General features: G+C 59.0%; 52 protein-coding genes (2 of these 52 running past the window's edge). 40 read left to right on the top strand and 12 right to left on the bottom strand.

The features are described 5' to 3' along the window. The 15 genes from ACLB1Z_RS16405 to ACLB1Z_RS16335 form a co-directional block, all read left to right on the top strand. On the top strand, positions 1-632 hold the 3' portion of the coding sequence (locus tag ACLB1Z_RS16405) for a tyrosine-protein phosphatase (RefSeq protein WP_409560793.1). It extends 139 nt beyond the left edge of the window; the window shows 632 of its 771 coding nt (coding positions 140-771); its start codon lies off the left edge, out of view; the stop codon is at positions 630-632. Continuing rightward, on the top strand, positions 625-1,425 hold the full coding sequence (locus tag ACLB1Z_RS16400; protein ID WP_409560792.1) for a polysaccharide biosynthesis/export family protein: 801 nt from the start codon (positions 625-627) through the stop codon (positions 1,423-1,425). Before ACLB1Z_RS16405 ends, ACLB1Z_RS16400 begins: the two co-directional genes overlap by 8 nt. 33 nt (positions 1,426-1,458) lie before the next feature. Then, entirely contained in the window at positions 1,459-3,747 is a 2,289-nt protein-coding gene (locus tag ACLB1Z_RS16395) for a GumC family protein (RefSeq protein WP_409560791.1), read from the top strand. Further along, the gene (locus ACLB1Z_RS16390) at positions 3,744-4,283 is read left to right on the top strand and encodes a J domain-containing protein (RefSeq protein WP_409560790.1); all 540 of its coding nucleotides are present in this window, start codon (positions 3,744-3,746) and stop codon (positions 4,281-4,283) included. The genes ACLB1Z_RS16395 and ACLB1Z_RS16390 overlap by 4 nt, the downstream gene beginning before the upstream one ends. Continuing rightward, the gene (locus ACLB1Z_RS16385; protein ID WP_409560789.1) at positions 4,280-5,623 is read left to right on the top strand and encodes a tetratricopeptide repeat protein; all 1,344 of its coding nucleotides are present in this window, start codon (positions 4,280-4,282) and stop codon (positions 5,621-5,623) included. Before ACLB1Z_RS16390 ends, ACLB1Z_RS16385 begins: the two co-directional genes overlap by 4 nt. A 227-nt stretch (positions 5,624-5,850) precedes the next feature. Next, entirely contained in the window at positions 5,851-6,726 is an 876-nt protein-coding gene (locus ACLB1Z_RS16380; RefSeq protein WP_409560788.1) for an FkbM family methyltransferase, read from the top strand. A gap of 62 nt (positions 6,727-6,788) precedes the next feature. Beyond that, positions 6,789-7,895 (top strand): glycosyltransferase, encoded by a 1,107-nt coding sequence (locus ACLB1Z_RS16375; RefSeq protein ID WP_409560787.1) that lies wholly within the window; start codon positions 6,789-6,791, stop codon positions 7,893-7,895. Continuing rightward, a complete protein-coding gene (locus ACLB1Z_RS16370; RefSeq protein WP_409560786.1) occupies positions 7,895-9,040 on the top strand; it encodes a glycosyltransferase in 1,146 nt (381 codons plus the stop codon). Before ACLB1Z_RS16375 ends, ACLB1Z_RS16370 begins: the two co-directional genes overlap by 1 nt. Further along, on the top strand, positions 9,028-10,176 hold the full coding sequence (locus ACLB1Z_RS16365) for a glycosyltransferase family 4 protein (RefSeq protein ID WP_409560785.1): 1,149 nt from the start codon (positions 9,028-9,030) through the stop codon (positions 10,174-10,176). The genes ACLB1Z_RS16370 and ACLB1Z_RS16365 overlap by 13 nt, the downstream gene beginning before the upstream one ends. Further along, positions 10,169-11,410 carry a glycosyltransferase family 4 protein gene (locus ACLB1Z_RS16360; protein ID WP_409560784.1) on the top strand — a complete coding sequence of 414 codons (1,242 nt, stop codon included), beginning with the start codon at positions 10,169-10,171 and terminating at the stop codon, positions 11,408-11,410. Before ACLB1Z_RS16365 ends, ACLB1Z_RS16360 begins: the two co-directional genes overlap by 8 nt. Positions 11,411-11,413: 3 nt before the next feature. Next, on the top strand, positions 11,414-12,781 hold the full coding sequence (locus tag ACLB1Z_RS16355) for an oligosaccharide repeat unit polymerase (protein WP_409560783.1): 1,368 nt from the start codon (positions 11,414-11,416) through the stop codon (positions 12,779-12,781). Next, a complete protein-coding gene (locus ACLB1Z_RS16350; RefSeq protein WP_409560782.1) occupies positions 12,778-13,917 on the top strand; it encodes a glycosyltransferase in 1,140 nt (379 codons plus the stop codon). The genes ACLB1Z_RS16355 and ACLB1Z_RS16350 overlap by 4 nt, the downstream gene beginning before the upstream one ends. Before the next feature lie 13 nt (positions 13,918-13,930). Next, complete coding sequence (locus tag ACLB1Z_RS16345) at positions 13,931-15,115, top strand: glycosyltransferase (RefSeq protein WP_409560781.1); 1,185 nt, start codon at positions 13,931-13,933, stop codon at positions 15,113-15,115. Continuing rightward, positions 15,105-15,671 carry a WcaF family extracellular polysaccharide biosynthesis acetyltransferase gene (locus ACLB1Z_RS16340; RefSeq protein ID WP_409560780.1) on the top strand — a complete coding sequence of 189 codons (567 nt, stop codon included), beginning with the start codon at positions 15,105-15,107 and terminating at the stop codon, positions 15,669-15,671. Before ACLB1Z_RS16345 ends, ACLB1Z_RS16340 begins: the two co-directional genes overlap by 11 nt. Before the next feature lie 31 nt (positions 15,672-15,702). Then, positions 15,703-17,001, top strand: coding sequence for a glycosyltransferase family 4 protein (locus ACLB1Z_RS16335; protein ID WP_409560779.1), 1,299 nt, complete (start codon positions 15,703-15,705; stop codon positions 16,999-17,001). Here ACLB1Z_RS16335 and ACLB1Z_RS16330 read toward each other — a convergent pair. Next, complete coding sequence (locus ACLB1Z_RS16330; protein ID WP_013948743.1) at positions 16,967-17,482, bottom strand: transcription termination/antitermination protein NusG; 516 nt, start codon at positions 17,480-17,482, stop codon at positions 16,967-16,969. The genes ACLB1Z_RS16335 and ACLB1Z_RS16330 overlap by 35 nt on opposite strands. 220 nt (positions 17,483-17,702) lie before the next feature. Between ACLB1Z_RS16330 and ACLB1Z_RS16325 the strand changes: the two genes are divergently transcribed. From ACLB1Z_RS16325 to ACLB1Z_RS16315, 3 genes are all read left to right on the top strand, one after another. Beyond that, the gene (locus ACLB1Z_RS16325; RefSeq protein ID WP_409560778.1) at positions 17,703-19,139 is read left to right on the top strand and encodes a sugar transferase; all 1,437 of its coding nucleotides are present in this window, start codon (positions 17,703-17,705) and stop codon (positions 19,137-19,139) included. 359 nt (positions 19,140-19,498) lie between these two features. Next, complete coding sequence (locus ACLB1Z_RS16320) at positions 19,499-20,239, top strand: Crp/Fnr family transcriptional regulator (protein ID WP_409560777.1); 741 nt, start codon at positions 19,499-19,501, stop codon at positions 20,237-20,239. A 201-nt stretch (positions 20,240-20,440) separates the two neighbouring features. Continuing rightward, positions 20,441-21,577, top strand: coding sequence for an alpha/beta hydrolase (locus ACLB1Z_RS16315; RefSeq protein WP_409560776.1), 1,137 nt, complete (start codon positions 20,441-20,443; stop codon positions 21,575-21,577). Between the two features lie 6 nt (positions 21,578-21,583). Here the strand turns inward: ACLB1Z_RS16315 and meaB are convergent, their stop codons facing one another. Then, a complete protein-coding gene (gene meaB / locus ACLB1Z_RS16310; protein WP_409560775.1) occupies positions 21,584-22,585 on the bottom strand; it encodes a methylmalonyl Co-A mutase-associated GTPase MeaB in 1,002 nt (333 codons plus the stop codon). Positions 22,586-22,756: 171 nt separating this feature from the next. Here meaB and ACLB1Z_RS16305 point away from each other — a divergent pair, with 171 nt between their 5' ends. Next, positions 22,757-24,316, top strand: coding sequence for an alpha/beta hydrolase (locus tag ACLB1Z_RS16305; RefSeq protein WP_409560774.1), 1,560 nt, complete (start codon positions 22,757-22,759; stop codon positions 24,314-24,316). Positions 24,317-24,830: 514 nt separating this feature from the next. Here ACLB1Z_RS16305 and ACLB1Z_RS16300 read toward each other — a convergent pair. Next, entirely contained in the window at positions 24,831-25,859 is a 1,029-nt protein-coding gene (locus ACLB1Z_RS16300; RefSeq protein ID WP_409560773.1) for a GlxA family transcriptional regulator, read from the bottom strand. 115 nt (positions 25,860-25,974) lie between these two features. Between ACLB1Z_RS16300 and ACLB1Z_RS16295 the strand changes: the two genes are divergently transcribed. Continuing rightward, positions 25,975-26,784, top strand: coding sequence for an SDR family NAD(P)-dependent oxidoreductase (locus tag ACLB1Z_RS16295; RefSeq protein WP_409560772.1), 810 nt, complete (start codon positions 25,975-25,977; stop codon positions 26,782-26,784). A gap of 149 nt (positions 26,785-26,933) precedes the next feature. Continuing rightward, positions 26,934-27,875: a glutaminase gene (locus ACLB1Z_RS16290; protein WP_409563294.1), complete on the top strand. Its 942-nt coding sequence runs from the start codon at positions 26,934-26,936 to the stop codon at positions 27,873-27,875. Positions 27,876-28,107: 232 nt separating this feature from the next. On the opposite strand, the gene ACLB1Z_RS16285 is transcribed toward ACLB1Z_RS16290, so the two are convergent. Then, positions 28,108-28,365, bottom strand: coding sequence for a DUF2735 domain-containing protein (locus ACLB1Z_RS16285; protein ID WP_409560771.1), 258 nt, complete (start codon positions 28,363-28,365; stop codon positions 28,108-28,110). A gap of 173 nt (positions 28,366-28,538) precedes the next feature. On the opposite strand from ACLB1Z_RS16285, the gene ACLB1Z_RS16280 reads away from it, so the two are divergent. The 3 genes from ACLB1Z_RS16280 (at position 28,539) to ACLB1Z_RS16270 (ending at position 31,836) form a co-directional block, all read left to right on the top strand. Then, positions 28,539-28,766, top strand: a complete 228-nt coding sequence (locus ACLB1Z_RS16280; protein WP_024276260.1) for a hypothetical protein — start codon at positions 28,539-28,541, stop codon at positions 28,764-28,766. Positions 28,767-28,802: 36 nt separating this feature from the next. After that, positions 28,803-29,840 carry a glutamine synthetase beta-grasp domain-containing protein gene (locus tag ACLB1Z_RS16275; RefSeq protein ID WP_013948732.1) on the top strand — a complete coding sequence of 346 codons (1,038 nt, stop codon included), beginning with the start codon at positions 28,803-28,805 and terminating at the stop codon, positions 29,838-29,840. Positions 29,841-30,093: 253 nt separating this feature from the next. Then, complete coding sequence (locus tag ACLB1Z_RS16270) at positions 30,094-31,836, top strand: cytochrome c biogenesis protein DipZ (protein ID WP_409560770.1); 1,743 nt, start codon at positions 30,094-30,096, stop codon at positions 31,834-31,836. Positions 31,837-31,859: 23 nt separating this feature from the next. On the opposite strand, the gene ACLB1Z_RS16265 is transcribed toward ACLB1Z_RS16270, so the two are convergent. Then, positions 31,860-32,231 carry a hypothetical protein gene (locus tag ACLB1Z_RS16265; RefSeq protein WP_409560769.1) on the bottom strand — a complete coding sequence of 124 codons (372 nt, stop codon included), beginning with the start codon at positions 32,229-32,231 and terminating at the stop codon, positions 31,860-31,862. Between the two features lie 248 nt (positions 32,232-32,479). Beyond that, complete coding sequence (locus ACLB1Z_RS16260) at positions 32,480-33,382, bottom strand: polysaccharide deacetylase family protein (protein WP_409560768.1); 903 nt, start codon at positions 33,380-33,382, stop codon at positions 32,480-32,482. Between the two features lie 275 nt (positions 33,383-33,657). Between ACLB1Z_RS16260 and ACLB1Z_RS16255 the strand changes: the two genes are divergently transcribed. The 4 genes from ACLB1Z_RS16255 (at position 33,658) to ACLB1Z_RS16240 (ending at position 38,192) form a co-directional block, all read left to right on the top strand. Continuing rightward, the gene (locus ACLB1Z_RS16255; protein WP_409560767.1) at positions 33,658-34,719 is read left to right on the top strand and encodes an SH3 domain-containing protein; all 1,062 of its coding nucleotides are present in this window, start codon (positions 33,658-33,660) and stop codon (positions 34,717-34,719) included. A gap of 832 nt (positions 34,720-35,551) precedes the next feature. Further along, the gene (locus ACLB1Z_RS16250) at positions 35,552-36,397 is read left to right on the top strand and encodes a hypothetical protein (protein ID WP_409560766.1); all 846 of its coding nucleotides are present in this window, start codon (positions 35,552-35,554) and stop codon (positions 36,395-36,397) included. A gap of 90 nt (positions 36,398-36,487) precedes the next feature. Beyond that, positions 36,488-36,955 carry a hypothetical protein gene (locus ACLB1Z_RS16245; protein WP_409560765.1) on the top strand — a complete coding sequence of 156 codons (468 nt, stop codon included), beginning with the start codon at positions 36,488-36,490 and terminating at the stop codon, positions 36,953-36,955. A gap of 250 nt (positions 36,956-37,205) precedes the next feature. Further along, complete coding sequence (locus ACLB1Z_RS16240; protein WP_409560764.1) at positions 37,206-38,192, top strand: zinc metalloprotease HtpX; 987 nt, start codon at positions 37,206-37,208, stop codon at positions 38,190-38,192. Here the strand turns inward: ACLB1Z_RS16240 and ACLB1Z_RS16235 are convergent, their stop codons facing one another. After that, positions 38,193-38,567, bottom strand: a complete 375-nt coding sequence (locus ACLB1Z_RS16235; protein ID WP_371199596.1) for a sensor histidine kinase — start codon at positions 38,565-38,567, stop codon at positions 38,193-38,195. It lies immediately after the preceding gene. 1,010 nt (positions 38,568-39,577) lie between these two features. Continuing rightward, the gene (locus ACLB1Z_RS16230) at positions 39,578-40,279 is read right to left on the bottom strand and encodes a response regulator (RefSeq protein ID WP_409560763.1); all 702 of its coding nucleotides are present in this window, start codon (positions 40,277-40,279) and stop codon (positions 39,578-39,580) included. Positions 40,280-40,851: 572 nt separating this feature from the next. Here ACLB1Z_RS16230 and ACLB1Z_RS16225 point away from each other — a divergent pair. From ACLB1Z_RS16225 to ACLB1Z_RS16175, 11 genes are all read left to right on the top strand, one after another. Beyond that, positions 40,852-41,151, top strand: coding sequence for a cysteine rich repeat-containing protein (locus tag ACLB1Z_RS16225; protein WP_409560762.1), 300 nt, complete (start codon positions 40,852-40,854; stop codon positions 41,149-41,151). An 88-nt stretch (positions 41,152-41,239) separates the two neighbouring features. Then, positions 41,240-42,082 carry a sterol desaturase family protein gene (locus ACLB1Z_RS16220; RefSeq protein ID WP_409560761.1) on the top strand — a complete coding sequence of 281 codons (843 nt, stop codon included), beginning with the start codon at positions 41,240-41,242 and terminating at the stop codon, positions 42,080-42,082. 289 nt (positions 42,083-42,371) lie between these two features. Beyond that, positions 42,372-43,784 (top strand): ammonium transporter, encoded by a 1,413-nt coding sequence (locus ACLB1Z_RS16215; RefSeq protein ID WP_409560760.1) that lies wholly within the window; start codon positions 42,372-42,374, stop codon positions 43,782-43,784. Between the two features lie 65 nt (positions 43,785-43,849). Then, entirely contained in the window at positions 43,850-44,041 is a 192-nt protein-coding gene (locus ACLB1Z_RS16210) for a hypothetical protein (protein ID WP_013948718.1), read from the top strand. A gap of 322 nt (positions 44,042-44,363) precedes the next feature. Next, the gene (locus ACLB1Z_RS16205) at positions 44,364-44,453 is read left to right on the top strand and encodes a K(+)-transporting ATPase subunit F (protein ID WP_035575846.1); all 90 of its coding nucleotides are present in this window, start codon (positions 44,364-44,366) and stop codon (positions 44,451-44,453) included. 13 nt (positions 44,454-44,466) lie between these two features. Beyond that, entirely contained in the window at positions 44,467-46,170 is a 1,704-nt protein-coding gene (kdpA, locus tag ACLB1Z_RS16200; RefSeq protein ID WP_409560759.1) for a potassium-transporting ATPase subunit KdpA, read from the top strand. Positions 46,171-46,193: 23 nt separating this feature from the next. Further along, on the top strand, positions 46,194-48,302 hold the full coding sequence (gene kdpB / locus ACLB1Z_RS16195) for a potassium-transporting ATPase subunit KdpB (RefSeq protein WP_409560758.1): 2,109 nt from the start codon (positions 46,194-46,196) through the stop codon (positions 48,300-48,302). A gap of 11 nt (positions 48,303-48,313) precedes the next feature. After that, positions 48,314-48,919: a K(+)-transporting ATPase subunit C gene (locus ACLB1Z_RS16190; RefSeq protein ID WP_409560757.1), complete on the top strand. Its 606-nt coding sequence runs from the start codon at positions 48,314-48,316 to the stop codon at positions 48,917-48,919. Between the two features lie 40 nt (positions 48,920-48,959). Then, positions 48,960-51,683: a DUF4118 domain-containing protein gene (locus tag ACLB1Z_RS16185; protein WP_409560756.1), complete on the top strand. Its 2,724-nt coding sequence runs from the start codon at positions 48,960-48,962 to the stop codon at positions 51,681-51,683. After that, on the top strand, positions 51,680-52,369 hold the full coding sequence (locus ACLB1Z_RS16180) for a response regulator (protein ID WP_409560755.1): 690 nt from the start codon (positions 51,680-51,682) through the stop codon (positions 52,367-52,369). The genes ACLB1Z_RS16185 and ACLB1Z_RS16180 overlap by 4 nt, the downstream gene beginning before the upstream one ends. Before the next feature lie 27 nt (positions 52,370-52,396). Further along, positions 52,397-52,852: a PTS sugar transporter subunit IIA gene (locus tag ACLB1Z_RS16175; RefSeq protein ID WP_409560754.1), complete on the top strand. Its 456-nt coding sequence runs from the start codon at positions 52,397-52,399 to the stop codon at positions 52,850-52,852. A gap of 22 nt (positions 52,853-52,874) precedes the next feature. On the opposite strand, the gene ACLB1Z_RS16170 is transcribed toward ACLB1Z_RS16175, so the two are convergent. Together ACLB1Z_RS16170 and ACLB1Z_RS16165 are read right to left on the bottom strand one after the other, a co-directional pair. Beyond that, entirely contained in the window at positions 52,875-53,792 is a 918-nt protein-coding gene (locus ACLB1Z_RS16170) for a tetratricopeptide repeat protein (RefSeq protein ID WP_409560753.1), read from the bottom strand. An 89-nt stretch (positions 53,793-53,881) separates the two neighbouring features. Beyond that, positions 53,882-55,489 carry a hypothetical protein gene (locus tag ACLB1Z_RS16165; RefSeq protein ID WP_409560752.1) on the bottom strand — a complete coding sequence of 536 codons (1,608 nt, stop codon included), beginning with the start codon at positions 55,487-55,489 and terminating at the stop codon, positions 53,882-53,884. 27 nt (positions 55,490-55,516) lie between these two features. On the opposite strand from ACLB1Z_RS16165, the gene ACLB1Z_RS16160 reads away from it, so the two are divergent. Next, a complete protein-coding gene (locus ACLB1Z_RS16160) occupies positions 55,517-55,963 on the top strand; it encodes a hypothetical protein (RefSeq protein WP_409560751.1) in 447 nt (148 codons plus the stop codon). A 323-nt stretch (positions 55,964-56,286) separates the two neighbouring features. On the opposite strand, the gene ACLB1Z_RS16155 is transcribed toward ACLB1Z_RS16160, so the two are convergent. Both ACLB1Z_RS16155 and ACLB1Z_RS16150 read right to left on the bottom strand, forming a co-directional pair. Continuing rightward, entirely contained in the window at positions 56,287-57,186 is a 900-nt protein-coding gene (locus ACLB1Z_RS16155; RefSeq protein ID WP_409560750.1) for a hypothetical protein, read from the bottom strand. 73 nt (positions 57,187-57,259) lie between these two features. Then, a protein-coding gene (locus tag ACLB1Z_RS16150) for a cytochrome c family protein (RefSeq protein WP_409560749.1) crosses the window boundary here: on the bottom strand, positions 57,260-57,671 show its 3' end. The gene runs 617 nt beyond the window's last position; the window shows 412 of its 1,029 coding nt (coding positions 618-1,029); its start codon lies beyond the right edge, outside the window; the stop codon is at positions 57,260-57,262.

Genomic DNA, 57,671 nt, shown 5'->3' with positions numbered 1-57,671 from the left:
TCTATCACAATAGGGGAGAGCAGATTGAGGGAGCTGTCGCGCGACTACGCTCTCGCCTCGCCGATGATGGACTGCGTCTTGATCTTCACAGCGGCGCTGACGCGCACATCACGGTCGACTTCGTGGCGAAGCTGGCGACCAAGGAAATCCCGACACTTGCCGACAGCCGATACGTTTTGATTGAGCTGCCGCAGCATGTCGAGCCGAGACTCATCAAGCAATTTTTCTTTCAGCTTCGTACCGCTGGCTACATTCCCATCCTTTCGCATCCGGAACGCATGCCGTGGATCGCAAGTCAGTATCGCACGATCGAGGAACTCGTGGCATCTGGCGTGTGGCTTCAGCTTACCGCCGGTTCGCTGCTCGGCGATTTTGGCCGCGATGCAAAATATTGGGCTGAGCGCATTCTGGATGATGGCATTGCTCACATCATTGCGACCGACGCACACAATGACGACAGCCGTCCGCCGAACCTGAGGATGGGGTACGATGTCGCTGCGAAACGCATTGGCGATGCCGAGGCCGAAAAGCTCGTCAAGAGCCGCCCAGGCGCCATTCTTTGCAATGAAGCGCCGGCTCCCTGGCCATTGTCTTCATGCGGTACGACATCAGTCGGCTACAGAAATGGTTGATATGGGAGACGTTGTGGCAGGCGAGAAAATGCGCATTCTGAGCTTCGTGTCGGCTTTGATAGTGAGCATCGCCGTTGCTGGCTGCGGCGCTAGCCTACAGCAGAGTCCGCACTTTGCGACTGCATCCTCAACGCGCAATTCTCAGGATGGTCCCGGTCCCGAGCAGCTTAAACCGGCGGCGCTCGGCGGACAGGAAGCCCATGTTGCCGAGGAATTGGCGTCGGTCTCCAATCCAAGCAGCAGCGCCTATAAAATCGGTCCGATGGACGTCGTCGATATTTCGGTGTTCCAGGTTCCAGAACTCTCCAAGACCGTTCAGGTCGATGCCGACGGAACGATCAATCTTCCGCTTGTCGGCAAGGTTCGCGCAGCAGGTCTAACGCCGGGCGAGGTCGAGAATGATCTCACACACCAGCTCGGAAAAAAGTATCTGCAGTCGCCGCAGGTGAACGTCTATATCAAGGAATACAACAGCCAGCGCGTTACCGTTGATGGGGCGGTAAAGCGGCCTGGCGTCTACCCGCTGCATGGCCCAGCAACGCTTCTCCAAGTCATTGCGACCGCCGAGGGGTTCACCGATACAGCCGACTCGACGGTCGCGATATTCCGCACGGAGAACGGCGAACGCTCGGCGGCCAGGTTCAATGTTGGCGACATCCGGTCGGGAAACGCGAAAGATCCGGAGATCCACAAGGGTGACGTCGTCGTGGTCAGTAATTCGACGATGAAAGAGGGCTATCAGGCGCTTCTGAAAGTCCTTCCTGTCTCGAGCCTGTTCGTTTCGGTCCTTTAGCTGCGTTGACATCATTTACTGGAAGGCGACGGAATGACTCTTCCCAGCGACGCCGGTTCCGCGCCTTTGCCGCAAGCTGGCGCTCAAGCACTTGAAGTCGCCGATCCCTATAAGCTGTACGGCGGCCGCCATCTCGACCCTCATACCGCCGATGGTCCTGACTTTGCTGTCAAAGTCATGGCGATCCTGCGCCTTTTGAATAAGCGGAAAGTCTTGATCGTCGCCGTGACGGTTGCGGTGTTTGCGCTTGGTACGCTGCGCACATTGATGACGACGCCGCAGTTCACATCAACGCTGCGGCTTCAAATAGATCGCAACGTTGCGAAGATCGTAGAAGGTGGAAACCTCACGCCTGTCGAAGGTACCGATACCGAGTTTCTACGAACGCAGTACGAGCTGCTTCTCAGTCGAAGCTTGGCGAAACGCGTCGCGGCTTTGGCGGGTCTGGTTGACGATCCTGAATTTTTCCGTCCGCAGTCGTTATCCGTAATCGCTGTGATCAAAAAGCTGCTCCGGTCAGGCGAGGCATCAACGCCGACAAGCAAGCGTGAGTTGATGGCAACCGCTGCCGCCATCGTACAGGAGAACGTTTCCGTAAAGCCGATTCCAGGCTCGCGCCTCGTCGACATTTCTTATTCCGACGCCAGCGCAGCTCGCAGCCAGAAGATTGCCGCAGCCTACGCCGACGCCTTCATCGCTTCGAATTTGGATAAGCGGTTCGAGGCGAATGCCTACGCCAAGAAATTTCTCGAGGATCAGATCAAGCAACTCAAGCTCCGCCTCGAGCAATCCGAAAAAACAATGCTGGCTTTTGCCGAAAAGGAACAGATCGTATCCATCGGCGAATCCTCATCGATCGCCGAAGCAGATCTTGCCAACTCGAGCGCAGCGCTCGGAAACATCACGTCGGAGCGAATCAAGAATGAACAACTTTGGAAGCAGGTCGCAAATTCCAGCGCCTTCGACTTCCCGCAGTTCCTGAGCAGCAACGGCATCGACACGCTTCGGGTCAAGCGCAACGATCTCGTAAGCACGTATCAGCAGAAGCTCCAGACCTTCAAGCCGAGCTATCCTTTGATGCTGCAAATCAAGAATGAGATTTCCGAAGTCGACCGTCAGCTTTCGGCGGAAGCCAAATCCATCCGGGCGTCCCTCAAGAACGCCTATGAATCATCGCTTAGCCAGGAACACGAAATGACCGCTCGCGTCGTAAAGTTGCGCGGTGATGTTCTAGATTTTCAGAAGCGATCAATCGAGTACAATATCCTTAAACGGGAAGTCGACACCAACCGCCAGCTCTACAACGGCCTTCTGCAGCGGTATAAAGAAGTGGACATCGCCGGTGGCGCGGGAAGCAATAACGTCTTCGTCGTCGACAGTGCGAACCTTCCAGGCGTGCCATCGTCTCCAAGGCTATTAAAGTCGATGCTGTTGTCGCTCTTCATCGGCTTTGGCGCCAGCATTGGACTCGCCTACCTTCTCGAGAATTTTGACGACGTCATCGATTCAGTCGACGAGGCCGAAGACGTCACGGGTCTGGCCACGCTCGGCGTCATCCCTCTCGTCAGCACTGAGATCGGTGTGCAGGCTTCACTGCGGGACGCGCGCTCGCCGCTGTCGGAGGCTTACCGGTCGCTTTGTACATCGCTACAGTTTTCGACGCCGCGCGGGATGCCCAGGTCGCTGTTCGTGACGAGTGCCGGCGCCCAAGAGGGCAAGTCTGTAAGCTCGATTGCAATTGCCCAGCATTTTGTGAGGCTCGGGCTCAAGGTTCTGCTGGTCGACGCGGACATGCGCAATCCATCGCTGCACAAATACATCTCGGCCGACTGTTCGGTCGGGTTGAGTTCATACCTGTCCGGCGCTTGCGAGTTGGCCACAGCCATCCAGAAAACGGATACGGGTGGACTAGCCTTCATGCCGTCCGGTCATCTCCCGCCGAACGCGGCAGACCTTCTCGGTAGCCCGCATCTCCTCTCGTTGTTATCCGACAGCCAGGAGGTATTCGATCTTGTCATCATCGACGGTCCTCCCGTGCTCGGTATCGCAGACGCGCTTCTGCTTTCCAATGCGGCCGAAGGAACGGTCTTCGCCATAGGCAGCGGTGTGGCCCGAGTCGGCGCGGTGCGAAGCGCTTTGAGGCGCTTGGAACTCTCAAAATGCCCTGTGATCGGTATCGTTGTGACGAAGTTCGACGCAAAAGCAGCGGGCTATGGCTACGGCTATAGCTACGGGTATGGCTACGGCACCAGTGCCTTGTCCTATGGCGTGTCGGCATCGAGTGGAGATCAGGCGGCGCCAACCTTGCCGGGGCCGGCATGAGACGTCGACGTCAGGCTCAGGCGTTGAGTGCAGCTGTGGATTTGCTGCGAATTCCATCGCAGGCGCGCATGATGCGGTCCGCTCCGCTCCCGTCTGGAATTTTACTGCTCCTTCGTCTTGCGGCCGAAGATGGCGAAGCACTCTTGGACGCGGAAAATATTACCAAGCGGGCGCGCGAATCCCATCGCGACGCCGCCATTTTTTTTATCGAGCAGATTCTCCTGGCATCGAATTCGGATGCCTATCGCATGCTCGGCCTGGACAAGACCGCTACAGCCGTTGAGATGCGGCGGCATATGGCATACTTACTGAAATGGCTGCATCCTGATCGTAACACCGACCCACACAAAGGCCGCCTTGCCCGTCGGGTCCTGCTCGCCTGGAACGAGTTGAGTGCCGCTAGACGAGCTAAGGAAGATAAGCTCGCTGCCGGCCAATCGAAGCCCGAGTCGCGCGCCGGGTCGCCGGCACGCAGGCGGCCGATGTATTCGCAGGAAAAGACGACAGCTCGCGCGCCGCGAACCGCAAAACAATGACGGGAGCTGGCGCGCAAAACGCACCAGGCCACCGCAGCCGTGACGTGCGCGCCGTCACAGCATCGCTTGCAGCACAGGAAGGAAGGACCACCTCGCGACGCCCGCTGGCAAACTTCTTTTCGCTGTTGATGGCCATTGTGCTCGTTACATTGGTCGTCACGCATAGCCTTATTGGGTATCTCGCTGCGGTGCATCCGCAATGGGCGCTCGCCCTGGGCTCATACCCGGCTGCCGAACTGCAGATCGCGAACGACGTCGGCGCGTCGGGTGCGCCGAAGGGAAGTGCCGATAACCCACCGTCAGGCGGAACCGCTGCTGCCATTCGCGATCGTATAACGCGCGCGCTCTATCAGGACCCGCTCAACGCCCGCGCCTTCGAGCTTCTTGGCGCCCTCGAAGCGTCTCGCAGTGCGCCGGCGGCAGACAGGTTTATGCAGGCCGCGGTCAATCGCTCGCGTCGAACGCCCGCAGCGCTCTATTGGCTGGCGCGACGCAAATTAGCGCAAGGCGATACACGCAGCGCTATGGCGCTCGCCGATACGGTGCTCCGCATCCGTCCAGCGGCGATGTCGATCGTTGCTCCTATCGTAGCAAAAATCGCAGCGATGCCAGAGGGAGAGGACCAGGTTATCGGCGTTCTCGCCGCGGCACCACTATGGCGGCAGGCGCTCTTTCACCTTCTCAACAGCCACGCAAAGGCCGCAGGCGTCTCAGCGCATTTGCTGCTTGCATTGCAAGGCACGCCACATCCGCCAACAGATCGCGAAGTCGATGGCTGCATATCCTCGTTAGTCAAGAACAGGAAGTTCGAGTTGGCGTACTATATGTGGCTACAGTTTCTGCCACCGGATAAAGCAAAAGATGTGAAATTGCTCTTTAACGGCGACTTTCGTTTCGAGCCGACCCCTGTCCCGTTCGATTGGTCGATGCAAGGAGGCAGCGGCGTCATTGCCGAAATCGCAAGCGACAACGATCAGCGCGGGAGAAACGTCCTGTCGATCGGCCTTAGTGGTGGACGTGTAAATTTTCATCCAATCGCACAGACGCTGTTTCTTCAACCAGGGCGTTATCGCTTTAGCGTGCGTGCGAAAGGCAGCATCGATGGCCCGCGAGGCTTGAAATGGCAGGTCGCTTGTCTTGTCCCGGCGTGGAAGATCGTTGCCGAGACGCCGATGCTGCTGGGCGCAAATCCACAATGGCGCGAGTTTTCTTCGCCGTTTGATGTTCCGCCGGGATGTGAGGCGCAAACGCTTAGCTTGATACTTGCCGCCCGCTCTGCATCCGAAACCCTTGTGTCGGGCTCGGCTGCGTTTGCCGATATCAAACTAGAACGAGACTAGTCTCCCGTTTTGCAAAAGATCTTTGAACAAGAAAATATGCCCGTGTGACCGCAAAACCATTGAGTTTTCGGGCCACGCCATATAGTTAAAAAGAACTAACACTTCTATCGTCGGTGTTTTCACCCGGCGTGCGGACGCCATGGATAAGCGCCAATCAGAACGTGTCCAGGGGCGTTTCTCTGCGAGCGAAAGTCATGAGGACAAATGGTTATTGAAGGACAACTTCAATGAGGGCATCGGCGATCCGGTCCGCGCTGCGAGCTGTGGTGCCGTTTCCGGTTTGGCAGACGGCGGGATTCGTCACGCGCATTCCGAGCTATTGGCGCGTTGATCGAAGCGAAGCGCTGAGAGTTCGCCACGGCGTACCCGGATTGCCGTTGTACGTCACGAAGGACATCCACGTTTTTGCGCCGGAAACGATCACGGCTTATCGCTGCTGGCAATATCACGGTGTAGAGATCAACGACTCCACAGACGAGGTCGCGGACTTCCTCGAACTCTCACGGGGGCGACGTTCGCTCATCGATATTGGCGCACAGACCGGATTTATCTCGGCGCTGTTCGCACGCTCGACGTCGGCGCCGTCTCACATCCTCTCCATCGAGCCAGACCTGCGTGTCTTTTCGATGCTTGAGCGTGCCGTCGTTCTCAATAAGGCCGAGGGCACCGAGTGGACCATCAAGGCGGCGGCGATCTCCGATCATTCCGGCGTTATGTCGATGCCATCATTCAATCGCATCTACGAGAATGGCGATGATCGGGATCACGGTCACTCGCCGAACTTCGACGTTCCAGTGATGACGTTGCGCGACGCGTTGGCCGAGTTGAATTGGACACCGGATCTCATGAAGATCGACGTCGAATCGTTCGAGTATGAAATATTGTGTTCATCGCTTGATTTGATAACGCGCATTCGGCCTGCACTCCAACTCGAAGTTCATTGGCAGATGCTTGCCGCGCGCCATCGCAACGCGCGCGACTTTCTCGGACCGCTGGCCGATGTGGGGTATCGCGGCATCCGCCGATGCTGCAGCGATATCGACAAGTGGATGCGTGCCGGGCGGTCCGAACCGGTATCGCGTTTGGCGCTTCAGCCCGCGTGAAAACTAAACGCCCAGTGGTCTTGATTGCCCTCTCGTCATTAGCGGCAGAGGGAACGCCGAGAATGGCTCTGGCGCTATGTCGCGAATGGCTGGCGCAAGGTGTGAAGCCAATCGTTGTCGTTATTCACGCGCTGCCTGCGGACCTCGCGCTCGAATTTGATGCTCTAGGTATCGAGCGCATTATGCTCGACATCGCAAACGCAGGGCGGTCCAGATACGCGCTGCTGGCATTTAGGCTATTTCAGCTTTCGCGGCGGTTTGGTGCCGACGCGTTATTGTCCATGCCGCTCGGTTGGCACGTGTTTATGGCGATTGGGGCGCGTCTTGGAGGCGTAAGTCGTGTCGTCGCGCACGTTGGAAATTACCCGAACACCGCGTCGGGTCGAGGCTTCGCGAAGTTTCGCATGCTGGTTCAACTCGGTCGGCCCTTCACAAATTGGCTTGTCTGCTGCAGCCGCTACGTTCAGCAGGGTGCGATCGAACACTTTGGCCTCTCCGCGCGGGAGACGGCGGTTGTTTATAACGGCGTCTATCGAAATGACTTCGCGCTACCCAACGCCGCGATGTCGGTATCTTCCGAAAGGCCGTGGGTCTTGGGCATGATCGCACGACTGGAAAAACATAAAGACCATGTCACGCTTATCCGTGCCGCGAGCATTTTGCGTAACCGCGGGAAAAATTTCGTCGTCAAAATCGTTGGCGACGGAAGCCAGCGCCAGACACTGCACAGTCTTATCGAGTCATCAGGATTATCCGACACCGTGATGCTGATCGGCATGCGTCACGATATTCCAGAAATTCTCAGTGGACTTGATCTGTTCATTTTCTCGACAACACCTGACGAAGGGCTTGGCATCGCTTTGGTCGAAGCAATGCTTGCGGGCATACCCGTTGTCGCGAGTGATGTTGGCGCTTGCCGTGAAGTTCTCAATGACGGCCGTCTCGGCCTTCTTGTTGCTGCCGGTAATCCAGACGCGCTCGCGGACGGCATAGAAAATTGCCTAGCTGCGCCGCTCGCCGCGCAGGTGCGAGCCGTCCATGCACGACGTGAGGCAATAGCTAAATTCTCAGCCCAGGCGATGGCACGCGCATATGGCAAATTTCTTGGCATCCCAATCCGGGACGAAACGCAAGCGAATGAAGCTTATCCCGCCGAGCTGCCCGCCTGATGCGTCGCCGCCGCGTTATGCATGTCGTCCGCGGATTTGGAACAGGCGGCACGGAAATGATGTGCCTGCGCCTGACACGCCATTGGCAAAAGCGCTTTGACCAAAGCGTCGTCTCCTGGTCGGGTGCTCCGAATACTCTCGAAGCGGAATTCCGCGGCATTGCAAACGTAACGCTCGAAATGGCTTCCGCGGGTTTGGGCAACATCGCGCGCGGGGCATGGTTGCGTACCTTGATACAGCGCGACAAGCCGGACGCACTCCTGATCCATATATTTGGACACCCCCATGTGATCGCGGCGTTCGCGGCCCGCTCTGCCGGCGTTCGCGCTCTTGCCGCGATGGCAGGAAATCCACCACCGCAGACAGTGGCTCAACGCCGCCACTGGTCAGCAATTCTGGCGGCATCGCGATTCCTTCGTTGTCCTGTTGTTTCGTGTTCCAAAGCCGTTGAGCGCGAGTTGAATGACCTCGGCGCCCGAATGCCCGTCGGATCGGCTCCAATTCCGAACGGTATAGATGACGATGCTATCGCCGCCGCGGTGGACGCTGCGCGAAACGTCCGATCAAGGTCGCGGCCCGTCATCGGCATGGTTGCGCGACTCAACGAAATAAAGGATCACGCGACGCTTCTTCAGGCATTTGCATATCTTAGAGGGACGCACGTCGAAGCCGAGCTTCTACTCGTTGGTGATGGGCCCCTGCGAAGACAGCTGGAAGAGCAGGCCAAGCGTCTCGGGATATCGATGCAGATACGATTTCTCGGCGAGCGCATCGACGTTTTGGATTTGCTGGGAGGGATTGACGTTTATGCCTTCAGCACGACACGCGCCGAGGGCTTCGGCATTGCGCTGATCGAGGCCATGGCAGCAGGAATTCCGGTTGTCGCCACCGACGTTCCCGCGTGCCGGGAAGTCTTGGGGGGCGGTGCTGCAGGCCTTCTGGTTCCGCCCGGCAACGCAGCTGCGTTTGCGTGTGCGCTATCCGAGCTTTTGCAGAATGATGAGCGTCGACGCCGGTTGGTCGAAGCGGCGCGCGATCGCGTCAAACGGGAATACAGTATCGACGTATGCGCTCGGCGTTGGGAGCAAGTGTTGTTTCCGGCCAGCGAGCCAGCCACCGCGATGGAAGTCCAATGCGCTTCTTGACCTGCGTCGGCGATGCGACGTCCATCGCCACCCATGGCGGCCTGCCTTATCATCTTTTGCACGCCGGTTTGCAGGCGGGATTTCTCGACGGCGGATGGTCGCTGCAACCACAGAAACTGCGCGCGCGGCGCATTCTCTGGAATGCAGCTCGGTTGCTGACGTGCGGCGAGTATGGCGGCTATCAATATGCCAGCAGCTTTCTTCGTGCGCTTATCCGCCAAGAACCGCGAGCGTCGTCGATACACGATGAAGTCATCAGTATCTTTCCGCTGCTGCCGCCCGATTGCCCTCGGCGCGCTGGCGTCTCATTCTATATCGACGCGACATTGCAGCAGAACTTCGATGATTACGGCATCACTAGAAGCGTCGGACGAGCGATGATCACCGAAGCTTTGGCACGCGAGCGTCAAGCATATCACGATGCGACACGGATTCTATGTCGATCCAGAGCAGCAGCAAGATCTGTAGTTGGTGTCTACGGCATCGAACCGCATAAGGTCCATGTCGTACCGGGCGGTGCAAACATCATCGGCGATCCGGGACCGTCGCGATATGGACCGAACAATCTGCCCCTCACGCCAGTCCGCCTAGGCTTTGTTGGGAAGGACTGGCAGCGGAAAAATCTTCCGTTTGTTCTGAAGATCGCCGACGTGCTCAAAACTCGCGGGATCGCGGTCGAAGTGATTGCGGCGGGTTTCTCTGCAGAGCACGGACCGCGGCACCCGCTGCTAAGATCGGTCGGATTCATCGACAAACGCCACGCGCTGAACGCATTTGTCGACCTCCTCAGGTCTTGTCATTTCACCTGCTTGTTCTCGTTGGCCGAAGCGTTCGGCCTATCGAACCGGGAAAGCCTTCGGCTTGGAGTTCCAGTACTCGCAAGCAACGTTGGCGGCATCCCTGACACTGTTCCGGCGGGTTGCGGACACCTCTTTTCGCCGGACGCCGATGCAGCCGACGTTGCTGACATCATCGAGGGTTATGCGCGGGATGCTGGCCGCTACTGGCGGCTGCGCGATGCCGTCGGTCGGCGCACTCACGAATTCACCTGGGCAGCGACGGTCGAGAGAATGCAGCACATCTGGGCAGGCTCGACCGCCTACAGATTTCGCGATGAGGCAGCGATCCATGCTTGATCGGCCCGCTCTCCGCGTCGCCGTCCTGCAACCGGGCGCGCGCCTGCACTATGCTGTGCCGACGTTGCTACAGCGTGCCGGAATGCTGCAACGGCTTTATACCGATTTTGCGAACATCGGTTCCGTTCGTCATATCGAAAGTCTTTGGCCGAGGTGTCTGCAACCAGCAGCGATCCGCCGCTTGTTTGGTCGCAAATTGCCGTCCGAAATTCCTCCATCGAAAGTGCAGCAGGTCCGGTACGCGGTCATGCGCGAACGTTTGATGTCGTCGCAAAGCGCGCGCGAAGATACGTCATCCCGGGCGCTGATGAAACGAGCGTTGGGCGAGCGTTTTGGCGGCGCCAACGCGATCTACACCGTCCTCGTCAATGAGGATCTCGATCTCTGCAGGACCGCGAAAGCGCAGGGCTGCCGCATCATCCACGAAGTCATGCTGACGCCCGATGTCGGGTTGCTGACCGAAAGCGAGTACCGCCGTCATGCGATTTCGCAACACGCTCCGAGCCTGCGGGAGATCGAAGCGGGCCGCGAGCGTGATCGCCAAAAGTATGCGCTCGCTGATTTGATTCTCGTGCCTTCCGAATTCGTCCGCGAAAGCGTTCTGGCGCTTGGCGCCGATCCGGCAATAGTGGCCCTCGTGCCTTACGGCATCGATCGGAGCTGGCTCCAACGGCCGTCGCATCCAGTTCCCGGCCGCATCTTGTTTGTCGGCTCCGTCGGACTTCGTAAGGGCAGTCATCATCTCGCAGGAGCAGCAAGGCGCCTCGCGGAGCGCAATGTCGAATGCGAGGTGCGGGTCGCTGGACCGTTGGAAGTGGGAGTGGCGCAAAGTGCACTGTTCGCCGGCCCCAAATACCTCGGTCAAGTGCCTCGCATGGATATCCATCGCGAATACTCGCATGCGGACATCTTTGTTCTGCCGAGTCTCGCGGAAGGCATGGCGGTGGTAACGTTGGAGGCTATGGCCGTTGGGTTGCCAGTCATAACCACGCCGAACGCAGGGTCGTGTGTCCGCGACGGTATTGATGGCATCATCGTTCCAGCAGGCGACGTATCTGCTCTGGCGACCGCGATCGAGCGCCTCATATCCGACCGTGGCCTCCGCGAGACGATGTCGCAAAACGCCAAGGCGCGCGCTGCTCAATTCACCTGGGAGAAATACGAAGGCAGACTGATCGGCGCGCTCTCCAGATTGGGAGCGCCTCTCGCCGCGCCGGCATTCGGGCAGCTGTAGCGTATGTTCTACCCACTTGCTGCTGGATTGGCGGTCTTTGGCACTTTCGCGATCGTCCGCGATTGGGCCCGATGGAGAGATGTCTTTCACCCCACGATATTTTGTGTTCCGCAGCTTCTCTTTCTTTACGTCGCTTATCCCATCCACGGCCTCGCGATCGACGAATATGAGTTCCTATCACGCGCCGGCTATTGGGATGAGCTAACGAAATTCCAGTTGATCGCCAACGTGATGAGCACGGCGGTGATCCTTGGAATATGGTGGGGCAGTCGGCACACACGCGTAGACTCAAGACCCATCATCGAGCAGAACGTCGCAGCGATTTTCGCCCTCGCCCTGCTGTTCGGCGCCGCGGGCTTGGCGGCGTGGCTGATTGGAATTGCCAATGTCGGAGGCTTCGTCGCCGCTTACGGACGTGCTTACGGCGGCGGTTGGGACGATAGCGGCTACGTTCGAGAAGCGTCACAATTTGGTTTTGTCGCCGTTCCGTTGCTTATTCTGTCGCGACGAAAGACAGGGATGCGATGGTATCACTGGCTGCTGGCACTCGCATTTCTACTGCCGCTGCTCGTGCAAGGCTTTCTCGGTGCGCGTCGCGGCCCGACGTTCTTAGCGATCACCTGCGTCGCGGCTAGCTATATTTTGACATTCCGGCCGCGCATTCCGTTCGCGTTGGTTGTCTCCGGCGGTGGCGCGATTGGGACGTTGTTGCTCTGGCTCGTCGCAAACCGTAGTGCCATTTACCTCGGCTCTCAGAAAGAGCTGCAAGGGTCCGTGTCGCGCATGCTCGAAAATTGGGGCGGCAACGAATATCTGTTTTCTTCCGCGATAGTTCGTTACGTGACCGAAACTGGGGAACCGTTCTACGGCCTGAGAATTCTCGCCCACATGCTCGGCCGTATCGTGCCGCTATCGATCTGGCCGACGAAGTACGCCGATGTCTGTGCCGCATTTGGGCTCGACATCGATCTCACACAGGATGCTGGAATTCCCATAGACCGCATCGATGCGGTGACCGGATGGCAAGTGGCTGTCGGCGCGGCACCTGGAATTGTTGGCGACTTCTGGATGGAATTCGGAATGTTTGCGCCGCTCGTCGCATTCGCTCTGGGGACGTTTTATGGCCGATTCTGGCGCAGGAGCCGAAGCGATCCGCGGATTCAACCAGCCTACGCGATGCTCGCCGCGCTTTCGATTTACATCTTTACCCAGACAATTGAAGCATGGCTGTTTCGGGCGCTGCTGTTCGGAATTCCGGCGCTCGTGTTTCTAACCGTAGTGGCAATCCGACGACACCCGGCGCGTTCGAAGGCACAGCTGCAACCATGGCATCTTCATTCGTTATCTCCCGCACGCGCGATGCGGCCGTGAGAATAGCTCTGCTTTTTCGCAGCTTCGGTCCATATCACCTTGCGCGGCTGCGTGCCGCGCGGGAACACCACGACATCCTCGCTTTGGAACATGCCGATCTCGACGTGGATTACGATTGGAACGTGCGCGCGGAAAAGCGTAACGCCGGAGTCGTCACACTGTCCTCCGCCCACGAGCGCAATGGATGGCTTGCATCGGAGCTGCCGAAATTCGCGCCCGACGCGATCGCAATCCCCGGGTACTCGGAGCCATTTGCTCTTTCGGCCGTGCGGAACAGTCGCGCTCTCAAGGTGCCCATGATCCTGATGAGCGATACCCACGCCGGCACCGCGCGCGGCGACGTCGTTCGTAACTTCGTCAAGCAGCACTTGATCGCGCTTTTTCAATCAGCGCTGGTCGCCGGGTCGGTTCACGCGCGCTATCTGACAAGCCTTGGTTTTGCGGAAAATAAAATCGTGCTTGGATACGATGTCGTCGATAACCACCATTTCGCGCCGGCCGCGCCAGATTTGCAAAGCTCGCGAGCGCCTTCGCCTCATTTCCTCGCCTGCGCGCGGTTCATCGAAAAGAAGAATCTCGAATGTCTCGTCGTCGCGTTCGCACGCTATCGGCAGGAAACGCCGGACGGCGGCTGGGATCTCGTTGTGGCAGGCGAAGGGCCGCTGCGCGCAAAGCTTGAAGGGCTGCGACAAGCTTCAGGCTATGCCACCAACATTCATTTCATAGGACACAAGACATACGCCGAACTGCCGTCGATTTATCGTTCGGCCGGCGCTTTCGTGCACCCGAGCTGGCAGGACGAATGGGGGCTCGTGGTCAACGAGGCGATGGCAGCCGGGCTTCCGGTGCTGGTCTCGAAAGGCGCGGGATGCAGTGCTGAGCTCGTCGAAAATGGCGTCAACGGATTTACGTTCGATCCCCATGATGCGGACGGTCTCGCGGCGCTGATGCGTACGATCGCGACAGACTGCGATCGTCAGGCCATGGGCCGAGCCAGCCTCCGCTCCATTGCCCGCTGGGATGTCGAGCGATTCGCATCTGGCCTCAGCGAAGCCGCGCAAATGGCGATGCAGTCACAGTGCGGGCCTTGTCTGACCGGCAGCGTCTTTGCTGCGGCGATGTCACGTCGCGCTTGATGCCGGAACATTGATGAAAGTCTCTCTTGTGACCGGCAGCCTATCGCGCTTTGGCGGCGGCGTCTCAGCGTCGGTTCAAGCGCTGTCGCGCAGTCTCATCGCGGCCAATGGAGACGTCAGCGTTCTCGGACTGCGCGATAGCGGCTGGGCAACGGACGCATCGGGGTGGGGCGACATTCCAACCGCCTGCCTCGATGTCGTCGGCCCGTCTTCAATTGGCTATTCTCTGCAAGCCTTCTCTCGTCTGCGAGACATGAATGCCGACATCGTGCATTCGCACGGCCTATGGAAGCATCCCTCGCGTGTCGTATTGCAATGGGCGTCGGAAACGCGGCGGCCTTACGTCGTTTCTCCTCACGGCATGCTCGACGCATGGGCGCTGAAGCGTTCGGTGTTGAAGAAAAAGATCGCGGCGCGGCTTTACGAAAACGCGCATCTTCGCCACGCAAGCTGCCTACATGCGCTTTGCGACGCGGAGGCCGATGCGATACGCGAGCTTGGTTTCGCAAATCCGATTTGCATCATCCCGAACGGCATCGCAATGCCGGGCATGGACGATAGCCGCGCTGCCCCTTGGGCGAACATCATTTCTTCGGACCAACGCGTGTTGTTATTCATCGGTCGCCTGCATCCGAAGAAAAATCTGCCTGCGCTCATTGAGGCATGGCCGTCATCGGCCGAGACGCTCGAATGGCACCTCGTGATCGCAGGCTGGGACCAGAGCGGCCATGAGGATGCTCTGCGCGCGCTCGTCACAAAACGAAATCTGTGTTGTCGCATTCATTTTCTCGGACCATTGTTCGGTCCGAAAAAAGACTCCGCTCTGCGCCGCGCTGACGCTTTCGTGCTGCCGTCGCTTAGCGAAGGTTTGCCAATGGCGATCCTCGAAGCCTGGTCGTATGGCAAACCCGTCCTGCAAACGGCGGCTTGTAATCTGCCGGACGGCTTTCGACATAACGCTGCGATCCGGATTTCCCCGACCGTTCCACAGCTGGCGGAAGAGCTTCGGGCCGTCCTGCAGATGCCCGCCGCAACGCTGACGGAGATTGGGCGCAACGGGCGCCAGCTCGCAGAACGGAATTTCAGCTGGACCGGCGTCGCGAAGCAGATGCTCGAAGTGTACGCATGGCTGCGCGACGGCGGCCGCCGCCCGGCCTGCGTTCGTTTCATTGGCGGGAATGAAACACATGCGGCTTGATTTATTTGACAATCGCACGTTTTCCCGCGCAAGGCCCGCGTGGGTCGAAGCGGCCTGGCTCGTGGCGCAATGCCTTCTGGTTCGCTCGCAGCTTCCCGGCTCTGCTCATCGTCGCATCGTGCTGCGCCTGTTCGGTGCTCGCATCGGCAAGGATGTGACGATCAAGCCCGGCGTGCGCGTGAAATTTCCGTGGCGGTTGGCGGTCGGCGACCATTCCTGGCTCGGCGAGGATGCTTGGATCGATAACCTTGCGGACGTCACCATTGGCGCGCATTGCTGCATCTCGCAGGCAGCTTATCTCTGTACTGGCAATCACGACTGGACGGCGACGAGCTTCAATCTCCGCACCGCGCCGATCCGCATATGCGATGGCGCGTGGATCGCAGCGCGATCCGTCGTTGCGCCGGGCGTGACCGTCGGGGAGGGCAGCGTTCTCGCGATCGGCAGCGTGGCGACGCGAAATCTTCATGCCTGGAGCATCAATGCCGGTAATCCGGCAAAGCAGATCGGTCCCAGGATCGGACGGCCTACCGAGATCTCGCTCGCCAAATCTTGACATCGCCATCAACGAACGAGGGAGGATCTCTGTGCGACTGATCTTCGTCAATCGTTTCTTCCACCCCGATCACTCCGCAACCAGTCAGATGCTGTCGGATCTGGCCTTCGGGCTGGCAGAGCATGGGTATGACGTCAACGTCATAACGAGCAGACTTCGCTACGACGATGCCGGGGCGCAATTGGCTGCGACCGAGACCGTCGGTGGTGTCCGCGTCGAGCGTGTCTGGACGTCGCGGCACGGCCGAGACGCGGTCATTCTGCGTGCCGTCGACTATCTGACGTTCTACCTGTCTGCCGCCTGGGCACTTCTAAAAATAGTACGTCGTGGCGATGTCCTGATCGCGATGACGGACCCGCCCGCCGTTTCGGTTGTCGCCGCGCTTGTCGCAAAAGTGCGCGTCGCCCGTCTCATAAATTGGCTGCAAGACATTTTTCCCGAGGTTGCCGAAGCGCTGACACCCGGCCGCGCCGCCGCGAAGATACTTTTCCTGCCGCTGCGCATTTTCCGAAATGCTTCGCTTCGGCACGCGGAGCGGAATGTCGCGATCGGTGCATCGATGGCTGAGCGCCTTCAAAACCTCGGCGTCGATCGAGAGCGGATCGCGGTAATTCCGAACTGGTCCGATGTCGAAGCGATCCGCCCCATCGCACCGTCGCAAAATGCGCTTCGTGCCGATTGGAACCTCGCGAACAAGTTCGTTGTCGGCTATTCCGGCAATCTCGGCCGCGCCCACGATGTCGAAACGTTGCTGGGCGCAATCGCTATTTCCGCGAAGCTGCCCGCTCGAACGCGTGCGATCCACTGGGTATTCATCGGCGGCGGTGCCGGATATGAGCGCTTGAAACGGGAAGCCGAGATTGGGGAGCTCAAGAACGTCTCATTCTACCCCTACCAGCCGCGCGGCGCACTCGCCGAAAGTCTGTCAGCCGCCGATGTCCATATCGTCTCGCTCAAACCCGAGCTTGAGGGCCTCATCGTGCCGAGTAAATTCTACGGTATTGCAGCGGCGGGACGGCCCACGATCTTCATCGGCAGCTCGCGCGGAGAGGTAGCACGCGACATCGTCAGTCGCGATTGTGGTGCGATTGTTGCCATCGGCGATGCGCTGGCCTTGCTCGAAACGATCAATGCCATGGCCCAAGTTCCTGCTCGCTGTGCGGGCATGGGCGAGCGCGCCCGCGCGATGTGCGAAGAAAAGTTCAGCCGAATGAGCGCGATCGCAATGTGGAGCAGGCTGCTTCTCAGCGTCGCCGAGGCGCCTGCCAACAACACATGCCGGACGTCGCACTTCGTTAAGCCACCGATAGCAAAGCGCCAGGAACCGTAACGCGGACGGGGCGACTCAACATATCCATTAGCAGGACGATACGATCGTTTTCCGAAAGCGCGATGATTTTGCCTGCGAGACCGTCGAGAGCACCGTAAGAGACGCGAACCGTATCGCCAACTTGCGGCGCTGTAGCAGAGCGAGAGATGACACCGTTCGTTTCTCGCGATTTCAGATCATCGATAAAGGCACGAGAGACGACACTCGGCGCTTCTCCCATGCACACGACGGACCTGACGCCAACGGTCGACAAGATTGGCCGCCATCGCATGGTAGAATGCGTGAGGCGTGCAAAAAGATAGCCTGGAAAAAGCGGACGCAATACCTCGCGCACTTGTCGAGCATGCCGGATTTGTTTCCGCAGCACGGGGACGTAGACCTCGTACCCCTGATTGCGAAGATGCATTTCCGCGGTGTGCTCGCGATTAGGATGCACGTTGACCGCGATCCACGCGGCATCGTCAGCAGTCGAAGAATCCACGAATTGCCCCTCATGGCTCTAAAATGATCCATAAGTATCATAACAGAATTTCTGGATGTCTAAATACTAATCTCGCCCCTCAGTCCAATTTTGCCCGCAGAACCTCGAAAAACGCGAATTTTCGGAAGCGGATGAAGGGTGTGGATGAACATTAGTAATGGGTGCATTTATGATTATAAAGGACTAGATATAAAGAGTTCGATTCGCTTGGGTGGTCGGAATGCATTGTTTCGTTTTGCTTGTCGTCGATCTCTTGCTCGTTTCGATGTCGACGCTTATTGCCGTCGTTGTCACGCTGCCTGGACCGGTCGCGTCCGCAATAGCGGCGGCAAGCGCGTATGGGGCTTTCACGCTCTCGGCGGCCATTCCTGTGATGCTGATCTTCGGTCTCAACCGCACCGTCTGGCGTTTCACGTCCCTGGGTGACGGCGTGCACGTGGCCGGCGCCGCCGTGGGGATTGTCGCGCTCACGACAGCGCTGGCGCTCGTTTTAGATCAGACGGTGCTGATCACGCCCAATCTGCTGATCTTGCAGAGTCTGCTGATGCTCTACGCGTTGATCGGGGTGCGCGTCGCAATGCGCATCCGCCACGATCGCCGGCGCCGCGCACGGGTACCCCATGGAAGTGTCGGTGGCTTTCGCAAAAACGTATTGATAGTGGGGCTCGGTCCGCAGACCGACATCTTTCTCTGCGGCGCCAAGGAAGCGGGAGGAGAAAACGAAATCGTCGGCATCCTGTCTCCCTCCCGCCGTCACCACGGCCGAAGGCTGAGATCGCGTAAAATTCTGGGGCCGCCGGAAGCGGTTTATGAAGTTCTGCACGACCTCGCTGTCCATGGCATCTTCGTCGACCGTATCGTGGTGACATTGCCACCGGCCGCACTTTCGGGAAAAGCACAGGCCGCGCTGGTGCAGTTGCAGGATGACGGCCTGCTTCGCGTCGACTGGCTGCCGCCACGCCATAGTCTACGAGAGAATGCCGATGCCGCCATCGATGGCCTGGAGCCTTCGGTCAACACCTATTTGCCCTGGAAGCGCTTCATCGATGCCACCGCTGCGCTTGTTGGCATTGTGGTATTTGCTCCGTTGATTCTCGTCGTCGCAATGGTGGTTCTTCTCGACGTCGGCGCTCCGGCGATATTTTGGCAGCAGCGCCCTGGTGCACGCGGCAAGCCGATCAAGGTACTGAAATTCCGCACGATGGGGCCGCCGCGGGATCACGCAGGCCGTGCCCTGACAGATGCTGAGCGCGTCTCTACGGTCGGTCGCCTGTTGCGACGGATGCGTCTCGACGAGCTGCCCCAGATCTATAACGTGCTCGTCGGCGACATGTCGTTCGTCGGTCCACGGCCCCTGTTGCCGGTTGATCAGCCGTCCGCGCCTGCTGCCCGCTTGTGTCTCCGTCCTGGTCTGACGGGCTGGGCGCAGATCAAAGGAGGCCGTGACATTTCGAGTGAAGATAAAGCCGCCCTCGATCTTTGGTATATCAGGAATGCATCGTTCGCACTCGACATGACGATACTCGCGCAGACCGCAGGCATGCTTTTATTTGGCGAGAGGGTCGACCCGAACGCGATTCACGAGGCTTGGCAGCTCGTTCGCAACGATCGGCCGTCTATTCTGTCGGCCGATATGGCGGAACATAAACCCGTATGAAATATCTCTTTTCATTCCGACGACATAGCTTCGATTGGCCCGTTCTTCCAACGCCCGGAACCTAACGGCTTTCACCGCGTTAAGAGCCGTCGGGAAAATGGAAATGAACGGCGGGCCAATATCAACGATTGAACGGTCTTCTCTCATCTGGGACGCATGCATAGCGCGCGTTCCTATTAGAAAGAATTAGACCCGGTTCAAAAAATGCGGCAAAATAAAAGTCGTACGTCTATTGCGTGTTGATCGCGATATCGGTATTGCCCTGCACGAACATTTCATTCCTTTCCGAAAGATTTTCCCTGGCGCCGCGTGGTTAACTAGTCGGCGGGACAAACATATTTGCAGTGTGGAGTTCAGGTATGCTGCGGATGGACATAGCCGGTGACGGCAACGGGGCAGGCGCCGCCAATGTCGCCGCGCTGACAATTCAAGACACAGATACCTCGCTCCGAACCTTGGCCCGCAACGAGCTTTTGTTCGAGGCCGGAGATATCAAAACGAAAGTGTATCGGGTCGAGTCCGGCGCGCTGTGCATTTACCGTATCCACCCCGACCTCCGCATTGAGATCATCGAGCATGTGCTCGCTGGCGAGCTGGTCGGCATGGGCTTCCTCGACCGGCACACCGCCAACGCCCGCGCGACCGTCGACGCGACGATCCGTTGTTTCGAACGCGATGCTCTTGAAGGGCTCATTGAGGACGACCCGCACAATAAAGCGCGCTACCACGACGCCGTCGAACGCGAATTTGCCTTCCGTCGCGAAAGCTTGGCGAGTGCTGCACGTGAGCGTCCAATGGTTCGTCTGGCCGCGTTTCTCGTCGCTGTATCGCATCGTATTCGCGACGAAGGTGGTGATCCGAGCTTCATCGATGACTCCGTCGATTGCGGAGTCATCGCCGATTTTCTCGGCCTTAGCGTCGACCTTCTTGCGCTCGCGTTGATGCAACTCGAGATGCGCGGACTGATCGAGACGGCACCGCTTCACGGTCTCCGCCTCAAGGACGTACCGGCCCTGGAATCCATTGCCGAGGAACGTGAGAACGTCCCGGTTAAGTGGGCCGCGGCGACGGACGAAGAGTTGCGCGCCACTCTTCAATAAGTGCGCCTGCCGCCTAGGTACCGTGCGCTCCGGTAAATCGAGTGGGTTGATGACGACGTGCAGTTGGCTGACCGGTAGGCGACGGCAGCGCTGCTTATGTTCGCGGACCGACCAATAAGCCTCGACGTTCGCTCAGCTTCCTGGCCTTGACGCGAGGGGAAGAATGCCCGTTGTTCGTTCCCGCAATCGAAGGGAGCGATCATGAGCGGATTTCCTTTTACGGCATTGAGCAAGCCGGGTGCGGTTTCGCGGCGTGGCTTTCTTGGCACGTCCCTGGCGGCCGCTCTGATTCCATCGGCAGTGACAGCCGAGGAGGCGGTGACCGCGCCGCCCGCGTCACCTTCTCAGCCTCAGCCCACAGCTGGTCCGCCACCCCGCAAAATCCCCGCACGCGAGCTGCCCGTTCCCACCACCGTGAGTCCGGAGCTGCAGGCGATCATCGGCTCGCCATATCCGGTGGGCTGGGACGACATTCCCCAGGACGCGACAGCCTGGAAGCAACTTGCTCTCAAGAGCGCGGCGTCAGTGGCGAGCAATATCGCCGCGATCAAAGAGAAATTTTCCCTTCACGTCGAAAGCACGACGATGGCCGGCGTGCCCGTGTTCGTCATTACGCCGCCGGAAATCGCGCCGAACAATCGCAATCGCTTGCTCGTTCATATTCACGGCGGCGGCTTCGTGCTGTTTCCGGGAGAAGCCGGCGCAGGCGAGGGCATGCTGATGGCGGGCTACAGCAAATGCCGCGTCGTCTCGATCGATTACCGGATGGCGCCCGACTATCTGTTCCCGGCAGCGCTCGACGATGTAACGGCCGTCTGGCGCGTGCTGCTGGCATCGTATGAGCCAAGCAAGATGGCGATCTTTGGTACGTCGGCGGGCGGCGGGCTGACGCTGTCGACGATTTTACGCGCGAGATCCCAGGGTTTGCCGCTGCCCGGCGCCATCGCTCCGGCAAGCCCATGCGCAGACCTGACATGGTCCGGCGACACCGTCATGGCGAACGCGTACGTCGACAATGCGCTTGTCTCGGGGGCGGGCTGGGCTCACGCGGCTACAACGCTGTACGCCGGAACGCACGATCTGACCTTTCCCGAGTTGTCGCCGGTCTTCGGCGATTTCCGCGGCTTTCCGCCCGCCATTCTCACATCGGGCACGCGCGATCTGATCCTGAGTGACACGGTCCGAACGCACCGCAAGCTCAGGCAGGCTGGCGTCCATGCTATGTTGCAAGTCTTCGAAGGCGAAAGCCATGCCCAGTTCCTGACGCCGTTCGTCCCGGAGACGAAGGAGGCCTTCGATGAGATCGTTGGCTTCTTCGATACGCATCTCAAAGCGTGAGAAACGTCAAAGCCCCATCATAGCCATGACTTTGTCGACGGCGAGCGTTGGCAGGAGTGTGCCGTTGCGCACGGCCGCTTCAATTTTCGGAAGCTCGGCTCCGACCTGAGGATTGGCCTTGAGCGCGCCCATGAGCCGGTCTTCTAGCATGTCGCGCATCCATGACACGGCCTGAACCTGCCGCCGCTTGGCAAACTCGCCGGTCTCCGACATCGTTTTGCGATGTTCGAGAACCTTTTCCCAAAGCTCTTTGAGCCCGCGGTTGTCGCGCCCCGAAACCGTCAGCACGGGCGGAAACCACGTCGCGCCATGGGGTGTAAAAATCTGCAGCGCGTTCTTGTAGTCGCCCGCCGCGCTCTCCGCCCGTTTGATGTTGTCGCCGTCAGCCTTATTGATGGCGATCATGTCGGCAAGCTCGATAATGCCTTTCTTGATGCCTTGAAGATCGTCGCCGCCGCCTGCGAGCAGCAGCACCAAAAAGAAATCGACCATGTCGGCAACGGCGACTTCCGATTGCCCGACGCCCACCGTCTCCACGATCACCACATCGAAGCCGGCCGCTTCGACGAGCGCCATCGTTTCGCGCGTGCGCCGCGTCACGCCGCCGAGCGTGCCGGACGAGGGCGACGGGCGAATGAAGGCATTCCGCTCCTGCGCCAGCGAACTCATCCGCGTTTTGTCGCCCAGAATGGAACCACCCGAACGCTTCGACGTCGGATCAATCGCCAATACCGCCACGAGGTGCCCCTCGGAGATCAGGTTCATGCCAAGTTGATCGATGGTCGTCGATTTGCCGACGCCTGGTACGCCGGTGATGCCGAGGCGAACGGCATTGCCGGTCTTCGGCAACAGCTCCTGCAGCACCTTCTGCGCGAGGCGGCCATGCTCCGGGTTCGAACTTTCCACAAGGGTGATCGCGCGTGCCAGCATTGCCCGGTCCCCGCCAGCGATGCCCGACACATAGTCGGCAACCGAAATTCTGTGTGCTGGGAGTGCTGTAACTGCCATGGCTTAAATGCTGAATCCTGTTCGTTCGCAAAGGGGACGTTGGACAAGAAAAACGACGCCGCTGCAAGCTGCGATTTCGCTCTTCGCCGTCACAATCACATGCCATAGATCCGGTTGCTTGCGGAGCCCAAGCTCCGTAGCCTTAAGACGGGGCGTTGGAGGGAGGGTAGCGTGACTTGGGTTACCGAACGCTGGCGGCGGCCGGCATCGCTCGCAAGGATCGGCCTGACGGCCATTATCGCATGCGGCCTGCTGACGGCCTGCTCCGAAGCCCCCAAAATCGGCAAGACCGCCGATAATCAATCGCGCTCCATCGAGGAAGCGCCTGCGGGCTCGGCCGCACCTGCTGCGCCTCCCGCGCCGGAGGCGAGCGCGCCTAAGCCAGTGGCTCCCGAACTATCCGACGGGCAAGAGCAAAGCCAAGTATCGAGCGGAAGCGACGAGAAGCCCGGAACGTACCATTACTATCGCAAGAAGAAGGCTGCCGCGCCGGATGAGGATGCTGATACCGCAGCCGAGCCGCCGTCGTCAGAACCCGCACCTGCCGGCGCTGCTCGGCCACCTGAGGAAGAATCTGCCGGAGCCGCTCCCACCGCTTCGCCATCTCCAGCACCGCCGCCGCCACCCGTCGTTGCGATGCCGCCGCCAGCTGCACCGGGCGCCGCCGGTCGCGCTGCCGTCGAAACCGATCCGAACAAGAAATATAAAGTCGTTCCGGTTTTTTACGGAACGGATCGCGCGGTCGAGCCCGATCCAACGCGCCTTCAGTTCGGTTCCGAACGCGGACACAAGCTGCAGCTTGGCCGTGCGCTTATCACCGTGCCGTTCAGCCATGAAGTCCCGCACATCGAGCGGCCACGTGTGATCGAGATTCCGTATTTCAAGATCAAGATCTACGCCGAGAAGGAAGATCCCGATAAGCACTTCACCGTGCAGGAGATCACCAGCCTGACGGAAGATCAGATGCTGGCGCTCGTGAAGGAGCAACTGGCGAAATCATCTACGTTCAAGAACCACGCCTTCGTCTTCATCCACGGGTTCAACACGTCGTTCGATTGCGCCCTCTACCGGACGGCGCAGATCACTTACGACCTTGGCTTCGACGGTGTGCCGTTCCTCTATAGCTGGCCATCTGGCGGCAATGTCGCGAGCTATACGTATGATCATGGCAGCGTCGAGCAGGCCGAGCCGATGCTTGCCGAATTTCTCGACATGGTCATCCAGAAGAGCGGCGCAAAGTCCATCAGCCTCATCGCGCATTCGATGGGCAACGAACTGCTGCTGCGCGTGCTCGAACGGCTGCGGCCGAAAATTCCGCAAGGCGTTGTCATCAGTCAAGTCATTCTTGCGGCTCCGGATGTCGACCGAGACAAGTTCAACATCATCGCGCGTGAAATCAAAAACTTCGCCAAGGGTGTAACGCTCTACGCCGCCTCAAACGATCGGGCGCTTGGATATTCTCAACGGTTCTGGGGCGGCGTTCCTCGCGCGGGCGACGTTCCGAAAGATGGCCCGTTGATTATTCCCGGCGTCGACACCATCGACGTAACGGCCGTCTCGACCGATGCGCTGGGACTCAATCATTCGGGTTACGCTGAGAACCCGGCGCTTCTCGATGACGTCAAGGCGCTTGTCGAATTTGGTGTCCGTCCGCCGGACAAACGCTTGAAGAGTATTCTTGCCGTCGAAAGTCCGGGCGGACTGTATTGGCGCTTTCAAGCAACCAACTGACGGCGAACGTCGCGCGGCGTTCGCTTGATACGCTTAGCTACGCCGATTTGGCGCCCGCATCTCCTCCAGGCTGTGCATTTCCCGAGCTCGACCCTGGTTGCTTGCCGGGCTCGCCCTCATCGTGATGGTGGCGATCTTTGATTGTCAGTCCGTAATACAACAACACGCAAAAAATGATTGGCGCTGCAATCACGGAAAGCACGAGCAGGATGTCGTTCAGATATCCATCCACTGGTCAAACTCCGGCAAGATTGCAGTTCAACGGAGAACCCCATCCAAAGTTCCAGGATTGGGGACTAAGAACTATCCTTCCAAAGACTTACATCACGGCGTTTGCGGCCTGCGCGTGAAAGAAAAAACCGCGGAGGCCTCGTCTTCGTGGCATATGCCACGAATGTAAATTTCGTTCAGAAAATACGAGTTGCGAAACTTTTTGGCTTGTCCGGAATGTCAGTATTCTTGACACGCTCAAGAAAACCGCGGCGACCGCCACCGATGGTTCCGGCAAAATCGTCTAGAAAGCCGAAGCTGTGCCGCGCGACGCATGCTTTTTCGTGACGGACGGCTTATCGGCACGCCGCGCCTTGCCTGATTGTCCGCGCAAGTGCTCAGTCTCTTGTCGGACGTTGCGACGGATGGCCTGCGGCGGCTGCCCCAACACACGAAGAAACGCGCGGCGCATCCGGCCGCGATCGGCAAAGCCTGTCTGTCGCGCAACGACGTCGATCGAATGTCGTGACTGTTCCATCAAAATGCGGGCCGCCTCCACGCGAAGCGACTCGATTGCCTTTGCGGGAGATTGCCCCGTCTCGTCGCGAAAGGCGCGCGAGAATTGCCGCGGGCTTAAATGCGCAGCTCCGGCGAGATCCGTGACAGTGAGTGGGCGATGCAAATTCTTCTTCGCGTAGTTGAGGGCCGTTTGAATGCGGTCGGACTTCGGCTCCAGCTCCAAAAGCTCGGAGAACTGCGATTGTCCGCCAGACCGGCGATGATAAAGCACGAGCTTCCGCGCCACTGAGCGCGCGGTCTCCGCGCCGAGATCGGCTTCCACCAATGCCAGCGCGAGATCGATACCCGCGCTCATGCCCGCCGACGTCCAGATCTTGCCGTCGTTGATGAAAATGCGATCCTCGTCGACGAGGGCCGTCGGACATTTCTCCTGCAGCGTTCGGGCAAAAAGCCAGTGCGTCGTTACCCGCTTGCCGTCGAGTAGCCCTGCATCGCCGAGCACGAGCGCCCCTGTGCAGGTCGCGGCAACGCGTCTGCACCGGCGCTCGGATGCTTGCAGGTATTTGACGACGCCGGGCGATGCCGGCTTTGGATCATTGGCGCCATCGACGATGAGCGTATCGAACGCGAGGCCGCCGGCCCGCTTCGTATCGAAAACCAATCCCGCCGAGCTTTTGATCGGGCCGCCTTTTTCCGAAACGAAATGAAGCTCGTACACGGGTTCGCCGTGCACGAAATTCGCCATTTCGAACACCGTCGTGACAGCAAGGCCCATGATCGAGCAGTTCGGGTAGATCAGAAATCCGACGCGCATTGTCCCGTCCTAAAAAGAGCCATGGCTTAAAACGCCTCATATATGTCGTTTGAGCCAAGCCGCTGCAAGCCTACGTAATCGCCGCAGCATGCAGCAATTACGGAGATTGACCATTATGAGCGCATCGAAAGGCACCGCCGTCGTTACCGGCGCGTCGAGCGGCATCGGCGCGATTTACGCCGACCGTCTCGCCAAACGGGGTTACGATTTGATCCTCGTCGCCCGCAACGAGGAACGTCTGAAAGACGTCGCGGCGCGGATCGCAAGCACGACCGGCCGCTCAGTCACGATCCTTCCCGCAGATCTGAACGACAGGGCCTCGCTGGCCAAAGTCGAAAGCGTGCTGAAGGAAAATCCAGCCGTTACGATGCTCGTCAACAATGCAGGCTTCGGTTCCGCTGTACCGCTCCTTCAATCCGATATCGGCAAGATGGTGGAGATGATCGATCTCAACGTCACGGCGTTGACGCGTCTTGCGTACGCGGTGGCACCCGCCTTTGCATCGCGCGGGAAGGGGACGATCATCAACATCTCGTCTATCGTCGGCATCGCGCCGGAACTGCTCAACGGCGTCTACGGCGGCTCGAAGGCTTATGTGCTCGCCTTTTCGCAATCGCTTCAGCACGAATTGGCCGACAAGGGCGTGCGCATCCAGGTCGTTCTGCCCGGTGCAACCGCCACCGAATTCTGGGACATCGCCGGCTTTCCGCATTCGAACATGCCGTCGTCATGGGTGATGTCGGCCGAGGACATGGTCGATGCCGCGCTCGCGGGTCTCGACAACGGTGAGGTCGTGACGATCCCGGCGTTGCAGGATGCTGCCGACTGGGAGGCATACGAGGCGGCTCGGAAAGCGATGTCCGGCAAGCTCAGCAACGTCAATCCGGCGCCGCGCTATGGCATCAAGGCCGCGCAGACGGCGTGAGCGTTAGACATCTGGTCTGACCAATCATCAGCCGCCCGCCCTTGAGCACGCGGCGCTTCATCGCGCCGTGTCGCTGGCTGTGCGCCGCACCGGAACTTGTGCGATTTGACGGCTGCCCGCTAGAAGGTGAGCAGTTCGCAAATGGCATGATGGAAAGTTCGGTGAGCAAACTTCAGACGGTGGTCGAAGAGATAGTGGACGAAATGCGTGGCATGTCTGAGCGCGGCACGGTCGCCTCGTACATCCCAGAGCTTGCCCGCGTCGATCCCAAGTACTTCGGCATCGCCGTGATCGAATCGGACGGCAACGTCATTGTCGGCGGCGACGGCGACGTTCCGTTTTCCATTCAGAGCATCTCGAAGGTCTTCACCCTGACGCTGGCGCTGGGCAAGGTGGGAAACCGGCTCTGGACGCGTGTCGGCCGCGAGCCGTCCGGCAGCCCGTTCAATTCGATCGTCCAGCTCGAACGCGAGCAGGGGATTCCGCGCAATCCCTTCATCAACGCCGGCGCCATCGCTGTGACGGATTTGATTCTGTCTGGTCACCAGCCGCGCGAGGCGCTGGGTGAAATTTTGCGATTTATGCAATTTTTAGCCGATGATCCGACCGTCACCATCGACCACGAAGTCGCCGCATCCGAGCATCGAACCGGCTTCCGCAACGCTGCTCTCGCCAATTATATGAAATCTTTCGGCGTTCTCGATAACCCGGTCGATTTTACTCTAGGTGTCTATTTTCACCACTGCGCCATCGCCATGTCGTGCCGCCAGTTAGCCATGGCGGGACGCTTTCTTGCACAAAATGGCAGCAATCCCTCAACCCGCCTCGCCGTTGTGCAACCGGAACGGGCGCGTCGGATCAACGCGCTCATGCTGACGTGTGGCCACTACGATGGCTCCGGGGAGTTCGCTTATCGCGTGGGTCTGCCGGGCAAGAGCGGCGTCGGCGGTGGCATCCTGGCTGTCGCCCCCGGAAAGGCGTCGATCGCCGTCTGGTCGCCGGGATTGGATACTACCGGCAATTCCCGGCTGGGCCAGATCGCGCTCGAAAAGCTCGCCAAGAAAATGGGCTGGTCGATTTTCGGCGCCTGAATGCGATGTCGTCTGGAGGGAGGCCGTTAACCGGTTAGCGGAGACGAAGCCACGCGAAAAATATCTCGAACATCGCGTTGAGACGCTCAGCAAAGAAATCGCATTTGATTTTATGGAAGTTCAATGAAGCGGATGAGATTCATCCGTTTCGCGCAAAAGGTTCGAGCCAACCCTTCGCGCGATCATTCAGCGGACGTGTCGTCGATTTTTCGGAACGGACGAGCGCAAATGCTCAACTCCAACGCACCACTCGCGCGTCTTCTTCGACGGCTTCTTCATGATACCAGCAATCGCTGAATCCGACTTTACGGAAATGCCATGCCGGCAAGATTGCAGCGGCAGACTTAACCAGGCGTTCCTGACCATGCAGAGCCGCACGTCCGCCCTTGGGGAACTGATAAATTTTAGCAGTCGGTCGTAATTGCCTTTCTTCCATTTTTGCCTCGCGTTTCGCTTCGCCGGTGTCAAAGATGACCGGCTCGTCCTTCATGATGGCCCGATTTTCCTGATGCCTCAATTGAAATCAGCAATTGCCTATATTATGGGCATGCTAGGTTTTGCATCTTTCGGTAGCATTGCCAGCGCTGTTGAACGCACGTAGTCATCGTTGTGTTCCGCCGCAAGCCTTGGCTCCGATGGCCATGCTTCATTTGAGGAGGTTCGATGCTGACTGACGATTCCCAGGTCGAGAGCGACTGCCTCTTCGCCGGGAATGTGTCTGGAGGCATGTTCGAAGCCGCTGTTAACGTTGCCCGACGGCGTGATGGCGGCTTCACCATGGATATCTCAATGAGCGCCATGTTCCATCGACGCTGGTGCGCGTACGTCGCGCCCAACGCGCCTTCGGGTTCGCGCAGCCAGCCCTGCGATCGGCGGCCGCGCATCCAATAGGAATTCCACAGACGTCAACTTAGGGAGCTGTCCAGAATGACGAAGTACAAACTTGAGTATATTTGGCTCGATGGCTACACGCCCGTGCCCAACCTGCGCGGCAAGACACAGATCAAGGAATACAGCTCGTTCCCTGATCTCGCGGATCTCCCGCTGTGGGGCTTCGACGGTTCTTCCACGAAGCAGGCTGAGGGCTCGAGCTCTGACTGCGTTCTGAAGCCGGTTGCTCACTATCCCGATCCGGCGCGCACCAACGGCGTACTGGTCATGTGCGAAGTCATGATGCCCGACGGCGTCACGCCGCACGTTTCCAACAAGCGCGCGACCATTCTCGACGATTCCGGCGCGTGGTTCGGCTTCGAGCAGGAATACTTCTTCTACAAGAACGGCCGTCCGCTCGGCTTCCCGGCTGAAGGCTATCCGGCACCGCAGGGCGAGTATTACACCGGCGTCGGCTACAAGAACGTTGGCGACGTTGCCCGCTCGATCGTCGAAGAACACCTTGATCTCTGCTTGGCTGCCGGCATCAACCACGAAGGCATCAACGCCGAAGTGGCGAAAGGCCAGTGGGAATTCCAGATCTTCGGTAAGGGCTCCAAGAAGGCTGCCGACGAAATGTGGATGGCGCGCTACCTGCTTCTCCGTCTCACGGAAAAGTATGGCGTCGACATCGAGTTCCATTGCAAGCCGCTCGGGGACACCGACTGGAACGGCTCAGGCATGCACTGCAACTTCTCGACCGAGTACATGCGCACGGTCGGCGGCAAGGATTATTTCGAAGCGCTGATGAAAGCCTTCGACAAGAACCTCATGGACCACATCAACGTCTACGGCCCGGACAACGACAAGCGTCTGACAGGCAAGCACGAGACCGCGCCGTGGAACAAGTTCAGCTACGGCGTTGCCGACCGCGGCGCTTCGATCCGTGTTCCGCACTCGTTCGTGAAGAACAACTACAAGGGCTACCTTGAAGATCGCCGCCCGAACTCGCAGGGCGACCCATACGCGATCGCGTCCCAGGTTCTGAAGACGATCTCGGAAGTGCCGGCTGGCGCTGCTGCGAAGGCTGCCTAACGCATTATCGTGGCGCCGGCTCTTGCAGTCGGCGCCACGAGTTTATCTGGGACGAGGCGCCCCTTCTGGCCCAGGCACTCAAACACCATTTTGCGCTGCGCATTCACGTCTCGGACCGCCTCTATTTTGGGTGAACACCCGCGCCGCGTGAACATTGTAACGTCCGATCTCGACGCCACGTACTGATGAGCAACGGCCATAGCTTTCGATTGAGAGCTGGCTCATGACAGTTCGTTTAGGATAGAGACCGGAAATGCTCCTGCTCCTCCTCGCATACGTCGGCGGTGTCCTCACCATCGTCAGTCCGTGCATTTTGCCGGTGCTGCCATTCGTCTTCGCGCGAGCCGATAAGCCGTTCCTGCAAAGCGGCTTGCCGACTCTCATTGGCATGGCGGCGACGTTCGCTGTCGTTGCGACGCTGGCGGCTGTCGGCGGCGGTTGGGCCGTTGCCGCAAACGAATATGGCCGCTATGCCGCGCTCATTCTGGTCGCGCTGTTCGGCCTTGCGCTCGTCTTCCCCGGCCTTTCCGAACGTCTCACCCATCCGCTCGTCACGCTCGGCGACCGGCTATCGAAACGCGCTGACAGCGCCGCCGCTGGCCATGCCGCGATCTGGCCGTCGCTGCTGCTCGGTGTCGCTATCGGCTTGCTGTGGGCGCCCTGTGCCGGTCCCGTGCTCGGTCTCATCCTGACAGGTGCTGCACTTAACGGCGCAAGCGCGACGACGACGTTGCTACTGCTCGCCTATGCGGCGGGCGCAGCGACATCGCTCGCTCTGGCTCTGCTGGCGGGTGGACGTGTATTCGCCGCCATGAAGAGCTCGCTCGGAGTCGGTGAGTGGGTGCGCCGCGGCGTCGGCGTCCTCGTTTTGGTCGCGGCGGGCGCCATCGCAATGGGCGCCGACACGGGCGTTCTTACCCGTCTGTCGCTTGCTAGCACGGCCTCTCTCGAACAGCGTCTGGTCGATATGTTCGGCGGACGCTCCATGATGCCGAATGCCGAAACCGCTGTCGCGTCGAACGACAAAGGCGAGCTTCCCATCGAAGGCAAGATGCCCTCAATCGATGGCGCGGTCGAATGGCTCAACTCTCCGCCGCTGACGCGCGAGGCGTTGAAGGGCAAGGTCGTCCTGATCGATTTTTGGACCTACTCGTGCATCAACTGCTTGCGCGCACTGCCGTATGTCGAAGCCTGGGCAAAGAAGTATAAGGCCGAAGGTTTGGTCGTCATCGGCGTCCACGCGCCAGAGTTCGCCTTCGAGAAGAAGATCGCGAACGTCAAGCAGGCAGTCTCGGATCTCGGTATCACGTACCCAGTCGCCATCGACAACAACTACGCGATCTGGCGCGCCTTCAATAACGAGTATTGGCCTGCGCACTACTTCATCGACGCCAACGGCAACATCCGTCACCATCACTTCGGCGAGGGCGACTATGATGGCTCCGAGCGCGTGATTCAGAAACTGCTTGCTGAAGCCGGACACAAGAATGTCTCGACCGGCATCGTCTCGGTCGATGGTTCGGGCATCGAGGCGCAGCCATCCGAGACGGTCAAGTCACCCGAGACGTATGTGGGTTACCGTCGCGCGGAAAATTTTGTCTCGCCGGGCGGCGCGATCCGCGACGCCTCCCACGATTATACTGGCAAGCCCGATGAGCTGAACGACTGGGCCCTGAATGGCAACTGGACCATCACGCCGGAGCATGCCGCGCTGAATGCGGCAGGTGGCAGCATCAGCTTTCGGTTCCATGCGCGCGATCTGCACCTCGTTTTGGGGCCAGGGCCGGACGGCAAGCCCGTGCGCTTCAAGGTCACGATCGACGGCAAAGCGCCGGATGCCGGTCACGGCGCGGACACTGACGCCTCTGGCGACGGAACGGTCACGACGCAGCGGCTCTATCAGCTTGTCCGTCAATCTGGGGCGATCGCAGATCGCACGTTCAAGATCGAGTTTCTCGATCCCGGCGTGCAGGCTTTCGCTTTCACATTCGGCTAATAGCCGCCGCGACGTCAGATCTATCAGACGGTTTCGGTTTTCTGCTGTGGATGCTCCAGAGTGGCTCCCACAAACCGCCAGAACGCGGCCAATTTAGCGGCGTCGTGGAAGTCCTGGATCTCTGCGATCAGAAATCCCCTGAAGCGGATGAGCTGCCGAAGCCGCACGGTCAATTCGATGCCCGTTTCGCGATGCCGCATCGTGGCGACAAGCCGTGTCCGCACGAGGCCATTGTCCCACCGAACATATTCGATGCGTGAGCGACTTTCGATGAGTGCCATAGCGCCGAGATAGCGGCGGCGAACATCTTCCTTTCCCCGAATAGTCAAAGATTCGCCGTTGGGACCACCGGTATTCGTAGTGTAGATGACGTCTTCTAGGTATTTAGCCAGCACGCCTTCGACGCTTCCGGAGTTCCATGACTCCTGGGCGGATTCCAATATCGCTCTGATGATTTCGATATTGATGGGCGATGATCTCTGGCTATTTCGCATTCGTTCCGCACGGCGCCGAAACTCTGTGCCGAATGTTAACAAAATGGAGGCTCGCCCGGATCGACGTTCAGTGCAAATCAAAATTGCTTATGGCGGTATGCGCGCAATGCATGTGCGATCATGCAGTGTTGACGGATGACGGCCATACGCTATTCGACGAGGGCTGATTTCCGTCGAAGCGAAGCCCTTCGAGCGTGTGAGGAATATTTTGTATAAGCCTTGCGTTTGATCTTTCGCGAGCTGCGCTTGGTGACCGGCTTCGGCGCCGGCGGCGATACGTCGGCGATGACCTGCACCGGCGCCTTGGCTTTGAGCTGAACGACCTTGTAGCCCCCCGCCTTCAGCTTTGCGAGCAGTTGGGGAACGGCGTCGGCCGTCCACTTATGAATGTCATGCATCAGGATGATGCCGCGACCGCGCGCCTTGAGCCCCGCCATCACACGCGCAATAACCGGAGCCGAACTCCGCACACGCCAGTCATTCGAATCGACGTCAACCGCGAACTGCGCAATGTTGCGGCTCTTGAAATAGTCTTCCGACAGCTTGCTGCTGCTGAGATAAGGATAGCGGAAAAACGGCGCGACCGGTTCGGGGCTGTTCTTCTGCACGATATCGAAAGTCGCTTCGACTTCCTGCTTGATCTCGGGAAGCGTCAGTCGCGCGACGTTGGGATGAGACCAGGTATGCGTCCCGATTGTGTGTCCCTGTTCGGCGACTTCTTTGACGACCTCCGGATGGAGGGCCACCATCTCACCAACCATGAAGAACGTCGCCTTGGTGCATTCCTTGGCGAGAGCGGCCAAAACCTTGCGCGTGTCCTGCGGCGAGGGGCCGTCGTCGAAGGTCAGTACGACTTCGTCCGGCGCGAGAAATTTCGGATCCCCATGCGGCTCGCCAAACCACGGGCCGCCCGTCGTATCCACTTCGATCGTTCGCGAGACTCCGAGCGTCCCTTTCGGGCACGTGTCCTCGGCGCGCACTGCGGTGGGCGTCTGCAGGCCTGCTGTCATTACGGCCGACATCACAAAGCTTAGCTTCCAAATCAGCCGCATGTCGCCCACCCCCAAAGGGCCATGAAATCAAAGCAGGTAGAGGTCCAGAAACGACCACCGTGAGTGAGACTTCTGCTCAGCCTGAGATGGTTCGTCAATACAACACGCCGTGGCAATAGCGCATACATCTTAAGCTGCCCGACAAGTGTCCTGGCATGAGTCAGGACACCGCACCCGGCATTGGTCGTATAGGCACGTTCATTTACCCGGCTGCAATCGAATCTCTGCCACACTTAGCTAGCAAAGTCTTTACCTTGACCCGTGCAGGAGCTGATGTGCGTAAATTCGTTCTGTTGCTTGGCTGTTTTGCTGCAAGCCCCGTCGCGGCTGGCGAGGTCCAGCTCACGGGCGAAGCCATCAAAACGACGCTTGGCGGATCGCATTTGGCACTCGACACACCTGTCGGGAGCACCGTTTCTGTTCGCATCGGCCACGATGGCCTGATGTCAGGTGAGGCAGGCACCGCCCTGGGCGCGGTACTGGGTGCCTCCAAGGATCGTGGCCGCTGGTGGGTCACCGAAAATAAAGTTTGCTTCAAGTGGTTTCGCTGGTTTGACGCCGAGCAGCGGTGCGCCACGATCACTTTGAACGGCGACCGCTTCACTTGGCGGAAGGACAACGGCGACACCGGCACCGGAACCATCGTCGAACGTGGCACGCCTGTCGCCAAGCCTGCCACGATCGTCGCCGAGGCAAAGAAGCCGGCGGCTCCGGTACGCAAGCGCGTGGAAAAGAAGCCTGAGGTCGCGGTGGCTGCGAATGAGCCGGAGGCGAAACCTTCGACGCTTCAGGCTTCCGCACCCACGGCCGAGGCCAAGACTCGCGCCTCCCAGCAAGCTTCTCATTTCAATACGTCGACAGTGGCTGTAGCTGCGGCCGCGCCGAAACATATCGACGCCGAGACGACGACCGTCGCCTTCCATGTTCCCGCGCCGCGTCCGGCGGTCCGGCCGCAACATCACGATCCCGTCGCCGTCGCATCGGTGAAGCCGCAGTTTTTTACGTCGGTCAAGGTCGCCGCCAAGACCCATCGCGCAAAAGTCGAAGTCGCGAAGATCCAAGCCCCGCGCGCTGATCGGAAGCCGTTTCGCGTTGCTGGCGTCGATCCGAGCGACGTTCTCAACATTCGCACCGGTCCATCGTCTGACTACGAGACCGTCGGCGGCATTCCGCCCAACAGCCGCGGCATCACCATCACCGGGCCATGCCAGAACGACTGGTGCCCCGTGAAGCACCAGACGCTCGTGGGCTGGGTCAATCGCCGCTATCTCACCGAAGAGACCGCTGCAAACACCGCTGCGGTTTCGGAGCCGAATTACTGGGATCCGGCTCCCTGATGCGCTTCAGCGGCGCTTCCTGACAGAAATGCTTTCGCCGTTCCGCTCCTAGGCGGTCGGCGGCGTTTTGCGTTTGGCCGTCGTGCCTCAAAACCTTGCTGTGAAATGCTGCCGCGCTAGCGCGTGCGGCTGACGGCGCGCCACTCGCGCATCTGCGCGAGCAGCACGGAGACAAAAAGGCCGCCAAACCTCGTATAGCGAGCCATCAGCGCTCGTTCGCGTAGCGATGGCGGCCACGCAACTGGTTGGCAGACTTTGCGCTTCATGCTCCAGGCGGGGCAAATAACATCGGATCACAATTGATTGCGAATTGCGGTTCAATGCGATCCGAGTGTTTTTCTGGTGCGGAATAGGTGATTCGTATTTAGGCCCATGGGCATATGCCGTGAGATATATTTTGTCGTATATCCGGCAATTGATTTTCTTCTGCAGAATAAACGGTGCTGCCGAATAGATAAAACACGCATGTTTTATATTTGTGAAATATCGGACACATAAAAAACTATTGTTTTTCAGGTTGATAGTGAGTTTTGAAGGATTCAAAATGGCATGTGGAATGCAGCGCGCTTTGTCGCTTTTCTTATGTGGTTATGCGAGTCAAATAAGAATTATTGCGTCAAATATAATGTGCTGAATTCATTGAATATCGATGCGAAATAAAAAGGGAAAAATAATCTGAATTAGGCCCTGGAATTGAGCGGACTGAATGCCACCTAACAGACGCCGTCGGAATGGCGGCCCGTGTCGCAAGGCACGTCTCCAAGAGGCGCACCAAAGTCTTGGTGTGGCTCCGTTCATCGATGGTCATGCATCGCTCGAGGAGTACCTGACTATGATTCACAGCGATAACCTCCAGAACGCCTTTCAACAGAATCCCAACAGCTACTACGGCGGCTGGAACCCGAACCCCGCGCAAGCCTGGGGTCAGGCATGGGGTGCACAGGCTTTCGCCCAGCCTCAGCACGCCTGGAACGCCGGATTAGGGCAGTCGGCCTTCGGCTATGGTCCGAACTTCGGCGGCCAGAATTTCGGTGGTCAGTTCGGCGGCCAGCGGCAGCTGTCTCATCACGACGTCGGTGAGGTCGTTCGCCAGCTTATGCCGATCCTGCCGCAGGTCATTGCTCAGGCCCAGCAGTCGCAGGCTGCCTTCGGTCAGGGCGGTTACGGCGCTGGGTTCGGAGCAGCTTATGGCGGAGCCGCGCGCAATCTTTCGCAGCAGGATGTGAATGAGGTGGTTCGCCAGATACTGCCTGTCATTCCCCAGATCGTCGGCCTCCTGCAGCAACAGGGCCAGCAGGGGTCTTATGGTAACGCCGCCTACGGCGGCGGCCAGGGTCTCAATCTCGGCTGGGGCAACCAGGGCTGGAATAACCAGGGTTGGAACAATCCGGGTCAGCACAATCAGGGCGCCTACGGCTACAGCAATCAGAATCCGTATCAGTTGTCGCTCTTTGGTCAGAACCAACCGAACGCGTTCGGACCGTTCGGTCAGGCAGCCTTCGGCGGCAATCAGGGCCACGCCGCCTTTGGCGGCAATCAGGGCATGGGCCAGCAGCGTCAGCTGAACCAAGTCGAAGTCGGCGAGATCGTCCGTCAGTTGACGGCCGCCCTTCCGCAGGTGATCGCGAACCTCCAGACGATCAATCAGCAGCCGAACATGCAGCGCGGCGCCTGCTGACGCCCGCATTCGCTCTCCCCAAGCCAACCGGAAGCGCCGCCCTTTCGTGGGCGGCGCTTTCTTCCCCATTTCAAGAAGTGAGGATCACGCATGTCGAACGAGTCTCAGCGCTCCGATCAGGGCGGCAGATCGCAGGATACGCGCGCGGATACGCAAGCCCTCATCGGGCTACTCGAAAATCTCGTGCCATTATTGATGCGCTTTCAGTCTGATGCTTTCGGTCAGCAAGGTCCGTTGCATCTTGCTGGTGGTAACGCCGCGCAACTTGAGCAACAGGCCGCCGTTGCCTTCACGGAAGATATCATCCTCGACTCACTCCGAAACGTCTCGGCATATCTTCAGCGAAACGCCGGCCGCTATCCCGGTCTCGATACCTATAGCGGTGTCGTCGAGCAGGCGCGGCGGGCGTTCGATGCGCGCGATTATCAATCGGCGCTTGCTCTGATCCTGCAGGCGTATCGCGCGATCACCGTCGTTCGCTCCATTCGCCCCGAACTGCCGCCCATCCGCGAGAGGGCACAGAACGAGCAAAACGGATCGGGGCGAGCCGTGCACTGAGTGCGCGAGACGAGACGGCTGAGCTGAGGCTTTGTCAACGGACGCGCCGGGCGATTCGTCCGCGCGTTTGTGCTGCTTGTCTGCGTGCGCCGACGCCCGAGATCACTGCTCTAAACCGTGACCGATAATCCTCAGTCCTGTGGTCGTCCGGCATTTTCGTCAGTTTTTTGACGGAAAATGATGTGACTGGCGCGAAATTCGCAAAACTCCTGATAAGCTTTTTGTCGCTTATCGGGGAACAGCGAAAATCGTGGATTTACCGGGAGATTTCGGCACCTTCCTTCGCGCCAATCGATGGCCGCCATTCCATGTTGATGGAATTCCAGGCAGCCCGGCTGCGTGCGGCATGGTCGATACCTCCCGCGCGTTCGCGCCTTGCGACCGCTCAGGCAATTCGTCCGCTCCGTTTCAGCCGCAGTCACAACGTGCCGAAAACGACCGGCTCTCCCGTCACGTCCGTGCGGGATTGCTGTTGCTCCTCGCATCATGCGGATGGATCGTCGGCGGCGACGAGGGCGTAAGACGCGCCGTTGCGCGCGGCACGCCGTGTCGTGATCGCGGCCCGGAAATGCAAAACACTCCGCGTGATCATTTTGCGATCCGCACGCTCGAGCCCGCGGACGCTCCCGAGCTGTTCGCCGAAATCGATCGCATCTGCTGGCACGCAAGGCTGCCGCAACGGCCTCGCATCTGCGTGCTGATCGGGCAGAGGGCGATGAACGCCTATGCATTCGGCGGTCCGAACGATGCGATCGTCACCTTCACCGAAGGGTTGCTGCGTGGCATGACCACGAAAGAAGTTGGGGCGATTTTCGCGCACGAGATCGCGCACATCTGCAATGGAGACAGCGCGACGATGTCATGGGCAGCGCAGTTGCAGCGCGCGATCAATGACGTCGCTGCGGCAGGCCTTGCACCGGTCCACGCTTTCGGCGCCGTCAAGCAGCAATCCTCGCTGCAGTGGGTGCTCACGCGAGCCCCCGCAATCGCCGAGCTGTTGATGCTTGCGCTATCCCGCTTCCGTGAAATCGAGGCCGACGCATTCGCTCTCGAGTTGACGGGCGATGCAAACACGCTCGAAACGGCGCTTGCCAAGCTTGAGCATCATCATCGTGCGCTGAGCGGCATCCCGGAAGACTACATCGAGGACCGGCTCGCGTCGTATCTGCGCAGCCATCCGGTTACCGGCGAGCGCATCGGCCATCTGCGCGCCTCGCCGCTCTACCGCGCAGCCTAGTTACGCCGACCGGCGTAGCGGTTGGGTCGACGCCCTCTCGGCCCGCATCGGCAACTCGACGATGACGCGAAGGCCGCCTCGCGGCGAGTCTCCCAGCGTGATGGACCCATTGTGAAGCTCGACAATCTGCTTCGCGATCGCAAGCCCGAGGCCGCTGCCGCCGGTCTCTCGGCTGCGCGAAGGTTCGCGGCGGTAGAACGGCTCGAAGACCAAGGCGCGCTCGGCAACGGGAATGCCTGGCCCATCGTCGTCGATCAGAACGCGCACGCGTCCGCCGATTGCGCCCGCCGTCACTTTCGGAGCTTTCGCACCGTAGCGGAGTGCGTTGTCGATTAGGTTCGTAAAAAGCCGCCGCAGCGCGACCTCGTCTCCCATTAGCGTCAAGGTATTGCCTGGAAGCTCCAACTCGACATTCGGATGATCGGCGCAGAGCATGCCGAGCACTTCACCAAGATCGACGACGCCCGTGCGAACCTGTTCCGACCCGCCACGTGCTACCGCCAGAGCATCGTCGATGAGAACCGTCATGTCGTCGAGATCGCGCTCGGCGCGCGCCTGCTGATCCGGATCCGAAATCATCTCGGTTCTGAGCTTCAGTCGTGTGATGTACGTCTTGAGATCGTGCGACACGGCGCCGAGCAGCACGGTCCGGCCTTGGAGGAGCGTCGCGATGCGCTCCTGCATCCGGTTCGTTGCCTCGATCAGCCGTTTGAGTTCCGGCGCGCCGCGCGGCGTAATCACAACCGGCGTCCCATCGCCTGAGAACCTCGTTACCGCGCGCGACAGCTCTTTCAGAGGCCGCGCCTCGCGCCAGACCGCGAACAACGCCGCGATGCCAACGAGGGAACCGAGCACGGCCAGCCAATAGCCGGCCGGAACGCCGAAAAATCGCCGCGAAATCTCGCCCCGCGGCTCAAAGACGGCGTACCCGCCGCTTTTGAGAGCCACTGCGATCCGGACGATGCGGCGCGTCAGCATCCACCGGCTCCCTGGGCGAATGTCGGCAACCATGCCCGTGTCGGTCGGGCCGGAGACCGCAATCACCTCGCGGTTGCCGAGTTCATTGACGTAACGTTCGACCAGCCATTCAATCCCCTTGAGCCGCCGTTGATCGACGGCCACTACCGGAGCTTTGTCGGCAATCTCGACGCCGAGCGTATCGCTTCTCACAGCGTTGAGAACAGTCTCTCGGCGGGCACCATCCGTCGTCTCGAGCAGCTCGACGATGGCAGCCATTTGGTTCGGGAGCGGAAACGCGCCAGGCGTCGTGACCAAAGGTGAGCGTGTGACGTAGGACAGCCCGGCGCCCACCGCCCACAGACCTATCAGCGCCAGCAAAATGATCGCCGAGAGACGGCCGACGAATCCAAGACGTGACAGCACGCTCAAACCTCCTCGATGCGCGCCGCCAGAATGTATCCGACATTACGCATCGTCTTGAACATGGGGACCTCGCCGCGGTCTATTTTCTTTCGCAGCCGGCTGAGCTGAACGTCAATGGTGCGGTCGAGTGGTTCGGAGCGACGTCCGCGCGTCCAGTCCATTAATTGCTCGCGCGACAGAACGCGTCCCGGCCGCGTCACAAAACATTCGAGCAAGTCGAATTCGGCGCTGGTCAATTCAATGGGAGCGGCGCTTGCGTCCGTCACCGAGCGCGCTTCGAGGTCTATGATCATGTCGCCGAGCTTTAGGCGCTTCTTCTCGACGGGCGGCGGCTCGTTGCGGCGCAGGATGGCGCGAATACGCGCCGTCAGCTCGCGAGGATTGAACGGCTTCGGAAGATAATCGTCAGCGCCGATCTCCAACCCGACGATACGGTCGATATCTTCGCCGCGTGCCGTCAGCATCAGGATCGGCACACGGGACGTGGCGCGAAGTCTTCGGCAGATCGACAAGCCGTCCTCGCCAGGCAGCATGATGTCGAGCACGATCAGGTCCGGCTCTCCGAAAATTGTCAGATGCCGGTCAAGCGCCGCGCCGCCGTCTCCTGTCTCGACGCGAAACCCTTGCTTCTGCAGATAGCCTTGAACGAGCGACCGGATTTCGGCGTCGTCTTCGATGATGAGGATATGCGGGCGGTTGGTCATGTCGCGATGTGAAGCCAGCCCTCGTGTGAGTGCAAGCGTTCCGAGGTCCTGTTACAAAACGTAAAGTTCGGGGCGCGGTTTGAAATACGCCGGATACGCTAGCGGGTGAGGTTCCCTGTCGTCACGCCACCCCGGAGTGACGATTGCAAAGGAGAACCCTCATGATCCTCAAGAAATTCGTCATAGCCCCGTTTTGTGTCGCGGCCGCTATGTTCGTCGCTGGCGCCACCGTGGCTGAGGCCGGATGGCAGCGCTCCGGTGGTGGCGTTGGCCCTCGCGGTGGAACTTGGCACTCGTCGGGATCAGGTTCGTGCGCCTACGGCTCGTGCGCTTCCCATCAGAGCTATACCGGTCCGCGTGGAAATACTGTGAACCGCTATGGCAGCACCAGCTGTTCTGGCGGGACGTGCAATCATTCCGCGACCTATAGCGGTCCATATGGCGGCAGCGTAACGCGCAATAGCTCGGTCACTCGAAACTGAAACCTGCCGCATAGAGACTATGCTCGGCGCGATGACGGCGCCAGGCCAACCCAAGCTATTTCATTTTTTCCTCTGACCTCGGAGTACGTGATGCGACCCGTCATTTTCGCTGCCTTGTTTGCCCTACCTTGGATCGGCTTTTCCGCGGGCGTCGCGCTCGCACAGGCTGCTTCCGACAAACCACTCACCAAGGCGCAGATTCAAGCTCTCGCCAATAATCCGAACGCCCGCGCGGCGCTCGCCGTCTGCAAGGACGATCGTGCGCGCCTCTGCGGCAGCGTGATGCCAGGTGGTGGCCGAATTCTCCGTTGTTTCTCGGAGAAGGCAGGAAGCCTCAGTCAGCCATGCCGCGATGCCATTATCGCCGTAAGGAATTCAGCGGCGAACTAACGCCGAAGACGACATGGCATCGAGACGGGGAGGGGCAATGCCCTCCCTGCCGTTGCGCGCACTCTCAAAATCAAAGGACGCAAGCCCCATGACGGATATTCCGGCATTTCTGAGCACTGCTCCCCGGCCGCTCTTCGGCTTCTTTCCTGTTGCGCTTGTATTCATTGCCGTCGAGCTTCTCTATGTGCGGCTCGCACACCATGCTGACGAGCAAGATGGGCGGGAGACAGTAGCTTCGATAGGCGTCGCAGTCGGCGATCTTGCGTCGCGTATTCTGACCGGCGGCCTCGTCGCGATCCCGATGCTGTTCTGCTATCGGCATCGCCTTTTCGATATTCCGCTCGATACAGCATGGAGCTGGATCGCGCTGTTTCTCGGTGTGGAGTTCTTTTACTACTGGTTTCATCGCGCGTCACACCGGGTCCGTTGGTTTTGGGCGACACACGCCGTGCATCACTCAGCGACGCACTTCAACCTGTCGGCCGCCATCAGGCTCGGCTGGACGGGCGTGATCAGCGGTGCGTTTCTGTTCTTCCTGCCGTTGGCGCTCATCGGATTTCATCCGGCTGCCATCGGGCTGACGCTCGGGCTGGGGCTAGTCTATCAGTTTTTCCTGCACACCGCCGTTCCCGTTCGCCTGGGTCCGCTGGAATGGGTCTTGAACTCGCCGGCTCATCATCGTGTCCATCACGCGTCGAACGAAACCTGCCTCGACAAGAACTATGGCTCAGTCCTTATCGTCTTCGACCGGTTGTTTGGGTCGTTCGCGGCTGAGCCGGCTGGCGAGGCGCTGAAATTTGGCCTGAAGGGCCGCGAGCCGAGCACGAACCCGCTTCACATCGCGTTGTCGGAATGGGGCTATCTTTGGCGGGATTTCCGAAACGCGCCGAACCTCTCGCGCAAAATCAGGGTGTTGTTCGGTGCACCGTAAGCTCGCACGTCTTCCGCGAACTCAAAAGATATTGAACGCAAATCATCCAACTCGAATGTCAAGTTAGACCGAACGGCATATCCGGGCGCGCGAGTGCCTACAATTTAAACAATTGCAAACGAATCGATCTATCTGGCCGTTTATTTTCTGGAAAATCGGCTGATTTTCCTGAGAAGAACATGAAAATACGACCAGGCACCATTTGGCACGATTCCTGCGCTTACGAATTTGTAAGGAAACTGCCTTGGACGGCCGCGACGGCAGGCCAGGCACGAGAGGGGAGTCGCTTATGGCCGATCAATCCACGGCAATGCTGACGATATTCACCGAGTTCTATTTCTTTCTGACTATCGTCTTGATGTTCTTCATTCACATCGGCTTCTGCATGTACGAAGTCGGTGTCGCACGAACCAAAAACGTCCAGCACACACTTCTTAAGAACGCGATGGCAATTCCCGTCGTGGGCTTGGCGTTTTTCCTGTTCGGTATGTGGATCTACATCGCCTTGCAGGGTTGGCCTGTCAGCTCGACATCCGTCAGCTTCTCAACGGGCTTCGAGCCATGGTCCGATAAGCTCGCTCCCAACCTGTCTGACCGCATCTCCGGCGTTTTCTGGGGTGCATTCGCACTCTTCGGCATGACCGCGGCCTCGATCGTCTCGGGCTCGATCATCGAGCGCGCAAAGACGTCGGGCTTTTTGATCATCGCCATCTATGTCGGCGCAGTTGCCTGGGTCGTCCCCGCAGCATGGGGCTGGTCAGGCAATGGCTGGATGACGCAATACCTCGGGTTCCACGACCAGTATTGCTCGGCCGTCCTGCACTCGGTTTCGGGTTTTGTTACCCTCGGCATCCTGATGCACCTCGGGCCGCGCATCGGCAAGTTCGCGCCTGACGGCACGCCGCGCGAAATCCCGGCGCACAATCCGTGGATGGTCACCGTGGGTCTCTTCATGATCTACGTGGGCTTCTTCGGCTTCTATGCCGCTTGCCACATCCCGATGGCCAACGTCGCCGCCGAAGGCCAGCCCGCCTACTGGACCGCGACGAACATCTATGGCTTCCCGATCACGTTGTCGGGCGTCACGATGAACTTCTTGCTCGCCCTCTTCGGCGGCATGATGACGGCCTATCTGGTGTCCAACGGCAACGCCTTCTGGACGTTCTCCGGCGGCCTCACGGGCCTCATCTCGGCAAGCGCCGGCAACGACCTCTACCATCCCGTTGTCGCTCTTGCGATTGCCGTCGCCGGTACGATCATGGCGTACTACGCGCATAACTGGGTCGAAAAGAAATACAAACTCGATGACGCTGTCGGCGCGGTTGCGGTGCACGGCTATTGCGGCGTGTTCGGCGGCATCGTCGCCGGATTTGTGCTGTGGGGTTACCCGGCAATCATGCCGAGCTCCGGCGCAGCCGTTGCGCTTTCAGAAGGTGCAGGTTGGTTCGGGACGAACGCGCAAGGTCTGCCGGTCGTAACGCCGATCGGCAACACCATCGCGACGCTCGTCTTCGCCCTCGGTTTCGGTCTGATCCCAGGCTACATTATCGGCTTTGTCCTGAAGATGCTGGGCCTACTCCGTGTCGATCCGAAGGTCGAGCTGACGGGTCTCGATGGCGAGCACATCGAGACGACCTACCCGAATCTCTCGGGAGCTGAAGCAGCCTTTGAGGCTCTGCAGCGTAAGGAACTCAAAATCTAATCTTTACGCCGGCGGCGGACTATGCCGCCGGCTCTCTTATTCCATAAGATCCAAAGGAGAGCTTCATGAACACGGGTGTCTCTGGCTTCGAAAAACTTCCCGAGATGAGCGCTATCTATCCGTTCCATGGCGACGAAATTCTTTTCACGCTCGCCATCCTCGCATTCTTTATTGCCTTCTTCATTTTCCAGATCAGCATGGAAGCAAGGCATCACAAAACGATCATCGGCAATTTCACGGCCAGCCCGGCTGAGTGACGAACTGAGATATAGACGAGCCACAGAAAGGCCTCCCTCGCGGAGGCCTTTTTATTTTTGCTATCACGGTCATGCAGGCACCGAGCGCCTTTCGAGCCCCGCCGTCCTTATGAGATTCTTATACGGATCTCCCCCCGCTCAACTCGAATTCCTATGCGCCGCGTGTCACCTAAACGCGGCCCGCAATCCCTTTCGTGCGGGCGCTGCATGCCTCGGAGTAGGAAAACGAAAATGCTGGACATCATCCTTGTAGCGGGCGGGCTGGCGCTCTTTGCCATTGCTATCGCTTACGCTTTTGCCTGCGACCGATTGTGAGGTCTCCATGACATTCGACTACGCCCTGGCCGGCATCGTCACGGCCGGCCTGCTCGCCTACCTCGTTTACGCCCTTCTGCGTCCTGAGCGGTTCTGAAAGGCCAACGCATATGACACTTATAGGTTGGATCCAGATTGCGCTCTATTGCGCGATCGTCTTGGCGCTCGTGAAGCCGCTCGGCTGGTACATGACGCGCGTTTTCTCTGGCGAGAAAACATTTCTTTCGCCAATCTTGAGCCCGGTCGAAGCCGGTCTCTATAAAATCGCGGGCGTCGACGCACGCGGCGAGCAGGATTGGCTGCGCTATACCGTCTCGATGCTGCTGTTTCATATCGGCGGCTTCGTCATTCTCTATGCCGTGCTGCGCGTGCAAGGTGCGCTGCCTTTCAATCCGCAAGGAATGACAGCGCTGGCAGCCGACCTGTCTTTCAACACCGCCATCAGCTTCATCACCAACACGAACTGGCAGAACTACGGCGGCGAGACGACGATGTCGTATCTCACGCAGATGCTTGGACTGACGCATCAGAATTTTCTGTCGGCTGCAACGGGCATCGTTCTTGCGATCGTCTTGATACGTGGCTTTGCGCGCGCATCGACAAGAAATCTCGGTAACTTCTGGGTGGATGTTACTCGCTGCACGCTCTACATCCTGCTGCCGATTTGTATCCCTTACACGTTGTTTCTCGTCTGGCAGGGTATCCCGCAGACGCTTGGCGCGTATGTCGATGCGACGACGCTCGAAGGCGCCAAACAGACGATCGCCGTCGGTCCGGTCGCCTCCCAGGTTGCCATCAAGATGCTCGGCACCAATGGCGGCGGTTTCTTCAATGCCAACGCCTCACATCCGTTCGAGAACCCGACCGCGCTCTCGAACTTCGTCCAGATGATCTCCATTTTTGCGCTCGGCGCTGCGTTGACGAACGTCTTCGGTCGCATGGTCGGCAACCAGCGCCAAGGCTGGGCCATCCTCGCCGTTATGGGCGTGCTTTTCATTGCCGGCGTTGCGGTCTGTTACTGGGCCGAAGCCAACGGCACCACCGGCCTCAACGCACTCGGCCTGACAGGTGGCAACATGGAAGGCAAGGAAACCCGCTTCGGTATCGTGGGATCGGCCTTGTTCGCAGTCATTACGACGGCCGCATCCTGCGGCGCCGTCAATGCCATGCATGACTCCTTCACGGCCCTCGGCGGAATGATCCCGCTCCTGAATATCCAACTAGGCGAAATCATCGTCGGCGGCGTCGGGGCAGGGCTTTACGGCATGTTGCTGTTCGTCGTCCTCGCAATCTTCGTTGCCGGACTTATGGTTGGCCGCACGCCCGAATATGTCGGCAAGAAGATCGAAGCGAAAGAAGTCAAGATGGCCATGCTCGCCATATTGATCCTGCCGCTGATGATCCTCGGTTGGACTGCTGTCGCGGCGGTGCTCCCATCCGCCTTAGCCTCCATCGCCAACCCCGGTCCACACGGCTTCTCTGAGATCCTGTATCTCTTCTCATCGAGCACCGGAAACAATGGCTCCGCCTTCGCAGGCATCACAGGCAACACTTTCTTCTACAATGTAACGGGCGCGATCTCGATGTTTGTTGGGCGTTTCCTGATGATCGTGCCGGCGATGGCGATCGCAGGCGCGTTGGCAGAAAAGAAGACGCTCGCACCTTCTGTCGGAACGTTCCCGACCACCGGCGGACTCTTTGTCGGCCTTGTCGTCGGCGTCATCCTGATCGTTGGCGGACTGACATTCTTTCCCGCGCTCGCACTCGGGCCCATCGTCGAGCACCTCTCGATGACGGCCGGTACGCTCTACTGATCTCTCTTTTCGGAGTTTCCAAGATGGATACGTCTATGGCGCGCAAGAAAAGCTCGGCGACGATGCTCGATCCCAAAATCGTGGTTCCGGCAATCGGTTCGGCCTTCGCGAAGCTTGATCCGCGCAAGATGATCAAAAATCCGATCATGTTCGTTCTCGAAGTCGTGACGGTCTTGACCACGATCATCTTTCTCCACGGCATGGTAACGGGCGAAGGTAACTTGGCGTTCACGTTCCAAATCATCCTGTGGCTTTGGTTCACTGTGCTTTTCGCAAACTTCGCGGAGGCCATCGCGGAAGGTCGCGGCAAGGCTCAAGCAGACTCCCTGCGTGTTCAGCGCCAGGAAACGCAAGCCAAGCTGATGACGGGATCGGGCCGCAACTACAAGCTCATTCCCGGAACCACGCTGAAAGTCGGAGACGTGGTCCTCGTCGAGCCGGGCGACACCATTCCCTCCGACGGCGAAGTCATCGAAGGCGTCGCGTCGGTCAACGAAGCCGCGATCACAGGTGAATCAGCGCCGGTCATTCGTGAGTCCGGCGGCGACAGGTCGGCAGTAACGGGCGGAACACTCGTGTTGTCGGACTGGATCGTCGTCCGCATCACGGCGGCCCAGGGTTCGACCTTCATTGATCGCATGATCAAGCTTGTCGAAGGCGCGGAACGCCAGAAAACACCCAACGAGATCGCACTCAACATTCTTCTCGCTGGCCTCACGATCATTTTCGTCTTTGCGACCGCAACGATCCCGAGCTATGCCGCTTATGCCGGCGGCACGATCTCGGTCATCGTCCTTGTCGCGCTCTTCGTTACGCTCATTCCGACGACGATCGGCGCGCTGCTTTCAGCCATCGGTATCGCCGGCATGGATCGCCTTGTGCGTTTCAACGTTCTTGCGATGTCGGGCCGAGCCGTTGAAGCCGCTGGCGACGTCGACACGCTCCTTCTCGATAAAACCGGAACGATCACGCTCGGCAACCGTCAGGCAACCGAATTCGTACCGCTGTCCGGCGTCAGCGAGTCGGAACTCGCGGATGCCGCCCAGCTCGCATCTCTGGCAGACGAGACGCCGGAAGGTCGCTCGGTGGTTATTCTCGCTAAAGACAAGCACGGCATTCGCGGTCGAGATGTCGCGGATATTAAAGCGCACTTCATTCCATTCACGGCCCAGAGCCGCATGAGCGGTGTGGAATTCGAGGGATCGTCGATCCGTAAAGGTGCCGTGGACGCTGTGTTGAAATACCTAAACGCCCCGGTCACGACGGCCTCGTCTGGCGCAACAGCACAAGTGCTTCGTCCGACAATCAGTGCTGAGGCCACACGCGAGATAAAGGCTATCACGGAAACGATCGCGAAAGCGGGCGGGACACCGCTGGCGGTCGCCAAGGACGGCCGCTTGCTCGGTGTCATCCACCTCAAAGATATCGTTAAAGGCGGGATTCGCGAGCGCTTCGCCGAGCTTCGCCGCATGGGCATTCGCACAGTGATGATCACTGGCGACAACCCAATGACGGCGGCCGCTATCGCCGCCGAAGCCGGCGTTGACGACTTTCTCGCCCAGGCGACACCGGAAGACAAATTGCGCCTCATCCGCGACGAGCAGGCAAAAGGCAAGTTGGTCGCCATGTGCGGCGACGGCACTAACGATGCGCCAGCGCTTGCACAGGCCGACGTCGGGGTCGCGATGAATACCGGAACCGTCGCTGCTCGCGAAGCCGGCAATATGGTCGATCTCGACAGCAACCCGACCAAGCTCATCGAGATCGTCGAGATCGGCAAACAGCTATTGATGACGCGCGGCGCGCTTACGACGTTCTCGATTGCGAACGACGTTGCTAAATACTTCGCGATCATTCCGGCGATGTTTGTTGCTTTCTATCCGCAGCTTAATGCGCTCAACATCATGGCGCTTGGTAGCCCGCAAAGCGCGATCCTGTCGGCGATCATCTTCAACGCTCTGATCATCATCGCGCTGATTCCGTTGGCGCTGAAGGGCGTCGCCTATCGCGCGATCGGTGCCGGACCGTTGCTCCGCCGCAACCTGCTGATTTACGGGCTCGGCGGCGTCGTCGTTCCCTTCATCGGCATCAAGGCCATCGACTTGGCCATCAACGCTCTGCATCTCGCTTGAGGTAACACGCCATGTTGAAAGAAATTCGCCCAGCCGTCGTCGTGCTGCTCGCATTGACGCTCATCACCGGCCTCGTATATCCGCTCGCTATGACCGGCATAGCCGAAGCCATCTTTCCCAAGCAATCCCAGGGCAGCTTGATCGTCCGCAACGGCAAGGTCATCGGATCCGAACTCATCGGCCAGTCGTTCATGTCCGATAAGTACTTCCATGGCCGTCCGTCCGCGACAACGGGCTCGGACCCAGCCGACCCATCGAAAACGGTAGCGCAGCCTTATAATGCCGCGAATTCGATGGGCTCGAACCTCGGCCCCACAAACAAGGCCCTGATTGATCGCGTTAAGACTGACATGGCCAAATTGAAGGCAGAGAACCCCGGAGCGGAGGTGCCGATCGAGCTGGTTACGACGTCCGCGTCGGGCCTCGACCCTGACATTTCGCCGTCTGCCGCCTATTTTCAGATGACCCGAATTGCCAAGGCCCGCAACATGCCGGAAGCGGACGTTCGCAGCCTCATTGACCGCAACATCGAAAAACCGTTCCTAGGGTTGATCGGCGAGCCCCGCGTCAATGTCCTGGCGCTCAATCTGGCTCTTGACGGCACGACGGCACAGTGAATATTGCGCGGCGCGCTGGCGCCGCGAGGAAAGTAATAAGATGGCGGACGAAAACCGCACACCCGATCATCGACCGTCGCCGGAGGCGCTCCTCGAGGTTTTGAAACGCGAGGAGCGCCAGAAGGGACGGTTGAAGATTTTTCTCGGCGCGGCTCCCGGCGTCGGCAAGACCTATGAAATGCTTCGCACCGCCCGCGCCAAGGTTAAAGAGGGCGCTGACGTCGTTGTCGGCGTCGTCGAAACCCACGGACGCAAGGAAACAAAAGCACTTCTTCGCGGTCTTGACGTTATCCCTCCGCGTCAGGTCGAATACAAAGGTCAGACGCTGGAGGAACTCGATATTGACGCCGTCATCGCGCGGCGCCCCGAGATTGCGCTGATAGACGAGCTGGCGCACACCAATGCACCGATGAGCCGTCACCCGAAACGCTATCTCGATGTCGAAGAGTTGCTCGACGAAGGCATTGACGTTTTCACCACTATCAACATCCAGCATATCGATAGCCTGAATGACGTCGTTGCCCAGATCACTGGCATACGCGTCCGCGAAACGGTGCCGGATTCGATCCTCGCCCGGGCCGACGATGTCGAGCTTGTCGACATCACGCCAGAGGATCTTATTCAGCGATTGAAGGAAGGGAAGGTCTACGTCCCGGATCAGGCGCGCCGCGCGCTTGAAAATTTCTTCTCGCCCGTCAAGCTTACCGCATTGCGCGAACTCGCTTTACGCCGCACCGCCGAACGCGTCGATGAACAGCTCGTAACCCAGCTTCGCGCCAAAGCCATGTCCGGCCCGTGGGCGGCGTGTGAGCGCGTGCTCGTGTGCGTCAACGAAGATGTGCGCTCATCCGGGCTCGTGCGCTATGCGAAACGTGCTGCCGATCGCCTGCACGCGCAGTGGACTGCGGTCACTATCGAGACGCGCCGCAGCCTCAGATTTTCCGAAGGCGAGCGTAACCGAATTGCTGAAGCGATGCGTCTCGCCGAACTTCTCGGCGGCGAAACGCTGACAATGCCCGGAAGTTCCAAGTCGATCGCCGACGATATCATCTCGTATGCGCGCGCCCACAACGTGACGCAAATCATCGTCGGTAAATCCGATCGGCCGAGATGGTTCGAAATTCTCAACGGTTCGGTGGTCCACGATCTCGTCAGGCAATCTGGAAACATCAGCGTTCACGTCATTTCCGGAGAGCAATTGCCAGCCGAGCCGGCGACAGCGCAGGCGGTTCGAACAGCAAAGGATCAACCGCCACATCGGCCGCTGAATTATCTCATCACGTTTGTAGCGATGGCTGTTGCGCTTGGCGTGGCCTGGGTGCTCAGACCATGGATAGGCGTGGAGAGCGTCGATCTTATATTCTTGACGGCGATTGTGGGCGTGGCAGCCAAGCTTGGCATCGGCCCCTCGCTTGTCGCCAGCGTGGCCGGCGCGCTGCTTTACAACTATTTCTTTCTGCCTCCGCTCTTCACATTTACCATCGCCGATGCCAAGAACGTCGCGGCGTTTCTTTGCTTCGTCGTCGTAGCGGTCGTCGTGTCGAACATCGCAGCGCGCATGCGCAGTCAGACTGTGATCGCCATGAACCGCGCCAGCACGACGGAGTCGCTGTATGGCTTCAGTCGCAAGCTTGCCGGAACCGGCACGCTTGATGATGTGCTTTGGGCAACCGTCTTTCAGATCGCCTCGATGCTGAAAGTCCGTGTCGTGCTGTTGCTGCCGGAGAATGGCTCGATTGCCGTGAAGGCGGGATATCCGCCGGAAGATATGCTTGATCCGTCCGATATCGCGGCCGCGACGTGGGCTTGGACCAACGACCGCCCGGCAGGGCGCGGCTCCGATACGCTGCCCGGGTCGCACCGCCTTTTTCTGCCGCTCCGGACCGCACGCGGTATCGTCGGGGTCGTCGGCATAGACAGCGACCGTCCCGGACCGCTGCTGACGCCGGACCAACGGCGGCTGTTCGATGCGCTCGCCAACCAGGGCGCACTCGCCATCGAGCGCGTCCACCTCGTCGAGGACGTCGAGCGCGCGAAACGCAGCATCGAGACGGAACGGCTCCGCGCAGCTCTGCTGACGTCGTTGTCTCACGATCTCAAGACGCCCCTGGCCGCTATTCTCGGCGCTGCAACGACGATGCGCGACCTGGGCGACAAGTTCGATGCCGAGGCGCAGTCGGAGTTGCTCGCTACGATCATCGATGAATCCGAACGCCTCAACCGGTTCATTGCCAACCTTCTCGATATGACGAAGCTAGAAGCCGGCGCCATCGTCGCCAAGACGGAAATTCAAGACGTTGGCGAGATTGTCGATGCAGCGCTCAAGCGCGCGAGAAAGATCCTTTCGAGACATAAGGTCCAGGCCAATCTTCCATCGGAGCCATTGAAGGTGGATGCTGATCCCGTTTTACTTGAGCAAGTGCTTTTCAATCTCCTTGACAATGCTGCAAAATACGCGCCCGGGAATACGTTGATTGAGGTCGGCGCTTGGAACGATCATGGACTCGCTGTCATTCAAATCCGAGATGAAGGGCCTGGCATCCCCGACCGTGATGTTGAAAAAATCTTCGATAAATTCTATCGCGCGAACAAGGCTGATCATGTCCGCGCCGGAACGGGGCTTGGATTGCCGATCTCCCGCGGATTTATCGAAATCATGGGCGGAACGATAACGGCGGGTAATCGGCCTGATCGCAGCGGTGCACTGCTGACCGTAACGCTTCCGGCATCCGTCCGATCAGAAACGCTGGAAAACGCCGCATGAGTGCGCCCGCTATCAAAGTTCTCGTCATCGATGATGAGCCACCAATCCGCAAACTTCTCCGCATGGGGCTTGCAACGCAAGGCTATCAGGTAATCGACGCGCCGAATGCGCGCAAAGCTCTGGAGCTGATGGCGGAGACTCCGGATATTGTCGTCCTCGATCTCGGCTTGCCGGATATGCAAGGCATGGACCTGCTGCGAGCCATCCGCGATCTGAATGAAGCCGTTCCCATCGTGGTGCTGTCGAGCCGCGCTGACGAAACCGCCAAGGTACAGGCCCTTGATTTCGGAGCCGATGACTATGTGACGAAGCCATTTGGCATCAACGAGCTTCTCGCCAGAATGCGAGCCGCACTTCGCCATCGGCTACAGATTCAGGGCGAGCGGCCCATTTTCCATGTCGGCGATCTGTCGGTCGATCTCGTGCGCCGCATTGTCAAGGTTGGCGAACGAGAGATCAAGCTATCGCCGAAGGAATACGACCTGCTGCGTCTCTTTGTTCAGCATGCGGGCAAAGTACTGACGCACAATTTCCTGTTGCGAGAGCTTTGGGATCCCTCTGCCGATTCCCAATACGTCCGCGTTTACGTCGCGCAGCTTCGGCAGAAAATCGAACCGCGTCCGAACAGCCCGGAATATATTCTGACTGAAACAGGCGTTGGCTACCGCCTCCGCGCTCCCGATTGAAGGTGGCGCGTGCGCCGAGGATTTCTCATGGCATCCTGCATTATTGACTTTCTTTCGCCGCGCGCCGTCATGCTGGACGTGCGCGTGCCGACGAAATTAGCGCTCCTTCGCACGTTGTCGGAACGGGCATCTGCGGCGACCGGGCTTCCTGCCGAGACAATCTTCGCCGAACTCAATAAACGAGAAAGTCTCGGCTCCACCGGAATGGGCGACGGCATTGCCCTTCCCCACGCAGCTTATGCCGATCTCAAGCAAACGTTCGGCCTTGTCGCGAGACTTAAGCCACCGGTCGAGTTCGAAGCGATTGATAGCAAACCGGTCGACTTGGCTTTTCTGCTTTTGACACCGGCTGGAGCAGAGAAGACGCATCTGAATGCCCTTGCCGCGGTTTCACGCCGACTGCGTAATCGCGACGTCGCAGAGAAGCTTCGCATGGCCAATAACGAGAACGCGTTTTACGACGTGCTTCGCGGTTCGGCTTAAAACGGTCGGTAAGACCGCGCCGTTAATCCGCTTTGATGCCAAGTTCGCGCGCGGCCGACACGAGGCGGACCTTGGCGGCAGCATCGCCGGAGAAGGCTTGGAGAGCTTTTGTCAACGCCGTTTTGGCCGCCTCGGTCTCGCCGAGCGTGACGCGCGAACTCATCAGACGCAACCAGCCGTTCTCATCGTTTGGGGAGGCCTCGAGTCTGGCGGTAAGCTTGTCGACCATGCCGCGGATCATGTCTTTGTTTTCTGTATTTGAAAGCTTTGCCGCCGCTGCGACGTCGTTGTCGGACGGCGACGCGACGCTGGGTGAAAATGTCTGCGGGGCGGCCTGCGCTGTGCGTGCCTCATCGAGCGCTTTCTTGAGCGTGGTATCGCCGGGCTGAAGCTTAAGGGCTGTCTCATAAGCCGTCGCCGCATCGCCTGGTCGCCCGGTATTGACATACGACCACCCGAGCATTTTCCAGCCATTGACGTCATTCGGTTGCTTTTCGAGACGAGCGATCAGTTTCGCAATCATCGTGTCGACGTCAGGCAAAGCAGTGGAAGTATTGTCCGGCGAGGCAACAGCCTTCGGCGACGCGCCAGAATTTGTATTGGCCGCGTAGGCGCGAAGATCAGCAAACGCTTGTGCCGTGTCTGGTTCAATTTTGCCGTCGGAGGCTTCCGGCGGCATCACATGCACGTCGCTACGGCTTATCACGGAAGAGCCGTCAACGCCGCTCGGGGCTTCTGCGATGTGCACAAAACAAGCCGCGGCGATCGCTACGAGAGATCCAAGGACAATGCCCGATGTGCGCGTGTCGACGTTAATCCATCGATGCGTAAGCGCAACGACCGGGCGGCGACCGTGTAGCGGCATGCGCAACAACAGAAGTACGGCGGCCAGAAGCGTGACAGCAGTCCCCACCGCGATCGATGCAAAAGCCTGGACCATATCCAACCTCGATGATCATTTGACGGAAGATTGGGATGCAAATGGGGGCCTAGCGTGGCGATGACGGCCATAGTGCCGACATCTTGGCACTACCGAGATGGATTACGCGTTGTCATGATCGGGGTGATAACGCCATTCACATGATAGTTGTGGCATGTTAGGCAGTCTTGGCGCACGCCGCTGCTGGCGTGGCAGCCTTTGCAGACATCCTTCTTCACCGCGCTGAAATTCGACGCAAAATTCTGCGGATTTTCGTGCTCGTAGCTCTTCAGATATGGCCGGTCTTTTGCGAGGTCGTGGCATGTAAGGCAGCCGCGCTTGCCCACGATGCCGAAATGCGGCTCGTGAATAAAACGCGTAAAGCGTCCGTCTTTGGAGCTTGCCGAAAGCGGAGAAAAATTGACGACGCGCCCACCATTGCGGCCGTCATCGATGCTGTGGCACTTCGTGCATGATCCCGGTGCGTCCTTATTGGTCAGGATGTTGAAAACAGCCGTAGCGGCCGTCGTGCCATCTTTCTGCGTCTTCGGACCAGTCAGGAACAGCCAAGAGTAGATGAACTTGTCTTTGTGCCCGGTGGGTCGATAGAAAATCGCGTAATCCTGCCGATACCAGCCGCCATATTCAGCCCAGCTTTCAGCATCGATATCGCTTGCAATGCTGATAATCGGCGGCGTGCTCTTTTCTGTACTCGCAGTTCCCGAGGGCGACGCTGCGTCTTGTGTTGCACTGCTTTGACCGCCGGCGATGCCTTTGTTTCGCGCCTCAAGATCGCGACTCTCCTCTTCTGAGAGAGAGAGAAGGTCGTCGGATTGGCGCGAGGCCTTTGCCGCGGGTTGAGCACGTGCGTTGACCGCGGTTTTGCTCGTCGAAACTTGCGCCATTTGCATTGTGCGTTCGCCATCGGCTGTTGGCCGGAGATCTTTCAAGCCTGCTTGCATGGCAGGCGGTAGAGGGTTGGCACGGGCCTTTTTCCTTTCCGTAGACGTTCTATCGCCATTGTCGTCGCCGTCCAAATGAGCCGCATCTGCAGAGTTCCCGGGCGCATTATTCATGATGCATTGACCGAAGACGCGTAGCAGGCACGCTGGAGGATCGCGCTTGACCTTATCCGCTGCCTGTCCCGTTTTTTCTTGATCACCGTCAGCAGGAGGCGAACGTTTGTCCATACTCGTCGCCTCGTCCTTCGCCGCGGAACGCAAAATACCGGGTGTTGAGTTGGACGCGCTCGGCGCCGGGGCATCTGGCAATGGGCCATTGGCAATCTCTCTCGCCAAATTTGGCAACCATTGCTGCTGCGCACCAATGACAACGTCCCGCGGGATGTTCGCAGTCAAATCGGCGACGAGCGTCACACTCAACTTGGCGTTGCCGTTACCGATATTAAGATCGCCAAGAACGTCTGATGCCTTTCCCGCGATCAGCGCATAGAACAGCTTTTTAATGTTCCACGCCAGATCGGTCACAGCTTTGATTTGATCGTTGTTAGCCTGTGCAAGGTCCTGCAGATTGAGGCCGTCGACCGCTCTCAACGTCGCGCGACCTTCGTCGGTTCGACCGATCATCATTTTCATGAAAGGCGTGAGTTCGGCTTCCGACGCATCCGGCCATTCGCCGATTGCCGCGTTCTTCTTTTTCAGCGTTTCGAGATCGAGACCCGGCAGCGTCAGAAATGCAACGCCTTTCGGACCGTTCACGCGGTCCTTACCGGTAATTTGTCCCAGATGACAGCCACTGCACGTTCGCTCAAAAGGAACAACAGCCATAAACCGTCTGTCGTTTTGGCTGTCGTGACACGTCGAGCAGGCGACCGGAATCTGTCGCGACGGGTCTTTTTTCTCGACGTCCCGAAAGTGTTTGTCGAAATGTGCGGCGTGGTCATAGATGATCCGTGTGCGTCGCCGGAACGGGTAGGTATCGAATGCCGGATGACCATTATCGAAGCTGTCGAATTTCACCGAATGACAGGATCGGCATTGCTCATTGGAGATCTTGTCCAGATCGAAATTGATGCCCCGGTGCTCCTGATGACAGCTTGCGCAGTTAATGCCTCCGGAAATCATCTTCTGCATCGGCAGGGCAGCGGTTTGCGCGCGCGCGGACAACGGTTGAGGGCCTACAGTTGCAATATTTACAAGCCGCAGCGTGCTCTTCCTCAGGACATCAGCTGAAGCGCCGTGAGGGTTAAAGGCGCTTTCCGGGATCTTGTGACAGGTCAGGCAAGCCTTGCTGTCGGCGGTCGATGCAAGGGCGACGATGCCATGGACCCAACTCAATTTTCCGTCGCCGCTATGGGCATGGCACGAAGAACAATTCTTGATCGCACCGTGCGCGCTGCTCAGTGGCCCCGGCATGAGAAATTGGGTTCCGGGAGACGCGATGAACGCGGCGCTAACGCCGCTGAATGTTGCGAGCGCCAGAATGCGCGCAAATCGGTCTCGCCCCAAGCTGGGAAGCGGACGCAGCTCCGTTGCTCGCCACGGCCGTAGCCGCATCACCAGGCCCCCGACGAATAGGAATAGACGACAAGGATGTGCAATGCCGACAGCACGAGGAGCGCGTAGGTGATGGGGACATGCACGAATAGCCACGCTCTTGTCAGAGCAAGATGAACGCGCGCAAAATCGAGACGATCTTTTTCAGCCGTCATTTTGCTGATCGTCGCGAGCTTGTCCTGTCGTGGGCCATCGACGTAGCGCGACAGGCGTTCGATCTCCGCCGTCAGGCGCTGGAGCGGCCGTCGCGAGCCGAAGAGATGCGACGAAAAATTGCGCGGCTCTGCGAAAAAGTGATTGAGATGGTTTGCGTAAAGATCGGTGATCCAAGCGTCATAAGGCGGAGCGGGCAGCGACAACTCCACAGCAATTTGATCTGGTGTAGAAATGAGTTCGCGCACGTCTCGCGCAAGATCAGCGCGGCGAGCGAGGATGCGCTCTAGGCTAATGTTGTCGTCGATTCCGCCCTTGGCGCGTGAGGACCACGCGAGGTAAGTGCCGAACACACCACTGAGCGTCACCGTTACGAAGCCGCTCCACAGTGCCCACTCGAATGGGGTGTCTGGCATCGAAAAATTGGAATGTGAGAGGAATGCGGCGACAAGCGCGTAGCCGACGAAGATGTGAACACCCCGCCATCTCTTGAGGAGCTTCGGCGGAAGTTTGTTCGTCTTGACAGCGGCGTGAAAGCTGAACTGCAGGCTCATGCCGGCAGCAAGCACCCAGCCATCGAGATAGCGCGGATCGCGAAGCGCACTGGCATATATCCATACCCAGGAGAAGAAGCTCGCGGACAGCACGATCAGCAGGACAAAGAGGCTCGCACGGCGGATGACTGTCCACGCCGAGCCAAGCACCCAGAACACGCTGCCGGGAACGCGTTGTGCTACCGTCTTCACGCGAGGCCACCAGATTTTCTCATTCCCACCCCCGTAGGAATCGCGCGCCGGTCGCGGCCGCGCTCCGATAACGTCAATTGACGGCTGAAGCTTTTCTCGCAGTGCCTTTGAACTGGCTTGGCTGCGGGATCATGATGTCGAGGCCGGCCATGGTGCTGCCGTCATACTTGTCGGTGATGCTGACGAGCAGCTGAGATATGCCATCGGCTGCCGCCGAGAGATCCTTCTCGTTGTTCAAGGTCAGCGCGGCCGAATGAGATAATTCCACGATCTTGGCGATTTCCGGCACGTTTGGCACTGCCGTTGCCACCGCTGCGAGCCTTCGTCGCGCTTTGTCTGCACGCTGAGCCATTTCGAGGGCATAAGCCTTTCGCACAGTCGCCTTTCCGACAGCGCGCAACGCGGTTTCAAGTTCGACGCCAAGGCCGATCAGATAAAGCATGCGTTTGCGCTCGGCATCGGCCGGAACATTTTCTTTGCCTCTT

Origin of the sequence: Hyphomicrobium sp. MC8b (genome assembly GCF_905067615.1) — a bacterium.
In the GTDB taxonomy this organism is placed as follows: Bacteria; Pseudomonadota; Alphaproteobacteria; order Rhizobiales; family Hyphomicrobiaceae; genus Hyphomicrobium_B.
This window is presented reverse-complemented; position numbering and strand designations above follow the sequence as displayed.

Bases quoted from the DNA above. Each gene is read 5' to 3' on its own strand.
- ACLB1Z_RS16400 (WP_409560792.1), top strand. From the start codon at position 625: ATGGTTGATATGGGAGACGTTGTGGCAGGCGAGAAAATGCGCATTCTG.
- ACLB1Z_RS16395 (WP_409560791.1), top strand. From the start codon at position 1,459: ATGACTCTTCCCAGCGACGCCGGTTCCGCGCCTTTGCCGCAAGCTGGC.
- ACLB1Z_RS16390 (WP_409560790.1), top strand. From the start codon at position 3,744: ATGAGACGTCGACGTCAGGCTCAGGCGTTGAGTGCAGCTGTGGATTTG.
- ACLB1Z_RS16385 (WP_409560789.1), top strand. From the start codon at position 4,280: ATGACGGGAGCTGGCGCGCAAAACGCACCAGGCCACCGCAGCCGTGAC.
- ACLB1Z_RS16380 (WP_409560788.1), top strand. From the start codon at position 5,851: ATGAGGGCATCGGCGATCCGGTCCGCGCTGCGAGCTGTGGTGCCGTTT.
- ACLB1Z_RS16375 (WP_409560787.1), top strand. From the start codon at position 6,789: ATGGCTCTGGCGCTATGTCGCGAATGGCTGGCGCAAGGTGTGAAGCCA.
- ACLB1Z_RS16370 (WP_409560786.1), top strand. From the start codon at position 7,895: ATGCGTCGCCGCCGCGTTATGCATGTCGTCCGCGGATTTGGAACAGGC.
- ACLB1Z_RS16365 (WP_409560785.1), top strand. From the start codon at position 9,028: ATGCGCTTCTTGACCTGCGTCGGCGATGCGACGTCCATCGCCACCCAT.
- ACLB1Z_RS16360 (WP_409560784.1), top strand. From the start codon at position 10,169: ATGCTTGATCGGCCCGCTCTCCGCGTCGCCGTCCTGCAACCGGGCGCG.
- ACLB1Z_RS16355 (WP_409560783.1), top strand. From the start codon at position 11,414: ATGTTCTACCCACTTGCTGCTGGATTGGCGGTCTTTGGCACTTTCGCG.
- ACLB1Z_RS16345 (WP_409560781.1), top strand. From the start codon at position 13,931: ATGAAAGTCTCTCTTGTGACCGGCAGCCTATCGCGCTTTGGCGGCGGC.
- ACLB1Z_RS16340 (WP_409560780.1), top strand. From the start codon at position 15,105: ATGCGGCTTGATTTATTTGACAATCGCACGTTTTCCCGCGCAAGGCCC.
- ACLB1Z_RS16325 (WP_409560778.1), top strand. From the start codon at position 17,703: ATGCATTGTTTCGTTTTGCTTGTCGTCGATCTCTTGCTCGTTTCGATG.
- ACLB1Z_RS16320 (WP_409560777.1), top strand. From the start codon at position 19,499: ATGCTGCGGATGGACATAGCCGGTGACGGCAACGGGGCAGGCGCCGCC.
- ACLB1Z_RS16315 (WP_409560776.1), top strand. From the start codon at position 20,441: ATGAGCGGATTTCCTTTTACGGCATTGAGCAAGCCGGGTGCGGTTTCG.
- meaB (WP_409560775.1), bottom strand. From the start codon at position 22,585: ATGGCAGTTACAGCACTCCCAGCACACAGAATTTCGGTTGCCGACTAT.
- ACLB1Z_RS16300 (WP_409560773.1), bottom strand. From the start codon at position 25,859: ATGCGCGTCGGATTTCTGATCTACCCGAACTGCTCGATCATGGGCCTT.
- ACLB1Z_RS16295 (WP_409560772.1), top strand. From the start codon at position 25,975: ATGAGCGCATCGAAAGGCACCGCCGTCGTTACCGGCGCGTCGAGCGGC.
- ACLB1Z_RS16290 (WP_409563294.1), top strand. From the start codon at position 26,934: ATGGAAAGTTCGGTGAGCAAACTTCAGACGGTGGTCGAAGAGATAGTG.
- ACLB1Z_RS16285 (WP_409560771.1), bottom strand. From the start codon at position 28,365: ATGAAGGACGAGCCGGTCATCTTTGACACCGGCGAAGCGAAACGCGAG.
- ACLB1Z_RS16280 (WP_024276260.1), top strand. From the start codon at position 28,539: ATGCTGACTGACGATTCCCAGGTCGAGAGCGACTGCCTCTTCGCCGGG.
- ACLB1Z_RS16275 (WP_013948732.1), top strand. From the start codon at position 28,803: ATGACGAAGTACAAACTTGAGTATATTTGGCTCGATGGCTACACGCCC.
- ACLB1Z_RS16270 (WP_409560770.1), top strand. From the start codon at position 30,094: ATGCTCCTGCTCCTCCTCGCATACGTCGGCGGTGTCCTCACCATCGTC.
- ACLB1Z_RS16260 (WP_409560768.1), bottom strand. From the start codon at position 33,382: ATGCGGCTGATTTGGAAGCTAAGCTTTGTGATGTCGGCCGTAATGACA.
- ACLB1Z_RS16250 (WP_409560766.1), top strand. From the start codon at position 35,552: ATGATTCACAGCGATAACCTCCAGAACGCCTTTCAACAGAATCCCAAC.
- ACLB1Z_RS16245 (WP_409560765.1), top strand. From the start codon at position 36,488: ATGTCGAACGAGTCTCAGCGCTCCGATCAGGGCGGCAGATCGCAGGAT.
- ACLB1Z_RS16235 (WP_371199596.1), bottom strand. From the start codon at position 38,567: ATGGGAGACGAGGTCGCGCTGCGGCGGCTTTTTACGAACCTAATCGAC.
- ACLB1Z_RS16230 (WP_409560763.1), bottom strand. From the start codon at position 40,279: ATGACCAACCGCCCGCATATCCTCATCATCGAAGACGACGCCGAAATC.
- ACLB1Z_RS16225 (WP_409560762.1), top strand. From the start codon at position 40,852: ATGCGACCCGTCATTTTCGCTGCCTTGTTTGCCCTACCTTGGATCGGC.
- ACLB1Z_RS16220 (WP_409560761.1), top strand. From the start codon at position 41,240: ATGACGGATATTCCGGCATTTCTGAGCACTGCTCCCCGGCCGCTCTTC.
- ACLB1Z_RS16215 (WP_409560760.1), top strand. From the start codon at position 42,372: ATGGCCGATCAATCCACGGCAATGCTGACGATATTCACCGAGTTCTAT.
- ACLB1Z_RS16210 (WP_013948718.1), top strand. From the start codon at position 43,850: ATGAACACGGGTGTCTCTGGCTTCGAAAAACTTCCCGAGATGAGCGCT.
- ACLB1Z_RS16205 (WP_035575846.1), top strand. From the start codon at position 44,364: ATGACATTCGACTACGCCCTGGCCGGCATCGTCACGGCCGGCCTGCTC.
- kdpA (WP_409560759.1), top strand. From the start codon at position 44,467: ATGACACTTATAGGTTGGATCCAGATTGCGCTCTATTGCGCGATCGTC.
- kdpB (WP_409560758.1), top strand. From the start codon at position 46,194: ATGGATACGTCTATGGCGCGCAAGAAAAGCTCGGCGACGATGCTCGAT.
- ACLB1Z_RS16190 (WP_409560757.1), top strand. From the start codon at position 48,314: ATGTTGAAAGAAATTCGCCCAGCCGTCGTCGTGCTGCTCGCATTGACG.
- ACLB1Z_RS16185 (WP_409560756.1), top strand. From the start codon at position 48,960: ATGGCGGACGAAAACCGCACACCCGATCATCGACCGTCGCCGGAGGCG.
- ACLB1Z_RS16180 (WP_409560755.1), top strand. From the start codon at position 51,680: ATGAGTGCGCCCGCTATCAAAGTTCTCGTCATCGATGATGAGCCACCA.
- ACLB1Z_RS16175 (WP_409560754.1), top strand. From the start codon at position 52,397: ATGGCATCCTGCATTATTGACTTTCTTTCGCCGCGCGCCGTCATGCTG.
- ACLB1Z_RS16170 (WP_409560753.1), bottom strand. From the start codon at position 53,792: ATGGTCCAGGCTTTTGCATCGATCGCGGTGGGGACTGCTGTCACGCTT.
- ACLB1Z_RS16160 (WP_409560751.1), top strand. From the start codon at position 55,517: ATGACAGCCACTGCACGTTCGCTCAAAAGGAACAACAGCCATAAACCG.